Source organism: Amycolatopsis azurea DSM 43854 (assembly GCF_001995215.1).
GTDB classification, from domain to species: Bacteria; Actinomycetota; Actinomycetes; order Mycobacteriales; family Pseudonocardiaceae; genus Amycolatopsis; species Amycolatopsis azurea.
The window spans coordinates 1-56173 of record NZ_MUXN01000013.1 but is presented as its reverse complement, the minus strand read 5'-3'; the positions used below and the strand labels follow the sequence as shown (position 1 = coordinate 56173).

The following is a 56173-nucleotide window of genomic DNA, read 5'->3' as shown; positions in this document are numbered from 1 at the left end:
GCCGAGTTCGATCCGGGCGCGGGCCACGTTGTAGTCGTCGCCTTCGAGGACGTCGCGAGCGCGGGTGAGGTCGGCGATCGCGGACTCGGGCTGTCCGGCGCGGACGCGGGTCGCGCCGAGGTTGATCAACGCCAGCCCGATGTCGTGCCGTCGCTCCAGCCGTTCGCTGAGCACCTTGTCCTCGGTGAACCACTCGATCGCGTCGTCGAGCCTGCCCTGCTGGAGGGCGACCAGGCCGAGTCCTTCGACCGACCGGATCTCGACGACGCCGTTCCCCGCCGTCCGCGCGGCTTCGCGACCCGCCGTGTAGTGCCCGACGGCTTCGTCGTAGCGGCCGGTGCCGCGGCAGGCGGCGCCGCTGCGGTTGTGCATCAGCGCCTCCGCGGACGCGTTGCCCCAGGTCCGCGCGCAGCGCATGCCTGCCTGGCTCACCCGCAGGAAGTCCGGATAGTGCTTGCGCAGCAGGAAAAGCGGCCACATCGCGGCGGCGAGCTGCCAGCCGAGCTCGGGCAGCTGCCCGAGCTCCGCGGCTTCGATCGCGGCGATGAGGTTCTCGCGCTCCAGTTCGAGCCAGGCGAGTTTCTCGTCGGGCGAGTCGAACGAGAGCGGCGACGGCGGCCGGTACTCGTAGCGGTACGGGATCGGATCCTGATCGGGGACGGTCAGGTCCGTGGTCGCGGAGGCGGTGAAGAGGTACCACTCGAGCATGCGGCGCAGCGCGAGGTCGCGGTCGTACTCGTTGCCCGCCGTCTTCTCCTTGGCGTGCAGCCGCGCGAGATCGTGGAAGGTGTACCGGTCGTCGCCGCGGTCGATCAGCAGCCCGACGTCGACGAGCTGGTCCAGCAGGTCGTCGGCGACCTCGGGGCGGACGGCGATCGACGCGGCCGCCACGCCGGTACCGAAGTCGGGACCGGGGTGGAGCCCGAGTGCCGCGTACAGCGCGGCCGCGTCCGAGGGGAGTTCGTCGTAGGACAGGTTGAAGCTGGCTTCCACCGATTGCGCCTCTTTCGTCGAGAGCGTGGCCAGTCGACGATATTCCTTCCCCAGCTCGGTGGCGATCTTCTCCAGCGACATCTTGGGCCGCCCGGCCAGCTTGGCGCTGACCGTGGTGAGGGCGATCGGCAGGCCGCCGCACAGGTCGGCGATGGCCCGCGCCTGGTCGGCTTCGGCACCGACCCGCTCGGCGCCGAGGGCACGTCCGAGCAGTTCGGCGCTGTGCGCGGAACCGAAGGGGGACAGCTCGATCAGCTTCGCGCGATGCTCGGTCTGGAGCTTGCCCAGGCGGCGTCTCGAAGTCACGATCACGAGGCTCTCCGCGCCGGCGGGCAGAAGAGGAAGTACCTGATCGGTCGAAGCCGCGTTGTCGAGCAGGACGAGCAAAGGACGGTCGGCGGTCGTCGTGCGGTACAGCGCGGTGAGCTCCTCGACGCCCGCGGGTAGTCCCTCCGGCGGGACACCCAGCGCCCGGAGGAACCGGCCGAGCGCTTCGTTCGTCGTCAGCGGGCCGTTGGTGCTGAACCCGCCGAGGTCCGCCCACAGGTGCCCGTCCGGGAAACGGTCACCGAGCCGACGGCCCCACGCGGTGGCCAGCGCCGTCTTCCCGATCCCGCCCTGGCCGCTGATCAGGTGCACCGACGGCCCGTCGGTGTCGTCCTGGGCCAGCAGCTCTTCGAGCAGGGCGAGTTCGGCCGAGCGGTTGGTGAAGTGCGCGGGCGCGGGCGGAAGCTGCCGGGGCCCCGAACTCACCTGTCTGGTGAGCCGGACCGCCGATCGCTGGCGCGGCACCTGCGGAGTGCTGATTTCGCTGTCACCCGGCAACGGGCCGCCCATTTACCATCCCCTCATCGGGTTAACCCCAGCGATCGCGTAGAGCATCCCGGTGAAGGCCCGGAGAGGACAGCGAAACCGGCCAAATGCGGCCGGATGGAGCAAGCGGTGTCACAGCTGGAAAAAATTCTCACCATGATGTCGAGACCGGTGTGACGGCTCCGTCCCCGGGGCGATCGCGGCCGACGTGGCCGCACGCACCAGGAGGACGGACATGCGCAAGCTCATCGTTCAGCAGTGGGTCACCGTCGACGGCATCGTCGCGGACGAGGACGGCGGGCTCGGCTTCGTACCGGGGGAGCCCTTCTCCGAGAAGACCGAGCCCGCGTTCAAGGCGAGCGTGATGGGGCTCGTCGATTCGGTCGACACGATGATCCTCGGCGCGAACACCTACGCGATGGCCAAGGACTACTGGCCCTACGCCGAAGAGCAGGGCGAGTACGGCGAAAAGGTCAACGCGCTGGCCAAGGTCGTCGCGTCGTCGAAGCTCGACGACGCTCCCTGGGGCGACTTCCCCGCCGCGACCGTGACCCGCGATCCGGCCGCCACCATCCGGGAACTCAAGGAACAGGACGGCAAGGCCCTCTGGCTGTGGGGGAGCCTGACGCTCATGCGGTCGCTGCTGGACGCCGGCCTCGTCGACGAGGTCCGGATGATGGTCGCCCCCGTGTCGCTCGGCAAGGGGACGCGCCTTTTCGAGGATCGGCGGGACCTGAAGCCGGTCGAGGCCACGGCGTTCGAAAACGGCGTGGCGATCCTGCGGTACGAGGTGAAGAACCATTGAGGGGTAAGGCGAATCTGGCGGGTGGGTCCACTGGCGAGCAGGCCGGAACCGGTCCGCGAGGAGTCGGCCACCACTTCTGCTGTCCATAAAGGACGAATTCCTCGGCTGGAGCGCCTGTTTTGGGTGTTTTTCGTGTATTCACGAAGGGGTCGCGCAAAGTACCCAAAACGGGCACTCAGACCGGAAGTGGTGTCCCTTGTGGACGTTCGAGGTCGGCCCCTGTGGGCCAGGTCTCCTCGGCAGCGAACTCGATCACGCCGCAGTTGCCGTACCCCTCACTAAGAGGTCGCGACGACCGGGGCTCGCGTGAGGACGACGGCGAACCCGAACGCGAGCCCCATCACGGTCAGCTCCAGCGTCGCCCAAGCGGCCAGCGCCGTGCGGTTGTGCCGGATGATCTGCGGCATCAGCTTCCACCGCGTGTAGGCGCCGAGGCCCGCGATCACGCCGGTGCACAGCAGCTTGAGCAGCACCAGCTGCCCGTACGGCGTGGTGAAGACGCCTTCCCAGAACCCGAGCGACGGGTTGAGCGAGATCTCGATCAGCCCGTTGAACAGGCCGGTCGCCGCGCCGAGGATCAGGCACAGCGTCGCCAGTTTCGAGAACCGCGGCAGCGCGTGCGCGAGCAGGGTCCGGTTCCCGATGAGCAGCACCGCCATCGCGCCGAGCCCGCCGGTCCAGGCGACGGCGCTCATCACGTGCAGTTCCATCGAGATCATCGTGTAGTCGTGGTAGTTCCAGTTCGACGCGTGCCCGGTGACCGGCAGCGGCAGCAGCGCGAACAGGCCGAGCCCGACGCGGACCTCGGCGGGCACCTTCTCGCCGTGCTTCATCGAGAGGATGCCGAGTCCCGCGTGCAGCAGGGCCAGCGCCGCGACGATCAGCAGCGCCTTGCCCGCGCCGACGTCGGCGATGTAGCTCCCGACGTCCGACATCGACAGCGTGCTGGAACCCGGCCGGTATTCGGCGGTCTGCAGGATCAGCGCGACGAGCGCGGTGGTCGCCCAGATCAGCGCGGCCGCGACGCTCGCCGGCCGAGCGAGCCGCATGATCGGCTCGGAGAGCTTCGGCCGGTCGTAGCCGACCAGCACCGAAAGCAGCGCCAGCCCGATCGTGGCGACCGCCGAGATGTCCAGCAGTACCCGCACGAGCGGGATGGAGACCGAGACCACCTCGCTGACCTGCGCGACCCCGGGGACCGGGGCGGTGGCCGTCAGCGCGACGCCGATCAGGGCACCGACGATGCCCGCCGTCACCACGCAGAACAGCACGGCGACGCGGGCGCGCGAGGTGGTCTCGGCCTGTGTCATGACCCGCTCTTCTCCTTGTCGCCCGCGCCGGTGCGCAGCGCGACGGTCAGTCCGACGGCGAGCAGCACGACGGCGCCCGCGATCCACACCCAGATCGGCACGCCGGACGAGCCTTCGCCGCCGGTCGCCGGGGTGGTCTCGGCCTGGCCCGCGTTGCTGCGCGCGGCGTCGGCGCTCGCCGGGGTGCCGGTGCCCGCGGTGGTGAGGGTGAACGGCACCTCACCGGTCACGGCGTGCCCGTCCGCGGACAGGATCCGGTAGCCGATCTTGTACTCGCCCGCCGGGCCGAGCGGCCGCAGCGGCACGGAAACGACGCTGTCGCGGACCTCGACCTGGCCCTCGGCCCACTGGCCGCCGCCCGGTCCGGTGACCGCGATCTGGTTGACGTTCGCGTTCTGCACGTACTGGTCGAACGTGAGTGTGATCTTCGCGGGCCCGGCGGCGATCGAAGCGCCCTTCGCCGGGTCCGAGGAGATCAGGACGTTGTGCGCCAGCGCCGGGGTGGCTGTGGCGAGCCAGGCCACCCCGGTGATCGCCAGCGCGACGATCGCTTTGCGCATTTACTCGGTTCCCTCGGTGTCGCTCTTGCTGGAGACGGCGGTGGCGCGGCGGGCGCGCAGGGTGGCACCGGCGCCGACGCCGAGACCGAGCGCGCCGACGACGAGACCGGCGCCGCCGAGCCAGCGGGCGGTGTCGTCGGACGTCGAAGAAGCGGCGCGGGATTCCTCGGAAGTGGCCTTGGAGTCGGTGCCGTGGCCGCCGCCGTGCCCGTCACCGGTCTTCTCGGCGAGCTTCACGCTCGGCGCGGGGTGCTCGGGTTCCTCGCCGGAGGCCGGGGTCGGCTGGTTCCACTCGACGACCTTGCCGTTCTCGTAGGTCTGGGTGGCCGGGAACTCGATCGCGTCGACGTTGGCCGGGAACTGGCCCGCGCTGATCTGGAACTCCTGGAACTCGGTCGAACCGGCGGCGATCTTGGTGCCGGGCTCCGCGGTCCAGGAGACCTTGGTGACGGCCTCGGTGATCTGCGTACCGGACGCGGTGGTCACCGGGGTGGGCAGCTTCGACTTGACGACCTCGGCCTTCCAGCCCGGGATCGGCTTGGTGCGGACCGAGCTGAGGGCGTACTCGGGCTTGAGGGTGACCTCGACCTTGATGGTGCCGGCGTCCTTCTCCTCGTTGGGGACACGGAAGAAGATCGACCCGTAGCCGCCCTTGGTGGGCTGGGGGCCGTAGACGTTGGCGGTGACGTGGGCCGAGGCGACCCCGGCCGAGAGCAGACCGGCGGCGCCGACGGCGGCGGCCAGGAAACCGGCGCGCTTGAAGACGTGCTTGGACATGGGAACTCCTGAACATGATCGAAACGGCGGGTTCGGGGACCTCGCCGGACAAACGGGGGATGAGCTGGGGTTCAGGAGAACACTGGCGGGCCACGCCTGCCGTGGACCCGGCGGAGGTCCACGCGGACGAGGTGGCCGGGACCCGCCGGACGGGCGAGCACCGGGGACGCCGTCGCGGCGGGAACCGGGAGGGCGCCGAGGATGAACGGGACCAGCGCGCGCAGGCAGGTGAGGACGCCGAGCAGCAGCCCGTCGACCTTGGCCAGCAGCAGCGCGGTGACCAGCGTGGCCACGACGTGCGCGGCGGTCATCGCGAGTCCGCCCGAAGACGGGGAAGGGCCGCTTTGAGCCAGCGCGGTGTGCCTGAGTTCGTGGCTGCTCAGCGAGCTGAGCACGAGGTGCATCACGACCTGACCGGCGCCGAGGTCGACGATCGTGGCCATCGGCCCGCGGGCCTTCGCGGCGAGCGCGGCCGCGTTCCAGCCGATCAGCACGGTGAGCAACAGCGTCATCGCCGAATCGGGTACGTCGCCGTCCCCGATCACGTGAGCGGTCACGGCGAGCGCCGCCGAACTCACGCCGAGCAACCCACCACGTACGACGCGTAGCGCGCTTCGGTGATGGCTGCCCTTACTCACGGGTGAAGAGTATTCGACGTACGTCCGAGTGGTCGATCTCCTCCCGGCTGTTGAGCAGTGAAAAAGACACTCCCGGAGCGGCGCGTGCGTTTGCCTGATTGGGCCGAATGGGGAACGTTTACAGGACAAGAAGCGGTAAACAGGGGTTTGACCGCGAGCGTTCTGGGTAGTCAGGCTCCCGATACAGCTACTCCGAATGGGTGAGGAGTCTCACTCAGAGGCGGCGGGAGAACCAGCACGCGATGAACCTCTTCGAGTACATCTCGGATCGGTGGGACAGACTCGCCCTCCAAGGGCTCCTCCATGTCAGCGCGGTCGTGCAGTGCACGATCCTGGCCGCCGTGCTCGGCGTGGTGATCGGCATCGCCGTCTATCGCAGCCCGATCGGGTCCGCCGTGGCCACGGCGCTGGCGAGCACGATCCTCACCGTTCCCTCCTTCGCCCTCTTGGGGCTCCTCATCCCGGTGTTCGGCCTCGGCGCGAACACCACCGTCATCGCCCTCGTGCTCTACGCGCTCCTGCCGATCGTGCGGAACACGATCGTCGGGCTGAGCGGCGTGGATCCCGCGGTCAGCGACGCGGCGCGCGGGATCGGCATGAGCCGCTTCGGCGTGCTGACCAGGGTGGAGCTGCGGCTCGCCTGGCCCGCGATCCTGGCGGGCATGCGGGTCGCGACGCAGATGCTCATGGGCATCGCGGTCATCGCGGCCTACGCGAAGGGCCCGGGCCTCGGCTCGGAGGTCTTCTCCGGCCTCACCAACGCGGGGAGCACGAACTCCCTCAACCAGGCCTTGACCGGGACGCTCGGCGTGGTCGTCCTCGCACTGGTCCTCGACGCCGTTTACGTCCTGATCAACCGTCTGACCGTCTCAAGGGGTGTCCGTGGCTGAGACCGAATCCGTATCCGGCGTCGAAATCGAGCTGGAGAACGTCACGAAGCGCTACGCCGGCACTCGCGAGCCGGCCGTCGACGACTTCTCGATGGTGGTGCCCGCGGGCAAGATCGTGGTCTTCGTCGGCCCGTCCGGCTGCGGCAAGACCACCACCATGCGGATGATCAACCGGCTGATCGAGCCGACGTCGGGCCGGATCACCATCGGCGGCGACGACGCGCTGAAGCTCGACGTCGACACCCTGCGCCGCCGCATCGGCTACGCGATCCAGCAGGCCGGGCTGTTCCCGCACTTCACCGTCGCGCAGAACATCGCCGTGGTGCCCGGGCTGCTCGGCTGGGACAAGAAGAAGGTCGAAGACCGGGTCGAGGAGATGATGGACCTGGTCGGGCTGGACCCGGCCGACTTCCGCGACCGCTTCCCGCGTCAGCTCTCCGGTGGCCAGCAGCAGCGCGTCGGCGTCGCGCGGGCGCTCGCGGCGGACCCGCCGGTGCTGCTGATGGACGAGCCGTTCGGCGCCGTCGACCCGATCACCCGGGGAAACCTGCAGGACGAGCTGCTGCGGCTCCAGACCGAACTGAAGAAGACCATCGTCTTCGTCACCCACGACTTCGACGAAGCCGTGAAGCTCGGCGACAAGATCGCGGTGCTCGGCAACCAGTCCCGGATCCTGCAGTACGACACCCCGGACGCGATCCTCGCGAACCCGGCCGACGACACGGTCGCCGGTTTCGTCGGCGCCGGTGCCTCGCTCAAGCAGCTGACGCTGCTGCGGGTGCGCGACGTCGAGCTGAAACAGGACGCCCTGACCGCGACGGTCAGCGAATCGCCGTCGGACGTCCGCGAGAAGCTGACCCAGCAGCGCAAGCACTTCGTGCTGGTGCTCGACCAGCGGCGCCGTCCGATGCGGTGGGTGCACGTCCGCGAGCTGGTCGCGGCGACGTCGCTGGCCACCGCGGGCAAGCCGCTGCGTGACTCGGTCAGCCTCCAGTCGACGCTGCAGGACGCGCTCGAAGCCATGCTCGCCGAGGGCGGCAGCGTCCCGGTGACCGGCGCCCGCGGCGAGTACGCCGGGACGATCGAGCTCGACACCGTCATCTCGACCATCCAGCAGCTGCGCGAGGAGCACTCCGACGACAACCCGGCGGAAGGTGTGACCGCATGACGGCCGTCGATACCGGGTTCACCACCGAGTCCTCGTCGAGAGGCGCCGAACGGGTCCGGCTGTTCGCCCAGCCAGCGGCGGTGCTGCTGATCGTCGCCGGGGTGCTGATCTGGGTGTTCACCAGCGACCTCACCGCGACGGAGAAGGCGACCCTCAACGCCTCGGGGCTGTTCACCGCGCTGCGCGACCACCTGGCGATGACCATCGTGGTCACCGCGATCGTGGTCGCCGTGGCGGTGCCGCTCGGCGTGCTCGTCACCCGGCCCTGGGCGAAATGGGCGGCGCCGGTCTTCCTGGCGGTCGCGAACATCGGCCAGGCCGCGCCCGCGCTCGGTGTGCTGGTGCTGTGGTTCATCGTCACCGGCGCGACCGGCGGGCTGTGGGTCGCGGCGCTGCCGCTGGCGTTCTACTCGCTGCTTCCGGTGCTGCGGAACACGATGGTCGGCCTGCAGCAGGTCGACCCGTCGCTGATCGACGCGGGCCGCGGCATCGGCATGTCGGCCTCCGGCGTGCTGTGGCGCGTCGAACTCCCGCTGGCCGTCCCGCTGATCCTGGCGGGCCTGCGGACCTCGCTGGTGCTGGCCGTCGGCACGGCGACGTTCGGCATGTTCGTCAACGCCGGCGGTTTCGGCCTGCTCATCGACACCGGCTACAAGCTCAACCTGACGAAGGTGCTGATCACCGGCTCGGTGCTCGCCGTCGCACTGGCGCTGCTGGTGGACTGGCTCGGCGCGGTGGCGGAACAGTTCTTCGGACCGAAGGGACTGCGCTGACATGCGTTTGAAAGCGATCCTGGGCGCGGTCCTGTTGTGCGGCACGCTTTCCGCGTGCGGACTCGAGGTCAACACCGCGCTGCCCTACAAGATCGAACCCGGTTCGATCAAACCCATCGAATCCCTCAAGGGCGTCAAGGTGACGGTGGGGTCGAAGGACTTCACCGAGAACATCATCCTGGGCTACATGGCCGAGATGGCGCTTTCCGCGGCGGGCGCGGACGTCGTCGACCTGACCGACATCAAGGGCTCGAACTCGTCGCGGCAGGCGCTGCTCGCCGGCCAGACCGACGTCACCTGGGAGTACACCGGCACCGGCTGGATCAACTACCAGGGCAACGAACTCCCCGTCCCCGGCGGGGAACAGGCCCAGTACGAAGCCACGAAGGCGGCGGACGAAGCGAAGTTCGGCGTCACCTGGCTGAACTACTCGCCGCTCAACGACCAGTACGCCTTCGCGGTCACCGAGGCCTACGGCGCGGCGAACAACCTGAAGTCGACGTCCGACCTGGCCGAGTTCCTGAAGCGGAAGCCGGACCAGAACGTGTTCTGCCTGGAGACCGAGTTCACCAGCCGTCAGGACGGATTCCCCGCCGCCGTGCGGGCGTACGGATTCCAGAACCCGGTGATCAAGAACTTCGGCATCGGCACGATCTACTCGGCCGTGGCGAGCGGGACCTGCCCGATCGGCGAGATCTTCACGACCGACGGCCGGATCGCCGGACTCAACCTGCGCGTCCTCGAAGACGACAAGAAGGCGTTCCCGCAGTACAACGCGGTCCCCACGTTGCGCACGGACTTCCTCAAGCAGTACCCGGAACTCCGCGGACCGCTGGAAGCCGTCGGCGCGGCACTGGACAACAAGCAGATGATCGAACTGTGCAAACAGGTCGACGTCGATGGCCGTGACCAGGGCGAGGTCGCCTACGAGTGGATGAAGAAAAAGGGATTCATCAGCTAGGTCGTGAGTGGCTAGGACGGTCAGAACCGTCCTAGCCACTCAACGAGCCGGTCAGATGCCCAGCCGGTGCAGCAGTTTGCCCTCCAGCTGGTCCAGCTCCCCGGCCACGGCCCGGTGCGCCGCCTTCCGCCGCGCCGCGGGCATCCGCTCCGAAGCGCGGACGGTCGCCGAGAGCTGCTCCAGCGTCCCCTGAGTGTCCTTCGCGAAGGCCGCGTCGGCGTCGGTCGCCTTCGCGGACCTCTTCAGTTCCGCGAGCCCCTGCGTCAGTCCCGCGATCCGCGCGTGCAGCGCGGCGCCGCGTCCGCTGAACTCGCCGAGCTGGTCGACGGCCACGCCGAGCTTCTTCGCCTGATAACGGTCGTATAGCTCTCGCGCGGCGCCCGCCGCTCGAACGGCGTACGGCGCGATCACCGGCAGTACGGCCGGACCGAGCACTTTGGCCACCGCGACGGCGTTTTTCGCCTTCTTCGGGGTGATCCTGCCTTCGCCCTCGACGGCTTTGGCCTTGCGCGCCATGGCACCTCCCACGCTGTGTCACTGACGAACTTACTGGTCCCCGAAGTGGCGGGCATGTCGGCTTGCCGGTGGCCTTCTAGAGTGTTGTCCGTGAGTAACGAGGTGCTACTGGACGCGGGAGCGGTGAGCCGCTGCCGGCGTCGCGTGCACCTGGAACACGACCCGGCGATGCGCGAGGTCCCGCTCGCCCCGCCCGACCCCTCCGCGCAGCAGCGGATCGCCGACGCGTCAGCGCATCGCGACGACATCGTGCAACGGCTCATGGACGCGACGGGCCCCGGCGCGGGCTGGGTCAAGATCTCCCGCGACCTCCCGGCCGCCGAGCGCGTGCAGCTCACCGAAGAGGCCTTCGCCGCCGAAGCGCGCTACATCTGGGGCGGGCTGCTGCCGGTGGATCGCGCCGGTCACCGGCGTGGCGGCTCCGAACTCCTGGTCCACACCGGCGCGGGCTACGTGCCGGTGCTGGTCGTGCGGCACCGCATCACCGATCGCGGCTCGGGCGCGCCGACCACGGCGATGACCGATCTCGACCCGGCCAACCGGCTGCCGGACACGGCACGGAAGGTCCGCTCGCAGCCGCGGGACCAGATGCGGCTCGCGCACCTCTACCGGATGCTCGAAGCGCTCGGGAAGCACGAAGGCCACCGCGCGATCGGCGGCGTCATCGGACTCGACGCGGACGTCGTCGTCTGGCACGACCTGTCCGCGGGCACCTGGCCGGGCGGGAAGAGCGCGCTGACGGAGTACCAGAGCCGCTTCGCTGACAGGCTCGCCATCGCGAGCGCGGCCGTCGAAGGCGAAGAAGCCCTCGCCGAACCGTCCCGTGTCCTCGAATGCCGTCGCTGCCCCTGGTGGCCGACGTGCGAGGTCGTGCTCACCGAGACCCGCGACGTCAGCCTGGTCGTCCGCGGCGAGGACGCGATGGAGCTCCGCCGCGCCGGGGTGTCCACAGTGGACAAACTGGCCGCGCTCGACCCCGCCGACGAACCGCCGCCGATGAACTGGACCGGCGGCACCTTCGCCGATTCGATCATCCTCGCGCGTGCCTGGCTCGCCGATCTCACGATGGTGCGCAAGGTCGACCGCGTCGAGGTCTCGCGCGGCGACGTCGAGGTCGACGTCGACATGGAGAGCTTCGGTGATTCCGGCGCGTATCTGTGGGGTTCGCTGCTGACCGGCGCGGACATCGGGATGGAGCAGGGCTATCGAGCCTTCGCGACGTGGGAGCCGCTGCCGACGGCGGACGAGGCGCGGTCGTTCGCGGAGTTCTGGGCCTGGTTCAAAGAGGTCCGCGAGCGCACGCTCGCCGCGGGCCTGACCTTCCGCGCCTACTGCTACAACGCGCTCGCCGAGAACCGCTGGCTCTTCGGTTCGGCCGACCGGTTCGGCGAATACCCCGGCGTTCCCACGAAGGCCGAGATCGCGTCCTTTGTGGACTCCGACGAGTGGATCGATCTCTTCCGCAGCGTCACCGACCAGTTCCTCTGCTCGCACGGCAAGGGGCTCAAGGTGATCGCCCCGGTCGCCGGGTTCGCCTGGCGCGACCCGGAAGCGGGCGGCGAGGCGTCGATGAGCTGGTACCGCGACGCGGTCGGGATGGACGGCGGGATCCCGGACGACGCCCAGCGGGAGCGCCTGCTGCGCTACAACGAGGACGACGTCCTGGCGACGTACGCGCTGCGGAACTGGATGACCGACCACGCGCAGACGTCCGTGCCGTACATGAACGACCTCTGATCGCTCGGTCGCCGAGACACTTGCGATCACTCGCGGCCCTATGGATACTCGTAGACGAGTACTCGCCTACGAGGAGGCTTGGTGAAGCGGCGCAAGGTCGGGAATCTGCTGGCGCTGGCGATCCTGTCCACACTGAACGAGCGCCCGATGCATCCGTACGAAATGGCCTCGATCCTGAAGAGCCGCGGCAAGGACCGCGACATGGGGATCAAATGGGGCTCGTTCTACACGGTCGTCGGCAACCTGCGGAAACACGGCTTCATCGAGGCCGCCGAGAGCGGTCGCGACGGCGCCCGCCCGGAGCGCACGGTGTATCGGATCACCGGCGAGGGCCGTGACGAAATGCTCGACTGGCTGCGCGAACTCCTCGCCGAACTCGCGCCCGAGGAGCCGAAGTTCGTCGCCGGGCTGTCGGTGCTGGCGTGGCTCGGCCCGGACGAGGTGATCGCCCTGCTCCGCACCCGGCTGGCGGCGCTGGACGACGAGATCGCCACGACACGAGCGGAACTCGCGCGGCTCCTCGAAGAGGTGCCGCGGCTGGTGCTGCTCGAGGTCGAGTACCACCTGGCGATCCGCGTGGCGGAGGCCGAATGGGTCCGCTCGATCCTCGGGGAACTGACTTCCGGCTCGATGCCCGGTCTCGCCGAATGGCGGACCTTCCACGAGACCGGAGAGCTGCCGTCGGACGGCAGATGAAAGAGCCCCGGTGAGGTGTTGCAGCACCTCACCGGGGCGACGATCCCGCAACCGGAACCCGGCCACGAGACGGCATCTTGAGGATAACCGGGCTCCGGGCGAACAACCTGGAGAGACCATGTCGAACATCAAGGACAGAAAACGCTTCAAGCTTTTGCCGGAGATGGGCGGCGCGCTGGCGCGGAGCTACGCCCGGCAGCGCGGCACGGAGCCGCAGATCGACATCTGTCGGAAGCAGGCGCGCGAACTCACGGCGGACCTGCCGGAAGACGCGAAGATCCTCGAGGTCGCTTTCGGCCCCGGTTACTTCGCCGTCGAACTGGCGCGGCTCGGGTTCTCCGTCACCGGCCTCGACGTCGCGCCGACATTCGTCGAGATCGCGAGCGAGTACGCACGGGCACAAGGTGTCGAGGCTTCGTTCCGCGAGGGTGACGTCGCGGCGATGCCGTTCGACGACGAGTCGTTCGACGTCGTCGTCTGCCAGGCAGCGTTCAAGAACTTCGTGTGGCCGGTGAAGTCGCTCGACGAGATGTACCGCGTGCTGCGTCCGGGTGGCACGGCCGTCGTGCAGGACATGAACCGGAACGCGACCGACGGCGAAATCGCGCGTGAGGTCGAGGGCATGAAGATCGGGAAGCTGGCGGGACTCGGCGTGCGGCAGGCGCTCGTCGGGCTCCGGCGGCGCGCCTACACGCCTGTCGACTTCAGCGGACTGGTCGCCGAAACGGCTTTCCGGACCTGTGAGGTCACCACGGTGGGCATCGGCGTGGACGTCCGGTTGAAGCGCGGCTGAGAGAGCTGAAGGGGACTTTCCCCGCGTTTGACGCGGGGAAAGTCCCCTTCGCCTCAGCGAGGGGCCATGCGCAGCGAGCCGTCCATCCGGACGACCTCGCCGTTCAGGTAGTCGTGGTCGATCAGCGACAGCGCGAGCTGCGCGTACTCGTCCGGCCGCGCGAGCCGCTTCGGGAACGGGACGCCCTCCGCCAGCGAAGCGCGGAACTCGTCGCTCACCGTCGCCAGCATCGGGGTGTCGACGATGCCCGGCGCGATGGTCAGCACCCGGATCCCGTGCGACGCGAGGTCGCGCGCGGCGGGCAGGGTCATCCCGACGATGCCGCCCTTGGACGACGAGTACGCCACCTGCCCGATCTGGCCGTCGAAGGCCGCGATCGACGCGGTGTTGATGATGACGCCGCGCGCGTTGTCGGCCAGCGGTTCCGTCTTCGCGATGGCCTCGGAGGCCAGCGTCAGCACGTTGAAGGAGCCGATCAGGTTGATCTGGACGACCTTCGCGTACAGGGCGAGGTCGTGCGGGCCCTTCTTCGAAAGGATCCGGGCGGACGGCCCGATCCCGGCGCAGTTCACCACGGTCCGCAGCGGCACCCCGGATTCGGCGGCGGTCGCGACGGCGGCCCGCACCTGCTCCGGGTCGGTCACGTCGGCCTCGACGTAGGTGATGCCCTCGACCTGCTCGGCGTTGGCGATGGCACCGGCGAGGTCCAGCGCGAAGACCCGCGCGCCCTTCGCCGCGAGTGCCTTCGCGGTGGCGCCGCCGAGCCCGGACGCGCCGCCCGTGACGAGCGCCGCGGTATCGGTGATCTGCATGTTCTCCCTTTCGTCGACAACCGGGTCTAGGTTAACGCTCGTTCGCATCGGGGTAGCGCGTGTGTTGGCTCACGTCGATGGGCGGCATGTCGTGAGGAGTATTCGGTCCTGAAGCATTCCGTTCGCTCGGAGGTCAACTCCGGCTGTCACCTTCAGCAGCATGAGCGCTGCTCGGATCGTGGTGGTGGGGACCGGTTACGTCGGATTGACCACGGGGGCCTGCCTGGCCGGCCTGGGGCATCGAGTCACTTGCGTCGATGTCGACCAGGCGAAGGTCGCAAGGCTCTCCGCCGGACGCGTGGACATCCTGGAGCCGGGATTGTCCGAGCTGGTGTCGAGGGGGCTGACCAGCGGAAGACTCAATTTCGTGGTGGGCGCGCGCGACGCCGTCCGGGACACGGAGGCCGTCTTCCTCTGCGTGCCGACGCCGATGGGCGCGGGCGGTTCGGCGGACCTGCGGGCCGTCGAAGCCGTCACCACCGAAATCGGCGACGTCATTCCCGCGGGATGCGCGCTGATCACCAAATCGACCGTTCCGGTGGGCACGTCGACGCGCATCCAGGCGATGCTCGGCCGCACGGACGTGCCGGTCGTGTCGAACCCGGAGTTCCTGCGTGAGGGCACCGCGGTGGCGGACTTCCTCGGCCCCGACCGGATCGTCGTCGGTTCGGACGACGTCGCCGCCGCCCGCTGGGTCGGCGACCTCTACGCCGACCTCGCCGCCCCGGTCGTCGTCGCCGACGCGGCCAGCGCGGAACTGGTGAAGTACGCGGCGAACTGCTTCCTCGCGATGAAACTGTCCTATGTGAACTCCATCGCCGAACTGTGCGAACGCCTCGGCGCGGACATCGACCTGGTCACCGAAGGCATGGGCTACGACCGGCGCATCGGCCGCTCGTTCCTCAAACCCGGTCCCGGCTGGGGCGGCTCGTGCCTGCCGAAGGACACCAGCGCGCTGGTCCGGGTCGCCGAGTCGGTGCAGTACGACTTCACGATGCTCACCTCGGCGATCGAGGAGAACATCGCGCAGCGGGACCGCATCGTCGCGAAGATCGCGGGCGCGGTGGGCGGCACCCTGGCCGGTTCGCGGATCGGTGTCCTCGGGCTGGCGTTCAAGGCCGGGACGAACGATCTGCGCGACTCGCCCGCCCTCGCGGTCGCTTCCGTGCTGGGCGCGCTCGGCGCGGAACTGACCGCCTACGACCCGGCGATCGGCGGCCAGATCGCCGGGATGACCGTGGTCGACGACCCGTATCAGGTCGCGAAGGCGGCCGACGCCGTCGTCGTGCTGACGGAATGGGACGAGTTCAAACGGCTCGACTGGACCTACATGGCCGAGCAGATGGACGGTGACTCGGTCGTCGACACCCGCAACCTTCTCGAGCCGCAACGGATCCTGGACGCCGGCCTGTCGTGGCAGGGCGTCGGGCGGCCGCGGGCGGCGCAGCGGCGGAAGGTCGCCGTTTCCTGACTTTCAGGACACGAGCGAGACGAGCGTCATCAGCCCCTCCACGACCTCCTCGGCCGTCGGGGCGTTCTCCGGGTCGAGCATGTGCTGGAGCATCACGCCCGAGTTCAGGGCCGTGGCCACCGCGCCGATCCGGCGCTCGTCCGCCTCGGTGAGGGTGTCTTCGTCGATGCCGAGGATGCCCGCCGCCATCCCGCGGCGGCCCTCGCGCTGCGCGGCGGCGAGCTGTTTCCGCAGCTCAGGGTGATGTTCGGACTGTACGAATGCCTCGATGGAGGCGATCCACAGCGGCCGGTTGCGCCCGTAAGAGTCGATCATCGCGCGCCACGACGCCCGATACTGCTCGTCCGCCGAGGCGTTCGGGTCGACAGCTCTCCTCATCTCTAGCTGGACTTCCCTGCCCCAGTCGTCCATCGCCTGGGAGAACGCCGTCAGCAGCAGGGCTTCGCGCGATCCGAAGTGGTAGCCGATCGCCGCGTGGCTGACCCCGGCCGCCGTCGCGATGTCGCGCACCGTCGTGCGTGACCAGCCTTTTTCCCTCAAGCACTGGATGGCGCCCGCCATCAGGTCCTCGCGATTACCCATGCCCAGGATCGTAGACCACGCGGTTTATCCAAATGGTTTAACCAAGCGGCTTGACCAAGCGTGCAAATCTGCCGTACGGTCGTTCCCATCACCACAAACCACTGGGAGCAGCCATGACGACCACCGTTCTGATCTCCGGCGCCGGCATCGCGGGTCCGGCCCTCGCCTTCTGGCTCCGCGAGCGCGGCTTCGTGCCGACCGTCGTCGAGCGCGCCCCGGCCCTGCGCGAAGGCGGGAGCGCGGTCGACTTCCGCGGCGAGCAGATGACCCTGCTGGAGCGCATGGGGATCCTCGAAGACATCCGCGCGAAGGAGACCGCGATGGGCGCGCAGGTCATCGTCGATCCGCGAGGCAAGAAGGTCGCTCAGATGCCGTCGGTCTTCTTCAGCGGCGAAGTCGAGATCGAGCGCGGAGACCTCACGCGCATCCTGTACGACCACACGAAGAACGACGTCGAATACGTCTTCGGCGACTGGATCACCGGGCTGGACGAGGGCTCGGACGGCGTCGACGTCAGCTTCGCCCATGGCGCGTCACGCAAGTTCGACCTGGTCGTCGGCGCGGACGGACTGCACTCGGGCGTCCGGCGGCTGACGTTCGGCGAAGAAGAGCGGTTCCGGACCGACCTCGGTTTCCAGACGGCGGGCTTCACCGTGCCCAACCACCTCGGCCTCGATCACCTGGGCATGATCTGCAGCGTCCCCGGCCGGACCGTGATGGCCGCCAGCGGACGCGACGGCTCGGCTCTCAACGTCAGCTTCCTCTTCACGCCCGGCACGGTGGACGTCCACCGGCGCGATGTCGAAGGGCAGAAACGCCTGGTCGCCGAGCGGTTCGCCGACTTCGGCTGGGAAGTCCCGGCGCTGCTGGAAGGACTCGGCGACGTCGACGCGCTGTACTTCGACTCGCTCAGCCAGATCCACCTCGACAAGTGGTCGCGGGGCCGGGTCGTGCTGCTCGGTGACGCGGCCTGGTGTGCGGGCCCTGGCGGTTCGGGCACCGGGCTCGCGATGATGGGCGCGTACATCCTGGCCGGGGAACTCGCCGCCGCGGATGGCGATCACGAGGTCGCTTTCGCGCGGTACGAGGAGAAACTGCGCGGACCGGTGAAGGTGTCGCAGAAGCAGGCGGCCGGGATCGGCACGTTCCTCATCCCGACGTCACGGCTCGTGATGGGCTACCGGAACTTCATGTACCGGGTGCTGGGTTCGAAGCCGATGACGAAGGTGTTCACGTGGATCACCTCGCGGGCGGCGAACGCGGCGACGCTCGAAAACTATGACGCCCCGGTCGCCGCGCGGGGATAGTTTTCGTGGGTGACGGATCTGAAGGAGTTTCGCCGGGCTTGCTACGAGGCGGCTCGGCGAACACGTGGCCAGGTCGTCCGGTTCGTACCGGGCGATCAGGGACGGAACTTCGACACCGGCGAGATCGCTTATCCGCATCGAACCGTCGCGGTGGTGTGGACGCAGGATCGGGACGAGGACGGAAGGCACGAGATCCTCGGTATCGCGGACGCGTTCATCACCTTCGGAACGATCACCTTCATCGACGAGCCGGGATTGCTGGCCGTTTTGGGGGAGCTTCTTCCCGGCCACCGGTTGTACTCCCGTGCCGAACTCGAAGCGCCGATCGACCCCACGGCGCCGCGCTGGAAGAACCATTACGACGTCCGGTACTGGCGGCCCGACTGTCTCGGCCAGGTTCTCTTCAGCTGCTGGGACTGAAAGAGTAGTTAGCAAAGCGTAGTATCGGCCGGGTGTTCACGACCAGGCCGGAACTGGCCGGCACCCACGGCATGGTGGCATCGACGCACTGGCTGGCTTCGGCCACCGGCATGGCGGTGCTGGAAGACGGCGGCAACGCCTTCGACGCGGCGGTAGCGGCCGGGTTCGTCCTGCAGATCGCCGAGCCGCATCTGTGCGGCCCGGCGGGGCAGGTCCCCGGCATCTTCGTCACCGCCACTGATCGAACTCCGCGAGTCCTCGCGGGGCAGGGAGTCTCGCCTGCGGCGGCGACGCCCGAGTACTTCGCGGACCTCGGGCTCGATCTGATCCCCGGCAGCGGTCTTCTCCCCGCGACCGTCCCGGGCGCGTGGGACGGCTGGCTGCTGCTCCTGCGGGATCACGGCACGAAGTCGTTGCGCGACGTGCTCGGTTACGCGATTTCCTACGCGCGCAACGGGATTCCGCTGGTCAGCCGGGTCGGTGACACGATCCGCGCCGTCCAGGACCTCTTCACCGAGCATTGGCCGACGTCCGCGGCGCTCTGGTTGCCGGACGGCAAGCCCGCCGAGGGGCTGCACCGCAACCCGGCGCTCGCGGACACGTGGGAGCGGCTGGTCGCCGAGGCCGAGTCGGTCAGCGGGCGTGAGGCGCAGATCGACGCCGGACGGCGCGCGTGGTCGCGGGGTTTCGTCGCCGAGGCGATCGAAGCGTTCAGCCGCAAGGCTTTCCGCGACGACTCCGGCCGCGACCACGCCGGTCTCCTCACCGGCGAGGACATCGCGGGCTGGGAAGCGACGTACGAAGACGCGCTGCAGGTCGACTTCGGCGACTGGGGCCTGGTGAAGATGGGCGCCTGGACGCAAGGTCCCGCGTTGCTCCAGCAGGCGCGGTTGCTGGACGGTCTGCGCGACGAACTGTCCTATGTAGACGGAATCCCGACCGAGCGCACCGTGCACCTGGCCGTCGAGGCGGCGAAGCTGGCGTTCGCGGACCGTGAGGCTTGGTACGGGGATTCTCCCGATGTGCCGATCGAGTTGCTGATCTCCCGCGAGTACGCGGAAGCCCGCCGCGCCTTGATCACCGACGAAGCGTCCGCCGAACTCCGGCCCGGTGGTCCTTCGCCGAGGCTGCCCGCGATTCTCGAGAAGCTGCGTGGACTCGAATCCGGCTCCGGCGCGACGGGGGAGCCGACGGTCGGGCCGCTGGGCGAGACCCGGGGTGACACCGTGCACATCGACGTCGTCGACGCGGCCGGGAACATGATCTCGGTGACGCCGTCGGGGGGCTGGTTGCAGTCGAGCCCGACGATCCCGGAACTCGGTTTCTGTCTCGACTCGCGTGGGCAGATGTTCTGGCTGGAACAGGGTTTGCCGAACTCGCTGGCGCCGGGGAAGCGGCCGCGGATCACGCTTTCGCCGTCGATGGGCCTGCGCGACGGCGAACCGGTGCTGGCGTTCGGGACGCCCGGCGGTGACCAGCAGGATCAATGGCAGCTGTGTTTCTGGCTGGCGCACACGCTCGGCGGGTTGAATCTGCAGGAGTCGATCGACTCGCCCGCGTGGCATACGACCGCGTTCCCGAGTTCGTTCTATCCGCGCTCGTGGACGCCGCGGGAACTGGTGGTCGAGTCACGGCTCGGTCAGTCCACAATGGACGCTCTCGCGGCGCGCGGGCACGACGTCGTCGATGCCGGACCTTGGGCGCTCGGGCGGCTTTCGGCCGTTTCGCGTTCCGGTGGCGTGCTTCGTGCCGCCGCCAACGCGCGGGGGATGCAGGGCTACGCCGCCGGCCGGTGACGCTGTCCCGTTCCGTGAAGGCCTCCTTCCCTACCCTCAAGGTAGTGAAGGAGGCCTTCACGGCTTGTACCCCCAGGTTGTCCACAATGACCCCCGTCTGTGGACAACTCACGTCAGCTCCCCTCCCGACCCCTGATCGGCGATAGACTGGCTTCGGGGTCGCCCCCCTGGGACGGGTGGGGGGTGGGGTTAGTGACTCAAGAGCGCGGCTGTTCCCAGAGCCAGAATTCGATGCCCTGGTCGTCCACGCAGTCGGCGCTCAGGCCGTAGGGCTGCTGTTCGGTTTCGCCTGCCTGGCCGCCCTGCGCGCGGACGCGGTCGAGGGCGGCGGCGAGATCGTCGACGGCGTACATGACCTTCCAGCCCACCTGGCGTCCCGGGCCACCCCAGAGCCCGCCCTGCAGGCCGGAACCTTCGACACCCCAACCGCCTTCTACCCGCCCTGGCGAGAATTGCCAGCCCAGAACGGCGCCGTAGAACGCCTTCGCGCGCGCGTCGTCCGGGACCTGGAAGGTGAAGTAGCCCGCTTCGCCGTGCCGGATCGGCGTAGCGCCCGAAGTAGAAGAAGGCGCCGCCTGCGCGACGAGCCACCGCTGGCCGTACGGATCCTTGATCTCCCCGCTCAGCCCGTGGCCTTCGTCCGTGACGGGACGCCGCAGTTCACCGCCCAGTTCCACGGCCCGCGCGGCCGAGGCGCGCACGTCCGCGACCTCGACCCGGATCAGCGGGCCACCGGCGGGTGCCACGACGATGTCCAGTTCGGGGAACTCTTCCGCGAACATCAGCACGCTGTCCCCGATGGCCAGTTCCGCGTGCCCGACCCGGCCGTCCTCCATCACGATCGGATCGGACCGGCGCCGCGCCCCGAACACCTCGACGTAGAAGTCGAGCGCGGCACGGGCGTCGGTCACCACGAGATACGGCGTCAGGGAACGCACTTCGGCAGTGGGTGGCATAACGAAGGCTCCGTTCAAGACGGCGCGACGCAGGTTGTCACGCAGTTCGGCTGCGAAGAGCGGGTCAGGATCCACAGCCTGCGAGGGCGCGCGAAGCGCGTCGAATGGATCAGACATCGCGACCCTCCTTCTCCTGATAGGCACGCCGGAACGCGGCACGGGCCCGCACGAGCAACGCCTCCGTGGCGTGCACCGTGCGGTCGAGATGGGCGGCGACCTCCGGTACCGGGAGGCCGTCGACGTACCGAAGCGTCAACGCGGCTTGATGATGCGCCCCCAACGACGCGAGCACCTCGCGTGCCAGCAGGGCATCCAGCCGTTCGTCCCACGGATCGGTGTACTCCTCCTCGTGGACGAGCCGCAGCCCGCGTTCCTCACGTTCCTTGCGCCGCCAGTGATCGGCGAGCTTGTGCCGGGCGACGCCGATCAGCCACCCGGTGCTCACTGGAGGTGCGAACTCCTTGCGACAGGCCCTCACCGCGCCGAGGAACGTCTCCGACGTCAGCTCCTCGGCGAGGGTGCGATCACCGCACCGGGACAGCAGGTACCCGTAGACCTCCGGCAACGCCGCCTCGTACAGCGAAAGCAGCGCGAAGGCCGGGTCCCGATGCACCCGTGGTTCCGTCACAACCCCATCGTCGCTCGGGGAGCCACAACTCCGACGGGTGAAAGTGAACTTTCTCAGCTCCGCGGATCCGGCAGCCGCCGCGCCACCGTGATCACGCCGACCGTCAGCACCGCCTGGATCCCGATGACCAGCACGAACGCGCCCTTCATGCCGAGCGGGCCCGCCCCGACGGACGCGAACAGCGTCCCCAGCGTCGCCACGCCCAGCGCCATCGCGGCCTGCTGCGACGTCGTCAGCATCCCGCTGCCGACCCCGGCGATCTCCGGCGGCACCTTCGACAGCACGATCCGGAACACCGTCGTCATCGCGAGTCCCTGGCCGAGCCCGCACAGCAGCATCCCCGGCGCGAAATCGAGCACGCCGAGGTCCGGCCACTCCAGCAGCACGGTGCCGATCAGCACCAGCAGCCCGAGCAGCTGGATCGACAGACCGGCGGCCACCACCCGCTGCCCGAACCGGGTCACCAGGCGGCTGCTGACGAGGCACATCGCGAAGAACGCGAGCGAAAGCGGCGCCGTCACCAGTCCGGAATCCAGCGGGCCGAGGTGCAGCCCGTCCTGCAGCGTCACCGCGAACACGAACATGAACGCGCTGAAGCCGACGAAGAACGGCAACCCGACCATCAACCCTTGCCGCACGGTCGGCATCCGCATCACCGACGGTGGCAGCAGCGGAACCCCGCCCCGGCGTTCCATCCGGCGTTCGACGTGCACGAACCCGGCCGCGGCGAACGGGAACACCACGAGCAACGCGACCGTCCACAGTGGCCAGTCCAGGGCCGGCCCTTCCGCCAGCGGCAGCAACAGCGACACCAGGGCGATCGTCAGGAGAACCGTGCCGGGACGGTCGATGCCGAGGGGGTTGCTCGACCGGCTCTCCGGAACGAGCCGCCGCGCGACCAGCAGACCGGCGATCCCGACCGGGACGTTGACCAGGAAGATCGGCCGCCAGCTCGTACCCCACAGATCGGCGGCGACCAGCGCCCCGCCGAGGAATTGGCCGAGCACCATCGAAAGCCCCGCTGTCGCGCCGTAGAGCCCCAGCGCCTTGGACCTGCGTTCACCGGTCGTGGTCGCCTGGATGATCGACAGCACCTGCGGCAGCATGAGCGCGGCTGCCGCCCCCTGCGCGGCGCGTGCCAGCACCAGCGTCAACGCCGTCGGCGCGATCCCGCAGAGCAGGGAGGTGACGGTGAACGAGGCCAGTCCGATCAGGAACAGCTTGCGACGGCCGAAGGCGTCGCCGAGCCGTCCGCCGACGACGAGCAGCACGGCGTACGCGATCCCGTAGGCCGCGACCACCAGTTCCAAGGTGGCCGATGACGTGCGGAGGTCGGAGCCGATCGCGGGCAGGGCGATGTTGACGATGAAGAAGTCGATGAGCGGAAGTGCCGCCCCCAGCAGCACGGTGACCAGGCCCGCCGAGGTCAGGGCCGGTCCGGCGGCGACGCGGGCAGGCGTCACCGGAACTTGCGTCGAAGTCATGGATACCACGATCGACCGATTCCCACCCTGGTACCAGGAGTGTGTTTATCCTGGTACCACCACTACCTGGTAACCGGCTTCGAGCTTTGCGAACCTGGTGAGGTGACCATGACCGTCGATTCGCGAGTGGCCGACGTGCGACGGCACGAACTGGCCGCTTTCCTGCGCAGCCGTCGCGAGCGCATCACCCCGGACCAGGTCGGCCTGCCGATCAGCGGCAGGCGCCGCACGCCGGGCCTGCGCCGCGAGGAGGTCGCGCAGCTGGCCGGCGTCGGGGTCACCTGGTACACGTGGCTCGAACAGGGCCGCGACATCAACGCGTCCGAGCAGGTACTGGACGCGATTTCCCGCACGCTTCGGCTCGACCCGCACGAGCACACGCACCTGTTCACCCTCGCCGGCGCGCCCGAGCCGCCACTGGAGAAGGACTGCAAGCTCCTCAGCGACAACGTCCACCGGATGATGGCGAAACTGGAGCCCTTCCCGGTCTGTGTGCGCAACGCGCGCTGCGACATCCTCGCCTACAACCGGGCCTACGACTGGCTGATGGGCGGCCTCGACGACATCCCGTTCGAGGACCGCAATACCCTGATCCAGTGCCTGACCAACCCCGAGTGGCGGCGAAGGCTCCCGGACTGGGAGCTCAACATCCCTCGCGTGGTCGCCGGTTTCCGCGCGGCGATGGCCGAACACCTCGCCGAACCGGCGTGGAAGAACCTGGTCAAGCGGCTGCGGCAGGAGTCCGACCTGTTCGAGCGGATGTGGAAGGAACACGACGTCTCCGGCGAACGCATCGTGCTCAAGCGGTACCTGCATCCCGACGTCGGCCTGCTGCGATTCGAGTTCTCCTACCTGTACCTCGGACGTCGTTCCGAGATCTCCCTCGCCACGCTGACCCCGGCGGACGAGGAAACCGCGGCGAAACTGCCCAGCTCCTTCTGACGGGGGAGGCGGACCAGGCTCGCGAGGGAGTTCTTCCACGGCGTCGGCGCCGACGCTGAGAGCATGACCGCAGCCATGGCCTCCCCCAAGGTCTCCAGCGCCCGCCTGATCGTCTGCTACGCCGCGATACTCGGCACGCTCCCGTACCTGATCCTCAAAGCCTCCTGGGTCACCGGCGGCGGCCTCGGCCTCCGCGATCCGTCCTTTGTGGACTCCGACCTGATGCTGTTCGCGAACCTGCTCACCGGCGGGATGGACGTCGTCGCGGTGGTGCTCGCGCTGGCGTTCACCTACTCCTGGGGCCGCCGGATCCCCGCGCCGCTCGTGCTGTTCCCGATCTGGATCGGCACCGGGCTGCTCGCGCCGATCGTGCTGAACCTCCCGGTGATCGTCGCCGACCTGGCGGAACCGCGGCTGACCGAAATGCCGCTGGAGAACTGGGTCTGGGCCGTCGTCTACGGCGGATTCGCCTGGCAGGGCATCCTGCTCCTGACCGCGTTCGTGCTCTACGCGCGCGACCGCTGGTGGTTCGTCGTCACCGGCACCGTGAAGCCGGGGACCCTCGGTGTGCCGGGTGTACTCGGCATCGTCGCCGCGTTCGTCTGCGCGATCGGCCACACGATCTGGGCGTTCGGCTCCGGCGGCATGTCCGCCCGCGGCCAGGACGTCGTGCTCGCGGTGCTCGGTGTCCTCGCCGCGATCGCGCTGGCGACCGTTTCGCAGGGAAGGTTCTGGCCGCGCCTGGTGCTCGTGTGGACCGGCGCCGGGGCGATGGCGGGCACGGGAGCGTGGGGTCTGTTCAGCGCGCTCACCATGGCATCCGCTGATCGCATCCCGGTGCTGGCCGGACAGGTGATCGGCGGGGTGCTGCTGATGACGTCGGTCCTGCGGCGGCTACCGGCGGTCGAGCAAACGACGTGACTCCTTGCTGAAGCCGGGAACTGTTCTCTCGAATCTTTCGAGGAACTCGCTCAAGGATTCCGGCGGCCGTTCGAGGGCGCCGACCTGCTCGCGCAAACAGCGAAGGGTGGCCGCCGGGTACAGCTCGAGTTGATCGAGCAGAAAGTCGTCCGGATGTACTGCCTCGATCTGGTAAGACTCAAGGGCTGAGGCAGGGAAGTCCTTGAGATTGGCCGTCACGATCACGGCGGCGTTCGCGCGAGCGGCGGCAGCCAGCACGTGCCTGTCCTTCGGATGATTGGTCATGGCTGGAACCAGCGTCTCGTAGCCGGTGATCCTGGCATCGGGGAAGGCCGAGCGCATACCGGCCAATCGACGCTTCGCCTGCACCGGTTCCAGACCGAATCGCCCGACGAGGTTTCGCTCGACTTCGCCGAGTACCTCGTCGGACCACAAAGCGCGGTAAGTGCCTGCCTCGGCCAGACGCAGCAAGAGATCCGTCAGCCGGATCGGAATGAGCACGCAAGCATCGAGGAAAGCGGGAAAAGGCACGGCTAGCGAGTCTGGATGAACCCGTCGACGCTGTCATCGCTGCCATCCCGGTTCGCCGTGGCTGTCAGCTGATCGAGTATTCCTTGCCGTTCCGCACGAGCACGCGCCCGGTACTCGAGCAGGTCGCTGAGGAGGACTCGCCGGTGACGTCCTGGTTTGTCGAACGGGATTTCGCCGGATTCCAGCAGCTTGACCAGCGTCGGCCGGGAAACGTTCAGCATGTCGGCCGCTTGCTGGGTGGTCAGGACCGCGTTCAACGGCGCGATGTTGATCGCGAAGCCTTGGGACATCGCCCTCACGACGTCACGGAGAACGTCGTAGACCTGCCCGGGAAGCTCCACTTCGGTTCCGTCCGGGCCGACCAGCTTCGCCTGGCGAGCGGGAGAGGCCGCGAGGCTCATGAATTCGTCGAGCCGCCGGAGCTCCCGTCGGGCGTTCGGCTCGGTGGAGGAAGGCGGGAGCACGGTGTGCTGCTCGATCGTCGATGTCATGTCGCCTCCCTTGATCACCCGACAGTCTAATCGAAAAAAACGAAAGACGCATTTCCTGTGGCGGCTACCGCACGCGGCGTAGCCGGGAAGCCGCTTTTCAACGGACGCGGTACGCCCCCGCCCCGGGTAGCTTTCGTCCTGTGCTGCTGAAAGAACGGTATCCGTGGAGCCCCTGGGTGGGCCGCGTGCTGCGCGTGGTGCTGCCGCTGGGGTTCGTCCTCGGTGCCACGGGCGGCGCTTCCCGCTGGCAACCGGACACCCCGCCGCTGACCACGTTCGGCGCCCTCTGGCTGGTCGCCATCGCGCTGCCGTTGCTGGTCGTCCACCGGTACCCGATGCCGATCTTCCTGCTCACGTCCGCGCTGACCTTGGGGTACTACGCGTCGGGAAACCCGGGCGGGCCGGCGATCGTGCTGCCGACCATCGCGCTGTTCATGCTCACGAAGATCCGCGGGCCGATCGTCGCGAGCATCACCGGCGGGTCGCTGCTCCTGGCCGCCGGCATCGTGTTGTTCGTCCGGCACGGCTTCGGCACCTTCGACGTCCGCGCCGGGCTCGGTGTCGTCTGGGTGATCGCGGTCGTCGGGATCGGGACGGCGGTGCGCAACGGGCTGGCCGCCGCGCGGGCCCGCCGCGAGCAGGCCGACGAGCACCGCCACCGGATGGCCGAGCAGGAGCGGCTCACCATCGCCCGCGAGGTCCACGACGTCGTCGCGCACAGCCTCGCGATGATCAACGTCCAGGCCGGGGTCGCCGCGCACGTCGCCGACAGGCGCCCCGAGCAGGCGAAAGAGGCGCTGCTGAACATCAAGGAAGCCAGCGCTTCGGCGTTGAAGGACCTTCGCGCGACGCTGGCCGTGCTGCGTTCCGGGGAGGACAAGGCGCCCGCGCCCAGCCTCGCCCAGGCCGACGAGCTGTTCGAGCACGCGCGGGCCGCCGGGCTGGAGGTCCGCGTCGACGGCGAGCCGGGCGAACTGCCCGCCCCGGTCGACGGCGCCGCGTACCGGATCTTGCAGGAATCGCTGACGAACGTGGTCCGCCACGCGAACCAGGCGCGCGGTGTCGACGTCACGTTCGAGCGGAAAACCGGTGCGCTGACCCTGCTCGTCCGCGACGATGGCCGTGGCGCCGTCGACCCCGCGCCCGGCCACGGCCTGCGCGGGATGTCCGAACGGGCGGCCGCGCTGGGCGGCGCGTTCACGACGTCCGTGGTGGACGGTGGCTTCCAGGTCCGCGTCGAGCTGCCCATCGAGGGGGAGAAATGACGATCCGGGTGGTTCTCGCCGACGACCAGGCGCTGGTGCGCGCCGGTTTCCGGGTGCTGCTGGAGACCGAAGACGGCTTCGAGGTCTGCGCGGAGGCGGGCGACGGTGAACAGGCCGTCGCGGCCGCCGCCGAGCACAAGCCGGACATCGTCGTGATGGACATCCGGATGCCCGGCGTCGACGGGCTCGAAGCGACGCGGCGGATCACCGCGGATCCGGAATCGGCCGGAGTGAAGGTCCTGGTCCTCACCACTTTCGACGTCGACGAGTACGTCTACGAGGCGTTGCGCGCCGGCGCGAGCGGATTCCTGTTGAAGGACACCGATCCGGTGGAGCTGCTGCGGGCGCTGAAGGTGGTCGCCGCGGGGGAGGCGCTGCTGGCGCCGACCGTGACCCGGCGGTTGATCGCGGAGTTCGTCGACCGGCCGGAGAACCGCCGCATCGACGTGAGCGCCGTCCGCGAGATCACCGACCGCGAACGCGAGGTCCTCGGTCTGGTCGCCGGCGGCATGTCGAACGACGAGATCGCGGCGCATCTGGTGATCTCGACGGCCACCGCGCGCACGCACGTCAGCCGCATCATGACCAAGATCGGGGCACGCGACCGGGCGCAGCTGGTAGTGCTGGCCTACGAATCAGGCCTGGTCAGCCCGCGCAGGTCGTGAGGTTCCCCCAAAAAGCTGAGATTGCGGAAAAATCACGACTGTCACAGGGAGTCGTCAGGTGGGACTCAGCGCTGACACTGCGTTAATACGGCGAGGTGCACGTGCAGATGCACGTCCCGGGTCGGGATGAGTGGAGGTCCGGCTCGGCTGCCGTGAGCGTCTCATCTTCATCTCCACCAGGGGACCGGCGAAGTGATCGCCGGATTCCGGTGGGCGATCCGAAAACAGACGTCCGTACTGCTAACTCTGATTTCCTGACGAGTCCAGGAGCGTCACGTCCTATCTCCTTTCGTCCGCGTTCACGGTGCGTGATATTTCGCTCGACGGCCGCGCGGAACGGCCGTCACTTTCCGTTGTGAATGGGCTCCCCGGACCGGGGTGACGGAGGCGCGGTTGCTTTTCTCCCGATGCCTCTGAGCACTAGTCTCCGGCTGAACGGCGTGCGGCGATGTCACCTACCTGAAGTGATTCTCACTCGGACGGGCAGGAAATCGACGCGCTTTCTCCTCTCACTGGGAGTCACTAGTGACGGCAACGACATCTGATCCGGTGGCCGGCTGATGGGCGGCGATTTCCTGGCGGCGGTCACCGAACGGCAGCGCCAGCGGCTGCTCGACCTCGGCAAGCACGTGGACCACGCGGCGGGGACGACCCTGCTCAACCAAGGCGATCCGGCGCCACCGGTGCTGATCCTCCGCTCCGGATTCGTGAAGGCGCTGCGCGCGGCCCAGGAGGGAACGTCGCCGATGATCGTGGACCTCCTCGGCGCCGGTGACGTCCTCGGCGTCGAAGACTGCCTGGCCAGACGGCCGAGCCACCTCGCCTACGTCGCCACGAAACCGGTCCGCGTGCTGGAGATCCCGCAGAACGCCTTCCACGGATTCCTCGACGACGACAAGCAGGCGATGGCCTTGATCGCCGCGGACCTGGGACATCGGGTGCGGCTGCGGAACGTCGCGCTCGGGTTCGCGACGGCCAAGGTCCGGAGCAGGCTGACCGCGTACCTGGCCAGGTTGCAGGCGCTCTACGGGGTTCAAGGGGAAAGCGGTGTCGTCATCGACGTGGGACTCAACCACGCGGATCTCGCCTCCGCGATCGGCGCCTCGGCCGCGGCGGTCAACGCCGAGATGGCGAAGCTGAAGAACGAGGGCTTCCTGGCCACCGGATACAAGACGATCCACGTGAAGAAACCTCTTCGTGAGGACGGTCCTCCGCTTTCCCCGTCCCCGGCCGCGCGGCCCAGGCGGATTCCGCAGATGCGGATCGGACGGCGAATCGCGATGGGATGAACGGGGCTTTCACCGCGAATCCGCAGGGAAAGCCCCGTTCCTCTCCTTCATCGCGCCGCGGGGTGCGCAAAACGGGGTCAGCCGCGCTTCAGCTGAAGCGCGAGCCGTATGACGAATACGACGGCCAGCGCGGCGACCAGGGCGATCTCCCAGGCCATGGCTGTTCCTCCTCGTCCGACAACGCTTCGATGCTCTGCCCATAAGGCGCATCACCGGGGGAGGTCGTTCACCGACACGGCCCAACTCACACTTTTGGGCTAACAGTGGTTCTACAGAGCGCTGCCGACCGCCGCCCACACCCGGTGCGGGTCGAGGTCCATCGGCCGCGAGTCCGGATCCGGCCGCAACCGTCGCAACAGCACCTGCTGCACCAGCGTCGTCGGCCGCTCGGCCGAGGCCACCCGAAGCCAGAACAGGTGATCCTCCAGGCCTTCGAACAGCACCTCGGAGTTCCACCCGCCGAACCCGTCGACCAGCGATCGCCGCACCAGATAGCCACTGCCCAGGTACGGCAGCTTCCGCAGGCGCCGTTCCTCCGGCGGCAGCGCGCCGACCAGGCCGTCCACCGGATCCGCGACCGGGCAGTGCACGACGTCGGCCCCCTCGGAAGCGGCCAGCAGACGCTCCAGCAGGAATTCCGAAGCACGCATCCCGCCGTCGAGCACCAGCAGCCACGACGCGGTCGAACGCTCCAGCAGCGAGTTCCGGGTCAGCCCGCGGCCGAGCGGGGTGTCGTGCAGGAGGACGTCGTAGGGACGCGGACGCGGCCACGGGTGCACGCCGTCCTCGCCGACGAGCACCTTCCGCGGGGTCACGCTGCCGGTGAGCAGGTCGTTCGCGAGCTCGTCCGGGTCGACCTCGCCGGTCCGGCGCACGATCAGCACGTCGACGTCGGCAGAGCCCACCGGCGAAGACGCCGCGGGCTCCCAGCGTCGCGTCGCGACCCGTCGCGCGCCCGCCGCGCGCTGCGCGATCCGCGCCGACAACGCCGTCCCGCGTGCCGAAGCCGGGCCGGCGGCGGACCGGTCGCCTGCGAAGCGCGCGTCGAACGACGGAGTGTCGACGGCCAGCGCGTTCTCGGGGTTCCGCAGGCTCGTCGCCAGCGCCCGCGCCGGGGCGATGTCCGCGGCGGGCGTCGAACCCAGCGACGCCGCCAGGTCGATCAACCGCCGCGCGGACGCCGTCATGTCCAGCGACTTCACGAAACCGTAGGCGGCCGACCGCAGGTGCCGTTCGCGTTCGGGCTCGTCGGCCAGCGCGGCGGCGACCGAGCCCAGCGCCTCGGGCCGCGCGAGCACCAGATGCTCGCCGGGGACCAGCGGTTCGACGTCGACGGACGTCTCGCTGACCACCACACAGCCGTTGGTCATCGCTTCGAGCGTGCGCACCCACTCCAGGGTCTGCTTCTGCTCGCGGTGCAGGTTCAGCAGGAACCGCGACCGCGCGAGGTGCTCGAACTTCGCCTTGCCGGGCAGGAAGTCGACCCGGGCGGCGGTCATCGGCTCGTGCGGCGGGGTCAGCAGCCGCGTCCGCAGTCCGGCGAGCTCCCGCCCGTACGAACCGAGCAGCACCGAACGCCGCCGCTCGGCGGTGCCGAGGTAGGTGACGTCGATGTCGCGCGGACTGTCGAGGTCGCCGCCCCACAGGTCCCACAGCGGGCTGTAGCCGAGCTGGAAATGTTCGACGCCGATCCCGCGCCGCCGCAGTTCGGCGGTCGAATCGGTGTTGATGTCGACGGCGCCACCCAGGATGGAGAGCAGTTCGGCGTTGCGCTCGAAGGTCGCCGTCCCGGGATGCTCCACGCAGAACCCGATGGTGCGGCGGCACTGGTCGGCGGTCGGGAACTCGGCGTCCGGGGCGGTCACGAAGTACTCGTGCGGGACGACGACGTACACGGTGTCGTTCCCGGCCTCGGGGTACCTGCCGATCGCGGTCCTGGCCTTGCCGCCCGCCGTGCGCACGGCGTCGGCGACCACCTCCAGGAGTTCCTCCATGAAGGCGGATCCGCCTTCGGCCGAGACGAAGCAGAGTTCGGTCACGGCCGGTCCATCTTCTTCCGCACGACCCGCAGCGGCGCGGTGACCCGCCAGCTGACGGTGCGGCGGGTGGCGTCGAGTTCCCTGGCCATCTCGGCGGCGAGGCGTTCGGCGTTGAGCAGCCGCTGCCTGTCGGCCGAAGGCTCGCCACCGGGCAGGACGTCCGCGTCGACGACGCCCGCCGACACCACGAGTTCGGCGTCGAGCAGCGCGAGCCGAAGCTTGTCCCGCTCCTCGCGACAGGTCTTCAGCTCCGCGCGCAGCGAGTCACGCTGCTGCTGGGCGAGCAGGACTTCGGCCTCCAGCGCCTGCGAACGCGCCTTCGCGACGTCGAGCTCTTCCTGCTGTGAGGCCACCTTCTGGTTCAACTCGGCGGACTCGCCTTCGTCCGGCGCGGCGGCGGTGGCCTCGCGCAGCTCGTGCTCGGTGTCGGCCAGCTTGGTCTTCAGCCGGTCCTGTTCGGCCGTGAAAACCTGCCGCTCGGCCCGGAGCCGGGTCAGCTCGGCCTGGACACGGCCGGGAATGTCGGTGTCAGACATGAACGCCCCCACTCAGTTCGGTCAGGATTTCGGAGTACTCGCGCGCGTAGCCCGCCGGGTCGAGCCACGGCAGCAGCTTCTCGTGCGCGGCCTTCGCCATCTCGCGGCGGCGCGTGGCCGACGTGCCCAGCGCGCGCAGCAACGCCGCCGTCAGCGCGTCGACGTCGTTGGTCTCGAACAGCCAGCCCGTTTCGCCGTCGACGATCATCTCCCGCGCGCCGAACACGTCGGTCGCCGCGACCGGGATGCCACAGCAGACGGCCTCGAGGATCGACCGCGGCAACGACTCGATGTCGGAGCTGTTCACGAAGATGTCCGCTGCCTGGAGCCAGCGCAGCGGATCCGGCTGGATCGGCACCAGGCTGACCGACTCCTCCAGCCCGGCGCGCTCGACGGACTCCTCCATGGCCAGCCCGTACGGCGACGGGTGCAGGCCGACGATCGAAAGCTTCGCCTCGGGATGGATCTTGTGGATCCGCTCCATCGCCGAGATCAGCGGCGCCTGCCCCTTGCGGGATTCCGCGATGCCGATGTTGACCAGCACGATGTCGTCCGGCGTGTAGCCGAGCATGTTCCGCGCCTGATGCCGCGTCTCCGACCGGGTCCGGCCGCCGAACTTGTGCATCGGCGTGCCGTAGCGGACGGTCCGGCAACGCTCCGGCTTGCTGTACGGGAGGAACATCTCGCGCGTCGCGTCCGCGACGAACAGCAGCCTGTCGACCTCGCCGAGCGTGCTCTCCCAGCGCTTCCACACCGCGGCGGGCGGCTTCACCGGGCCCCAGTTCTGGTAGGCGAACGCGGGCAGCGAGAAGCTCTCGTGGATGACCCACGCCGTCGGCATGCCGGCCCGCTTCGCCGCGTCCGCGCCGACGAAACCGCCGAGAGTGTTGACGAGCGCGACGCCCGCCCCGGAGCACTTCGCGAAGCGCGCCAGCTCGGCGACGTGACCTTCGTAGGCGGGCACCGTCTGGTTCCGGTAGTGCGTCGTGACGTGCACGGGGATGCCGAGTTCGTGGCAGTCCGCGCGCAGCGGGCCGTCGGTTTCACTGACCAGGCTGACCTGCCAGCCGTGATCGGTCACCATCCGGCTGAGCAGTTCCTGCAGCCACAGCTGCCCGCCGCCGACGCCGAGGCTGTGCGTGAACACCAGCACGTGCTTCGGATCGGTCGGGATGTTCACGCGCGCCATCGCGCGGGCGGTGTCGCCGGCCAGCTCGTCGGCGAGTTCGGCGTCGTCCAGGTCCGCGACGGGGTTGCGAAGCGTGAAAGTGCGCTTCGCCGACACGACCTCGCCGACGCCTTCGGTGCGGTACCGGACGCGAAGCGACAGCGTCCGCTCTTCGCCGTAGGGGAGGTCGACGGGCACCCAAGCCTCGAAACCGCTCACGGCGGCGTCGTCGAAGCCGGGGAATTCCTTGGGGACGTCCTTGCGCGGCAGGCGGGTGCGCGCGCTGACCGTGCCGCCGCCCTCGACCATGACCTCGATCAGGCTCGGCGCGCGGCCTTGCAGCAACGCCCAGCCCGTCACGTAGACGACGTGTCCTTCGGAGACCTTGCCCTGCTTCGGCGCTTCGACTTCGCCCAGCCACAGCGGTTCTTCGCCCGGCAGCGATCCGACGTGGACGGTCGCCTGGTTCAGCACTCGCTCGTCCGGACCGGTGACGACGATGTCCTGAACGCCCGCGGGAACCCAGGTGGCCGGGACCGCGCGCCAGCCGAAGGTGCCTTCGGGCGCGCCCGGGCACGGCTCGGGGAACAGGTTCGCCTCGACGTCCGCGATGGTCACGGACATCTCGTCGATCCGGCTGATCCCGGTCGTCCAGCCCCGGAGCTCGAACAGGTGCCCGACCGGCCGGTCCGGGGTCAGGATGCCGGCGGTATGCAGGCTCGTCATCGCTTCGCTACCTCGTCTTCGTTCGCCGCCACACCGGCGCCGACCTCGGTTGAACGGTACTCGTGGACGGTTCTCGCCAGGCGCTTTCGCCAAATCTCGGCGATGGCCTCGCGTACTTCGTCCGTGCCGTGGACGGTGCCGCTGGAGGCGATCGTCGAGAAGGCGACCTCGCGCTCCGTCGCACTGTCCACAAAGGAGGGATGAAGCCCGATCAGCACGCCGAGCCAGGCCGCCAGGTCGCGCATCGAGCCGCCGTCCGCCGCCGCGGACCAGCCCGCGCCGGCGAGTTTGTCGGCCAGCACGAGCACTCCGCGCTCGACCACTTCGGACACCCCGGCGCCCGCGTGCCGCCATTCGAGGTCGATCGGGCGCAGCGTCGCGCCGTCGACGAGGACGTTGTGCGGCACCAGATCCCACAGCGCCTCGACCCCGCGTGAGGCTTCCGCGCGGACGAGATCCCGCCATCCGGTGAGCAGTTCCGCGACCCGCTCCGGCTCGTCGAGCAGGACTTCGACCATCGTCGGGGCGTCGTACACCTTGTCCGCGCACGGCCCGACCGAGATCCCGCCGACCGGCGGCGACGAGACCAGCGGCACCCGCCGGACCTCGGCGCCCTCCCCGGTGCGGACGACGTCGGCCCGCGTACAGGCGAACGTGGCGCGCTCGGCGGTGTTGAAGTAGGTCGCGAGCCGGTACGCGGGCCAGAGCGCGGCGGCGCCGGGACCGCACAGCAGGGCGAGACCGTTCGCGGGACCGTCGGCGATCGCGGCGGACAGACGCGGCAGCTCGGTGTCGATCTGCGCGCCGCGCACCGCGCGGGCGACCTCGTGACCGGGGGAACAGTGCAGCTCGCGCTGCACTTCGAGACCCGCTGCCGCGAGCGTCCTGGCGACACCGCGCGAAGCCGTCAGCACCACGAGGGCACCCATCGGAGACAGCCGTTCGCGTACCCAGTCCAGCAGGTTCCGCGTCGCGTACGGCTGCTGGACGACGACGAGGTCGTAAGTGCCGTCGACCAGCCTGTCGTGCACCGTCACCGTGCCGAGGTCGCGGGTGCGGAACCGCACCGCGGCGGCGCGGACCGGATCGGCCTCGACGGCGTCCACCGTCGCCGAGACCTCGCCCAGATACCGCGTCAGACCACCGAAACCGGCACCGACCTCCAGGACCCGCGCCGCGTTCGGCAGCACGAGCGCCCGGAGGACGTTCGCCGCGCCGTGGTCGAGCGGAACGCGCTCGGTGGCGTCCCAGCCGGCGAAGTGCAGCTCGTCGGACAGCGAACCGGTGTCCTCGGCCAGGGAAAGCAGGGTCGTGAGCAGCCGTGCCGTCTCGGCGGTCATCGATCAGCTGGTGACGGCGTAGTTTTCCAGCGTCTTCTTCACCGCACGCTGGTACGTACCGCTCAACGCCTTCTCGCCGTCTTCGCCGCCGAGCGGGTTCTGCTGGATGTCGACCCGGACGACGTTGTTGCCGTTGATCCAGGTGCCGCGGTAGTTGCCCTTGTCGCCGTCGATCTTCTTCTGGAAGTTCAGCTTCGGCGGCATACCCGGCAGCGGCTCGGTGATCTGCACGAAGCCGTTGGTCGTCTGGTACTGGCGCAACTGCTTGACCAGGTCACCGGCGGCACCGGGGCTGGTCAGCGGGATGACGGTGATCGAGATCTTCGCCGGCTGCGGCCCGGTCTCGTCCGGCTGCTTCTGCGAGCCCCGGTACGCGATCTGCTTCACGCCGGCGGCGATGACCAGGTCGGCCTCGCCCTTCTCCATGCCGGTGATCTCGGCGAGCTGGGCAGCCGTGATCACGCCGCTCTTCGAGTCCTCTTCGCCGGACTGCTCCGGGATCTTCTCGAACAGCAGCTCTTCGGGCGTCTTCGGCTTGGCCGAGGACGTCGGGGGAGCGGGCGGCTGGTTCGACTGCGGCGCGGCCGTCGGGTCCGCCGGGGTGTCACCGCCGCCGGAGAAGGCGAAGTAACCGCCGACGCCCAGACCGGCGAGCACCAGGACGGCCACGATCGCGATGATGGCGATCTTGCCGCCCTTGCCCTTGGGCTTGTCTTCGAACAGCTCGGGGCCTTGCTTGACCCACTCCGTGCTGCCGACCGGCGAGATCGGCGGGAAGTCCGAACCACCCCACGGCGGGCTGGCGTCGGTGTCGGTCCAGCCCTGCTGCTGCGGCTGTTGCTGCTGGTAACCCTGCTGCGGCTGCTGTTGCGGGAAGCCGCCCGCGGGCGAGGCCTGGCCCTGCTGGGGGAAGCCGCCCGCCGGGGACGCCTGGCCCTGCTGCGGGAAACCGCCCGGCGGCGACGCCATCGGCGGCACGACCTGGGTGCGGTTCGGATCGGCCTGCTGTTGCTGCCAGTTCGGGACGACCTGGGTGCGCTCGCTCTCGCCGTTGTTCTGCGGCGGCTGGTTCACCGGCGCGATGATCTGGGTCGAGTCGGCGCTGTTGGGCTGGCCGGTCTGCTGCGGTGCCTGCGGCTGCGCGGGCGGCGGCTGCTGCTGGAAGGGCTGCTGCGGCTGCTGGCCGGGCTGCTGGACCTGCTGCTGCGCGGGGTCGCCGTACGCGACCGCCGAGGACAGGACCTGGTCACGGCGAAGCCGGTAATCGTCCGCAGAGAGCCGTCCAGATGCGAGCTCTTCGTCCAGATTGCGCAGCTCTTCCTGCCAGGACACCACCGGCCCCCTTGTCCGAATCAATGCGGGAGAAGGCTCCCGGCCGTCGCGATACCACCACTGCGGTGACCTCGCACATTCTGCACTGCCCGGACTCGCGGCGCCCTCGCGGGTCGAATCGTGATCTCCCCGCGACCTGCGCTTCTCAGCTCGCCGGGAGAACAGTGTCCAAGGAGGTCAGCGTCTGCTCCAAACGGGTGTCGAGCGCCCGCGGGTCGCCGCCGAGCGGCTGCGAGACCCAAGCGGTCACGGCCATCGTCCCCGAGACGTAACCGATGCCGCTGAGCTGGCCGTTCTTGTTCGCGCCGACGAGGGCGAGCCGATCGCCGACGCGCTGCTCGCGCAGTCCGGCGTTGACCGAGTTCTCGCGGAAGTACTCCACGATGGCCTTCGCGTCCTTCGCGTCGTTCGCCGGGATCACCAGGACGAGGTAACTATTCGTACCTTCGTTCGAACCCTTGTGGGTTACCGATGCGACATTCTTCGACGCGAGGTAGTCGGCCGCGGCCTTCGAGTAGAGATTGAGCTCGGCACCCTTCGCGACCGACATCGTCGAGTTGTCCTTCGACGGCGTCCCCGGCAGCGCGGGCAGCCGGTCTTCCAGCGGCGTCTGGTTGCTGTCGGGTCGGCCCGACGGCGCGAGACCGTCCGGCGGCCGGGCCACGGTCGGCGAGGGAGGCTGGTCGGCGACGTTCGAGGACGGCGACGAGCCCAGCCACAGCGTCCCGCCGATGATCAGCGCCAGCACGACCAGCACTCCGGCGGCGATGAACAGCCAGGTCGGCTTGCGCTCGCCGACGACCGCGTAGTCGTCGGTGGGAGCGTTGTGGCGCGGGCCGGGTTCGGGGGCCAGTGGCGGGAGCGGGCTGTTCAGCTGACGGGTCGACGGCTTGTCCTTGACCGGCGGCGGTTCGGCGCGCAGGTAGACCGTCGGATTGATGTCGGCGGGCGAGGGCGCGGTGGTCTTGTGGTCCTCGATCCGCGGGATGGCGGTCTTCTTCTCCGCGGGCGGCTTGGGTTGCTCGACGATCACCGGCGGCGGCGTGTGCACCGGCTGCGTCTGCTGGTGGTACGGCTGAAACTGCTGCGGCTGTGGGAACTGCGGTGGCTGGTGCGGCTGCTGGACCGTGACGGTCGGCTGCTCGACCGGCCGCGCGGCCGGATTGGCGCTGTGCCACTCCCCGCCGGGGCGCCGCAGCGGTGAGGGGACCGGCGACGGCATCGTCCCGCCGGAGGCCTCGGCCAGGAGCTCGTCGCGCTTGCGGCGGTGTTCGGCGTGCCCGATACGACCCGCGGCCAGCTCGACGTCCAGCTGTCGAAGCTCGTCTTGCCAGCTCATTTAGCCCCCTGCCGCCGGGTGTGGGCAGCCAGTGTTGCATGCACCCTTATGGGTGGTTGATGTGGTCTTTCCACATTCTTGCGTCCACTCACGACCTGGTCCAGCACCGATCTCGCGCCAGGCTGAAGGGGACTTTCCCCGCATGAGACGGGGTGAAAGCGCCCTTCGCCGCTTGTCTTGCGACGAAGGGCCCCTTCAGCCCACTTTCGGCTGGTCAGGGGCGGCCGACCGGTTCCGCCGGTACGGTGGCGGACGTGGGATGTGCCGGGTGACGGAGGTCGACGCGTGTCGCGGCGCGCTGCGCGAGCTGGCCATCGGCAGGCTCGCCGGCCGTGACGTCCGCGCCTCCCATCTGGTCGAGGCCGGTCTGGACGCGATCGTCGCCGGACTCGACACCCCGTCCCTCGCGCTGCTCGCCGGGCTCGAGTCCTCCGCCGAAGACGCCGTCGACAAGGCGTTCACCCAGGTCGTCGACGAACTCGGGCTCGAACTGCCCGCCGATCCGACGGCCGCGCGCTGGCTGCTGATCCGCGGCTGGCTCACCGCCATGGTCGAGGGCGGCCTCTCGCCCGCGGCCGGCGGCGCGCTGGTCAGCGAGGTCGGCGAGCTGCTCGGCTCCCCGCCGTCTCTGCGCGGGATCACCCGGTGGTCGGCGATGCTCGACAGCTGGATCCCGACCGACCTCACCCCGAGGGACGTCTGCGAAGTGCCGATCCTCGAAGAGGCGGCCGAGCTGCTCGAAGGCCCGTGGCCTCCTTCGCCACGTCACCCGTAAAGCCCCGTTTTCTGTCGTACATGTGTTCTAAAATGGTCGTTGTACAGCAGGAACAGCGGCGAAAGGCAGACACGGATGGCCTACATCACCCTGCCCACGTTCGTGGGGTACAGCACGAGCTCGGGTCCCTCGCGTTCCTCGTTCGTCCGGCGTTGGCGGCGCCAGTACGAGGACCCGGCCCGGGGCGGGTTCAACTTCTACCTCCGCGCCGCGAACGCGATCCGTGCCGGGCGGATCTCCGGTCGGGATCGCGAGGTGCTGCGGGCCCTGGTCGAGAACGCGGACGAGCGCACGCGGCCGCACTACACCGAGATCGCCAACGGCTGGCTGCGCTACGTCGGGCGGCGTGACCTGCGGCTCGCCGAAGTCGGCCGGTCGCGCTGGCGGCTCGGCGCGCTCGAAGTGGGCATCAACCCGCATCTCGGCCTGCGCAAGGGCGACGGTCCCGTCTACGTGACCTGGCTCTACTTCAAGGAGGAGCCGTTGAGCCGGGACGCGGCGCAGATGGTGCTGTGGCTGCTCGAACAGACCATGGACGACCTGCGGCCCGGCGGGCAGCCGCTGGTGATCGACGTCCGGCGGTCGAAGGAGTTCGCGTTGTCGCCGCGAGACCGCGACAAGGTGAAGCCGTGGGTCCGGAGTGAGGCGTCGGCCTTCATGAGCCTTTGGGAGGCGGCCGCATGATCGAACGACGGCGAGCCCGCGTTCCGTGGGCTCGCCGTTCACGCACCGTCATTCCCACGGTTCCGGCGGCGGCGCAAGACACCTGATCAGGTGACAGTTTCGCGGAGTATGCCCACGAGCTGGACAACTCGGGTCCCGAACACGAAGCTTTCCCAGTCTTAACCGGCCGAACCACCGAGGGTCGCTCGTGAACAACGCTTGGGAAGCCATCTCCAGGGTCGCAGATGAGCCCGCTTGGTACTGGGTCTACGACAAGCTCGCGTTCTGGCCGAGTACCTACGCGCACGCGTGGCCGGGTTTCCGTGAACCCGCCCCGTCCGTCGCCTGGGATCTCGCGCCCGGCGGGCTCGATCGCGCGTCGGCCGAATTCCGGCTCGGCCCGTACGCCGTCGAGCAGAACGATGTCGCCCGTGTCGCGCTCTCGGCGCTGAAGGACTGCGTCGCCGAGGACGAGTGGGTCTGGGTGCTGCACTGGCAGCACCAGTCGTACCGCTTCTACCCGCATCGGCACGCCGCGCTCGACCCGTGGCCGGTCCCGGTGTTCCCGCGCACGGACTACCACATGTTCCTCGCGAACGACTTCCGCTTCGGCACGCTCGGGCACCCCTGGGAACGGACTTTGTGCGTCTACGGCGAGAAGCTCGTGCCCGCCTTCGAGAAGCACGGCGAGCAGGTCTTCAAGAACGCGCTGCGCCGCGACGGGGCGCCGGCCGCGATGGCGGGCTGACCGCCGTCCGGCTGGCGGACCTGCCTAAACTGAGGCGGGTGTTCGAATACCACGGGTGGGTGACCATCCAAGCGAGCCCTTCCGGCGACGACGATGCGGCGCTGATCGAGCGCATCGTCGAGCGGGTGCACCGCGCCGTCCGCGACTTCGACGACGGCGATCTGGTGGACCTGCGCTGGGCCGCCGGGGTGCCGGTGCTGCACCTGGGCGGCATGGACAAGCACGGCACGACGATCGGGCCCGAGCTGGTGGACCTCTTCACCCGCGTCGGCGACCTCGCGCCCGGCTCCTACGGGCTCCTGCACGTCTGGGACGACCAGGATCCCGAGCACGACAACGAGTTCAAGGTGTACCGGATGGCCCGCGGCCTGGTCACCGAACGCGGCGACGACCACCTGTCCCCGGTCGCCCCGACCGTGCTGGACGGCTACGAGTTCTGAACCGCCTGCCTGCGTCTTTCGGGGATGACCTGGGGATCAACTGATGTCCATGATCCGATTCGACTCGCTCGGCAAGGATTTGCGGAGAGCGCTTGCTATGTCCGGATGGAGCACCGGCAGGAAAGTCGATGCCGGCCAATGGGTGAAGCCGTTGGAGGATGAAGGGTACCGGGCTCATCCCTTGGCTGAAGAAATCCTCGCTGCCGTGGGAGGGCTCTCGATAGATCCGGTCAATCGAGTCGGCCCGAACTTCGGCAACGACGAGCCTTATAGTTTCGATCCCCTCGCCGCTGGATCGGGGCAACGCGATCTGGCGGAAGAAGTTGAGGGCGTTCTCGGCGGGAACTATTTCCCAATCGGTGAATGGCTCAGTTATTCAAGTGTATTCGTCGAGGCTGAGGGGAGGGTGGTCGCCGCTGGTATGGGCTGGATTTGGGAGCTCGGTTCCAGCTTCGAGCACTCCCTGGAGTTGGCGGTCTGTGCGAATCGCCCGCTGGTTTGTCTGCACTCCGATCCGGGACTCGATCCTTGGCCGAGGCCCGTTTCCCGTTAGCCGGTAGCTGATCTGCTGAATCGCAACACTTTCTTGAGTAGCCGTACTCATGACACCGAGGGCGCCCCACGCGACCGTGGTACGCATGACGAAAACCTCCGCAGCGCCGCCCACCACCGTCGCGTTCTTCGTCCAGGCCGCACTCTCGTTCGGCCTGGCGCTACTCGCGGTCGTCGTCGGCATCTGGTACCTGCCGGTCGACGGCTGGGTCCGCGGCTTCCTCGCCCTGGGCATGCTCTTCCTGACGACGTCGGCGTTCACGCTCGCCAAGTGCATCCGTGACCGGCAGGACGAGAACTCCGTCGTCGGCCGGGTCGATCAGGCCCGCGTCGACAAGCTCCTCGCCGAACACGACCCCTTCAAAGCGGCCTAGCCGTTCGCGGGGTCCTTGCCGCTGATCGACGCGATCCGGTAGAGCCGCCCTTCACGGCTGACGAACACGAGTCCGTCCTTGAGGCCGGGTTTCGCGACGGCCTCCCAGCCGGCGCGGCCGGTGACGTGATCGAAGCCGGTCGAAACGTCGCGGCGCGGCAGGCCGACCGCGCCACCGCCGACCACGGTTCCCGACGAGTCGGTCACCAGTACACAGTCCGCCTGCTCGCCGTCGATGAAGGCCCAGCCGATGAGCTTCCGGTCCCCGCTGACCGTGGAAGCCTCGATGAACCCGGCGGTCCGTTCCCCGGTCGGCGGCGCGACGGCGGGGAGGACGGCGGCACGGGACACGTCGATCGCGGTACCGAGTTCCGGGCCGTTCGCGCCGCAGCCCAAGGTGAAGTCGGGGGTGAAGGGGTAGATGCCGAATCGGCGGTACTTCTCCAGGTTCTCCGGGTAGGCGTTCATCTTCTTGACGACCGAGTCGGCGCCGGCCTGCATGGCGACCGCCAGCACCGGCTGGGTGGCGTACTCCTTCCGCACGATGGCGGCGTTCGTGGAACCGACGGCGTACGTGCCCAGACCGATGACGAGGGCGATGGGCACCAGGTTGCGCTGGATCTTCTCGATGGGCCTGGTCGCCAGGAGGGCCAGCAGCCCGGCCACGGCGATCAGGCCGATCACGGAGTAGCGGCCGGTGAGGCCTTCGACGTTGCTGTACTTGGCGCGGCCGACGCCGACGAGTACCCCCGCCAGCGCCATGTGCGTGATCAGGCCGATCCAGCCCGCGTCGCCCTTCACGTCAGGTGTGGTCAGCTCGGCGCGGAGCTCGATGGCCGTGCCACGACGTTTCACGGAGTCCACGACCGCGAGGCCGATGAGGACGAGCATGGCGATCCCGCCGAACAGGGCGGTGTCGGCGGACAACGTCGCCCAGGTGCGGCCCAGCACGCTGGCGATCGAACCGAGGTAGGTGTCGGCGCCCAAGATCGAGGGGGGATCCCCGACGGTGGGTTCGGCCGCGAGCCGCCACAGGATCAGTACGGCCAACCCCATCAGCAGCGGGAGCAGGACCTTCCACAGGCGGTCCCGGCGGAGCCAGGCGACCAGGCCCAAGGCGATCCAGACCGGGAACGCGGAGCCGTGCCCCAGCGAACCGACGAGGCCGAGCACGACGGCGGGCACTGTCCGGCCGTGGTGCGCGAAGGAGATGGCCACGACGGCGGGGGCGATGCCGAGGAACCACTGGATCCCCATCCAGCCCGCGCCGTAGTAGTCCACCGCCGCGGAGGAGAAGATCAAGAGGGAGAACGCGGCCAGGACCGCCAGGCGACGGTGGCCGGTGAGCTGCTGGGGGAGCATCCGCCAGAGCGCGGCGAAGACGCATAGCGCCAGTACGACCGTCGCCACCCCGAGGACCCAGTTGGAACCCGCGAAGAACTTCGCGTCGGCCCAGAAGGTCAGCGCGACCGTGATCACCGGGTGGTCGTTGTACAACCGGACGAAGGTGGTCGGGTCCAGCGTGCCGTCGGCGTCCGTGGTGATGCTGAAGACGCGCCAGAAGTCCCAGTAGTTGAGCCGGGGAGACCTCAGCGCCTCGGCGAGAGCGAGGACGACCGGGGCGACGAGGAGGCCCCACAACGCGATGACGCCGAGGCCTGGTGCCTTGAACCGCGCGGTCTTGGTGGTTCGAGGCGCTTCCGGTGGCGTATCCGTGGCCGCGATGGTGGTGCTTTCGTCGACGCGCTCGCTCATCCGTGTTTTCCCCACCTCGAAGATCCGGTCCACAAAGTACCGAACCCCCAGGTGGCACCCGCCGCCAGCAGGTCGACATATGCACAAATCCGAATTACTACGGTCGTGTGACTCCGCTCACTGAACATGTAGCACGTAGTAACCATCAAGATCAGCGATCAAAGGATTCAAAAACGAAAAACCCCACGGCTAAAAACACCCACTCGAAAGGTGAGGTGCAGGCACCGTGGAGGTCCGGGGGGCTCGGCCCCCCGGGAATTATGGTGAGCAAGCCATGGTCCAGGCGTTCCCTGGACACACTGCGCCCACTTGCGAGCGGATGACGGGATTCGAACCCGCGACCCTCACCTTGGCAAGGTGATGCGCTACCAGCTGCGCTACATCCGCGTGTGTTGCTCTGCTCCGGCACTCGTTTGAAGCAGTGGAACAACCATACACCGACCGTCAGTAGCGGTTTTGACCCACCCCTCCAGGTGCTTCGGTGTCACGCCTGGCGTACAAGGGGTGACGACGGCTGCATACCTCCGTATGGTGTCCCCATTCGACCGAATGGTGAGTCCTTCGGGGAGGAGGTGCCTGGCCGGATGACCGAGCAGGGCACGGTGCCGCTTCAGGCGGCCTCGGAATCCGACGAGCAGGCATTGCTCCAGCGTCTCCGTGATGGGGAGGACGCGGCCTTCGGCGAGCTTTTCGAACTTCACGCCGCGGCGGTGCGGCGGCTGGCGCGCAGTCTTGCCTCCGATCGGTCGGAGGCGGAGGACATCACCGCCGAGACTTTCTTCCGGGTGCTTCAGGCGTTGCGCCGGGGTGCCGGGCCGCGGGACTACGTGCGGGCGTATCTGCTGACGGTGGCTCGCCGGGTTTCGTGGGAGTGGCACGGCGCGCGTCGTGACGTGCCGGTGAGCGACGACGAGCTGACTTTCCGGGCCGGGGCCGGGGCGGACACGCATGCCCGGACGGCGGAGCATTCGCTGATCACGACCGCGTTCACGAGTTTGCCGGAGCGCTGGCGTTCGGTGTTGTGGCAGACGGAGGTCGAGGGCGAGCAGCCGGCCATGGTCGCGCCGCATTTCGGGTTGAGCGCGAACGCGACGGCGGCGTTGGCGCGGCGGGCGCGGCAGGGGCTGCGCGCGGCGTACCTCCAGGCGCATCTGTCGGTGAACCGCGGGCCGGATTCGTGCCGAGCGGTGGTGGAGAAGCTGGGCGGGTTCACCGCGGGCAGCGTCACCGGGGCCGAGGCGCGCCGGATCAAGAGCCACCTGATCGGGTGCCAGTCCTGCCGGGCGACGCACGACGAGCTGCGTGACGTCTGTTCCTCGCTGCGCGCGCACGCCGGTGTGGTGGCGCTGCTGGTGCCGGCGGCCGTCGGTGCCCACGCGAGCGGGGCGTTGTCCGGGTTCGCCGCCTCGGTCAAGGGGCTTCTGCTCGGGTCGAAGGTGAAGGTCGGCTTGGCGGTGGCGTCGACGGCGGCCGCGGGCGCGGTCGGGATCGTCGCCGGTCCGGCCGTGTTCGGCACCGATGTCACGCACACGGTCGGTCTTTCCGGGGGTGGGCTGCCGGAGCTGGCGCTGCTGCCGGCGCAGGTCGCCCCGCCGACGCACGATCAGCCGATCGAGATCCCGCCGCAGCGGGTCGCCGAGGACCAGCTGCACGGCAAGGGGTCCCAGCCGTCCGAGACCGGGCGGGGGCCGAGCGCCGAGCTCGGCGCTTCCGACATGCCGAGCCTGCCGGGTGTGAACACGCCGGGGAAGGAACAGGGCGGCGGTGACGTGGTGAAGCCGCCGACGGAGCCCGAGGGCAAGCCGTCGCACGTGGAGACCGCGCCGCGGAACGAGGTCCCGGACACCGGCACGAACCAGACCACCTCGAAGCGGGACGACATCCCGCCGGAGCCGCTCGGTCCCACCGAGGAGACGCTGAGCCCGACGACCACCCGGGACTCGACCGCGCCTTCGGAGTCGAACACACCGGAGTCGACGACTGACCCGGACGGGTCTTCTTCACCGGTGACGGGCACTCCCGAAAGCAGCACCGGGACGCCGTCGGAAGACGAGCCGAGCCCGGTGAAGCCCACTTCTCACTATCCGGAACCGGGTGTCGACTACCCGACGTGCCCATAACGCCCGAGCGGGCATATCGCCCACGAACTCTCGCGAATCCGGCCGCCATCACGGTACGGTGGAACTCGCTCACGACGAGCGAGCGGCCGCGCGGGAGGCGACTGAATGAACCGGCTGGTGCACGGCGAGGACGGCCGTGACTGGGTGGTCCGAGCCCAGATGGAATGGCGTGCTCCCGCGACAGCGGACGATTTCGAGCACGACGTGGCGGGCAGCTACGGCCCGGGTATCGCGATGATCGCCGTGACGGCGCTACTCGCGATCGTGCTCATCATGTGGACACCCGCCGACGTGATGATCCCGTCCTGGGTTCCGCTCGCGCTGCTGCTGATCGCGCTGTTCTTCCCGCTGCGGTGGATCCTGCGCCGTCCGTGGACCGTCGTCGCCGAGACCGAGGGCGATCTGGCGGGGGACAGGCCGTCCGAGCGCTGGGTGGGCACCATCCGCGGCATGTTCACCGTGCGCGGCGAGGTCTCGAAGATCACCAAGACCATCCAGAAGCACTCGCTGCCGGATTTCGACGGCCCGTTGCACCCGGTGGAGTAGTCGCGGCGGCCTGAAAGCGCGAGACTGGGGCCATGCCCGAGTTACCCGAGGTCGAAGCGCTCGCTCACCACCTGCGTGAACACGCGGTGGGCAAGACGGTCTTCCGTGTCGACGTGTCGTCCCTCAGCGTGCTGAAGACGGCGACACCGCCGTGGACCGAGCTGCACGGTCGCGAGGTCACCGGGGCAGGCCGGTTCGGCAAGCACCTCGACCTCGTCGCCGGGGATCTCCACCTGGTCGTCCATCTGGCGAGGGCGGGCTGGCTGCGCTGGTCCGACGCGTTGTCGCCGACGCCGCTCAAACCCGGCAAGGGGCCGATCTCGCTGCGCGTCCACCTCGACGCGGCCGCCGGGCCGGGGTTCGACCTCACCGAAGCGGGTACGAAGAAGGGCCTGGCGGTCTGGATCGTGCGTGACCCGGAGAAGGAGGTCGCCAGTATCGCGCGGCTCGGGCCGGACGCGCTTTCGCTGGATCGCACGGGTCTCGAGAAGCTGTTCACCGGGCGCACCGAGCGCTTGAAGACGGCGCTGACCGATCAGTCGCTCATCGCCGGGATCGGCAACGCCTATTCCGACGAGATCATGCACATGGCGAAGCTTTCCCCTTACGCCACAACAGGAAAGCTGTCCAAAGGAGCGCTCGACGGGCTTTCGGAGGCGATCCGCGAGGTGCTGACCAGTGCCGTGACGCGTTCGGTCGGCCAGTCCGCGGCCCGGCTCAAGGGCGAGAAGCGATCCGGGCTGCGGGTGCACGCGCGGACCGGGCTGCCGTGCCCGGTCTGCGGCGACACGATCCGCGAGATCTCCTTCGCGGACAAGTCCTTCCAGTACTGCCCGACCTGTCAGACCGGCGGGAAGCCCCTCGCCGACCGGCGGATGTCGCGCCTGCTGAAGTGAAACGCGGCGATCAGCAGAGCGCGGCGGCGACCGCGGGAAGCGGGCTGCTCGGCAGCGGATTCTCGTGCGCCACGTCCTTCGCCAGGTCGTACACGTTCAGCGCCAGCACGATCTGCTTCGAGCCGTCCTCGGTGCTCATCGAGACGCTGTAGAACCCGGGCCCGGCCCCGGTGTTCCCCCAGACCGTCTTCGGCCCGCCCGGGCAAGGCAGGTTGATCGTCTCCACACCGGCGCCGTACGCGCCGAACTTCCCGGACGGCACGAGCCGCTCGAGTTCGGCCTGCTGCGCGGGTTCCAGCAACCGTCCCGCCAGCAGCGCGCGATGGAACGTCGCGAGATCGCCGACGGTCGAGACCATCGCGCCCGCGGTCCAGTCGTACGACGGGCTGAACACGGTCATGTCCTGTCCGCTCAGGTCGTATCCGTGCAGATGCGGGCCGCGCAGGAACGGCGACCGGAGCGGGAAGTACGTCCGGCCGAGGCCGAGCGGGTCGAGGACCCGCCGCTGGATCTCCTCGCGGACGTCGGTGCGGGTGACCTTCTCGATCACCTTGCCCAGCAACAGATAGCCGGTGTTCGAGTACTTCACGCCGGTGCCCGGAGCGAAGGAGGGCGGATCGACGAGCGACCGCCGGATCACCTCGGACGGGGTGTAGACGTAGGCCCGGTTCCCCTGGACGAGGTACGGGTCGAAGAAGTGCGGATCCAGCGGGTCGTGCACGCCGCTCGTGTGGTTCAGCAGCATGCGCAAGGTGATCTTTTCCGGTGCGTAGCCCGGTCCTCGCACGACGCCGGGCAGCCGCCGTTCGATCGAGTCGTCGAGTGAGAGCGCGCCTTCACCCACGAGTCGCAGGACGACGGTGGCGACGAACGCCTTGGTGTTGCTGGCGATCCGGAACCGGTGGTGCGGCCCCGCCGGCTCGCGCGTGGCCGGGTTCGCGAACCCGGCGCCGAACCGCGAGACCGCCTCACCTTTCCGGACCCAGGCGACCGCTGCCGGGAAACCCCCTTCGGCGACCAGGTTCCCGACCGCCGCGCGCACCGGATCCCCGGCCGCGGCCGCCGTCCCCGCCGACGCGCCCGCCAGCAGGACCCCTGCCAGCGCGCCCGCCGCGAGTTTCCCCGATCCGCGCATTGTGTTCCTCCCCCGGAAGCGATTGCCTGCGCACAGTCTTCCGCCGTGCCACGGGGAGTGACCATGGGGAGAACCGCCCGGTCTTGGGTAGGGTCGGCCCCACCCTCAGCTGTCACAACTCAACGGAAAGTGGGGAGCAGGCCTTGCACCCGGTTGGTCGAGCGCAGAGCATGGACGCCGTGTCCGGGCTCGATATCGCGCAGATCATTCCTTGGGGTGTCGCGGCGCTGCTCGCGGTCCTCGTGGTCGTCCTGCTGATCAAGCTGAGGCGCCCCGCGAGCATCGTCGAGAACGCGGTACTGCAGGCCGTCCACCGGATGTCGAAGGCGACACCGGACCTCCGCGAGGGGCTGGACGAAGGGGTCGCCGACAAGATCACCAGCCAGTTGCTGGAGATGCTCGACTGCGTCGCCGTCGGCATCACCGACAGCGAAGGCACGCTGCTGTCCTGGGACGGCGAGGCCAACGACCACTACGTCGACCTCGTCGACGCCATCGGCAACGCCATCCGCAAGCACCGCCGCGAGGTCGTCGCGCACGACAAGATGCCGTGCAACCACCGCGGCACCTGCCGGATGCGGACCGCGGTGATCGTCCCGCTGATCGTCGAGGGCGAGACCGAGGCGGCGCTGCTGGTCGTCGGGCGCACGCGCGGGCGGCTGGTGCAGATGGCCGACGCGGTCGCGCAGTTCGTCTGCACCCAGTTCGAGCTCGCGCGCCTCGACGAATCGAAGAACCAGCTCCAGCAGGCGGAGATCAAGGCGCTGCGCGCGCAGATCTCGCCGCACTTCGTCTACAACGCGCTCAACACCATCTCGTCGCTGATCCGGACGGACCCGGAGGAAGCGCGAGAGCTGCTTCAGGACTTCGCGGACTTCACGCGCTACTCGTTCCGGACCTCGGGCATGTTCACCTCGCTCGCCGAGGAACTCCGCAACATCGACCGGTACCTGACCATCGAGAACGCCCGGTTCGGCGGTCGGCTCGAAGTGCGGATGAAGATCGCGCCCGAAGTGCTTTCGGTGGTCGTCCCGTTCCTGATCATCCAGCCGCTGGTGGAGAACGCGGTCAAACACGGCCTCGCGTCGAAGCCTTCGGGCGGCTGCGTCACGGTGATCGCCGAGGACTACGGCGCCGAGGCGCTGATCAGCGTCGAGGACGACGGCATCGGCATGGAGCCCGCCAAGCTCGCGGACCTCCGCAGCCAGCACCGCACCGGCGCGCACGTCGGCCTCGGCAACATCAACCAGCGGATGCAGCAGGTGTTCGGCCGCGACTACGCGCTCATGGTCGAGACGGCGCCCGGCGCCGGCATGAAGGTGACCCTGCGGGTGCCGAAGTTCATGCCCGGTGTCCGGCCGAACCTGCCCGACTTCTCCGCCGACAGCGCCGCCGTCCCGCCCCAGGGCGGCCCGAACGAGTCCAGCGGGGTGAGCGGTTCGCGCAGCGGCGTGCTGCCCTCCTGAACGTCGGTAACCTGGGGGTATGAGCGTTGCGGACAAGCTGACCTCCCGTCTCCCGATGATCGGCGACCGGGGTGAGCGCAAGGACGTCGTCGCCGTGGTCAAGCTGCACGGGGTGATCACGCCGACCCCGTCACCGTTGGCCAGGGGGTCGATCAACCTCGCCGCCGTCGAATCGGCGCTGACCCGCGCGTTCGCGCACGAGCGGTTGAAGGCCGTCGCGCTGCAGATCAACTCGCCGGGCGGGGCGCCGACGCAGTCGGGCCTGGTCGCCGAGCGGATCCGCCAGCTCGCCGCCGAGAAGAACATCCCCGTCCTGGCCTTCGCCGAGGACGTCGCCGCGTCCGGCGGGTACTGGCTGGCCTGCGCCGCCGACGAGATCTACGCGCACCGGACGTCGATGGTCGGTTCCATCGGCGTGATCAGCGGCGGGTTCGGGTTCACCGGCCTGCTGGAGCGGTTCGGCATCGAGCGGCGGCTGCACACCGCGGGCGCCAACAAGTCCCGGCTCGACCCGTTCAGCCCGGAAAAGCCGGAAGACGTCGAGTGGCTGAAGAAGATGCACGGCCAGCTCCACGAACTGTTCGTCGACTGGGTCACCGAACGCCGGGGCGACCGGCTCTCCGGTTCCGACGACCTGTTCAACGGCGACGTCTGGCTGGGCGCCCGCGCGGTCGAACTCGGCCTGATCGACGGCGTCGGCTGCCTCCGCCAGGTGATCACCGAGCGGTACCCGGACGCCGAGATCTCGGTCGCCGAACCGAAGAAACCGCTGCTGGCGCGGCTCGGCATCGGCGCACCGGCGGCGGCGAGCGCGCTGCTCGACGCCGTCCAGCACAAGGCAGCCTGGAGCCGCTTCGGCCTCTGACCCGCGTGAAAGGAACGGCCCGGTCCTTCGTGGACCGGGCCGTTCCGCATGTCCGGGCCGAAGTGGATTCACCCGAACGGTGGTAGGCCTGAGTGGTTCAGACCAGGTCTCATATCGGACATACCGCTTTGTTGTGAACGGCAACAAACCTCGACAACGTTGACGAGGAGGCATGATGTCCGTTACTTCTCCCCGTGGGAAGCGCTGGAAAGTCGCGCTCGCCGCGATCCTGATCGCGGTCCCGACGGCAGGACCGGCGTCCGCCGCCGTCCCGCCCCCGCCGTCCGGCTGGACCACCGTGTTCACCGACGACTTCACCGGCGCCGCCGGTTCGCTCCCGTCGAACGCGAACTGGATCGTCGACACCGGCCACGCGTACCCCGGCGGCCCCGCGAACTGGGGCACCGGCGAGATCCAGAACTACACGGCGGACCCCGCCAACCTCGCCCAGGACGGTTCCGGGAACCTGCGGATCACGCCGCTGCGTGACGGCGCGGGCAACTGGACCTCGGCGCGGATCGAGACGCAGCGAGCGAATTTCAAACCGCCGCAGGGCGGCGCGCTGCGGATCGAGGGGCGCGTCCAGATGCCGAACGTCACCGGCGCCGCGGCGCTCGGCTACTGGCCCGCGTTCTGGGCGCTGGGCTCGCCGTATCGCGGCAACTTCTGGAACTGGCCCGCCGTCGGCGAATTCGACATCATGGAGAACGTCAACGGGATCAATGCGGTCTGGGGCGTGCTGCACTGCGGTGTCAACCCCGGCGGCCCGTGCGGCGAGACCACGGGTCTCGTCGGCAGCCGGACTTGCCCCGGCGCAAGCTGCCAGAGCGCGTTCCACACCTACACCTTCGAATGGGACACGAGCGTCAGCCCCAACGTGTTCCGCTGGCTGGTGGACGGTCAGCAGTTCCACGCGGTCGCCCAGAACCAGGTCGACGCGACCACGTGGGCGAACATGACCGAGCACGCGGGCTACTTCGTGTTGCTCAACCTCGCGATCGGCGGCGCCTTCCCGAACAACAACTCCGGCACCACCACTCCCGGACCCGGGATCGAGCCGGGGCATCCGATGCTCGTCGACTACGTCACCGTGCTGACCCGTGGCGCCTGAGCATCGTCCAGAGACGGGGCACGGCTAGGCGGTTCGTGTCACCGGAAAGGCGGCGGCACCGGCAACCCCAGGCGCGGGGGTGCCGGTGCCGTCCTTTTCGTTCGACTTTCGTGAAGCGGGCTGGACAAGGAACCCGGCAATGGGCAGGATGCGTCTCACTGTGAGTGCTCACGATGACACCCGGAAGCTCATTGTCCTGGCGGTGGACGATGAGCCTAAAGGGCTAGACGAACTCGTCCACTGTCTCCGGAACAGCCCGCACGTCGCCCTGGTCTACCCGGCGATAGACGCTTCGGAGGCGCTGCGCCTGCTGTCCGCCGACGACCCGCGGCTGGCCGATCGCAAAGCGCGGGGCCTGCCGATCGTGGACGCGGTGTTCGCCGACATCGACATGCCCGGCCTGTCCGGGATGGAGATGTCCCGCGTGTTCGCCGCGCTGCGCCCGTCGCCGGCGCTGGTGTTCGTGACCGGGCACGCGGAAGAGGCGGTCAACGCCTTCGACCTCGGCGCGCTCGACTACGTGCTGAAGCCGTACCAGCAGGATCGGCTCGACCGCGCGATCACCCGCGTGATCGACAAACTCGCCGCCAACGCCGCGCCGCAGTACGGTCACGAGGGCGGCCCCGGGCAGGTCAAGAACGACGACGAGGTCATCCCCGTCGAGCTCGCGGGCACCACGAAGCTGATCCCGCGCTCTTCGGTCCGCTGGGTCGAGGCGCAGGGCGACTACGCCCGGTTGTTCACCACCGACGGCAGCCATCTGGTCCGCATCCCGCTCGCGCAGCTCGAAGAACGCTGGGAGAAGGCGGGTTTCGTCCGCATCCACCGGTCGTTCCTGGTCTCGCTGCCGCTGATCACCGAGCTGCGCATGGGCCAGGGCGGCTACCAGGTCGTGATCGGCAACGAGGAGAAGGTGCTGCCGGTGAGCCGCCGCCACACGCGCGCGCTCAAGGACCGGCTGGTCGGCGCCAACCGGTCGACGTAGCGGCGGCACATGACCGACGACTTCTACCGGCGGGTCAACGGAGTTCGCGAACCGGACCCGACGCTCGGCAAGGGCAAGCCCAAGAAACCGGCACCGCCCGAGGGTGCCGCCGTCGAGCCCGTTCCCGGCGCGCCGAGCGGCCCGAAGCACGAACAGGCCAAACCCGAACATCACGCGAAACCCAAGCGGCAGCGGGTGATCCTCGCCGATCCGCGGCAGGCCACGAGCACCCTGCGATCCCGGGTCGAACTCGAAGAACAGACCAGCTGGGGAAAACTCCTGGTCCGGGATCTGGTGAAGATCCAGCTGCGGACGGCCTCCCTGCTGGCGCTGCTGGTGATGGTCACCCTCTGCTCACTGCCGGTGCTCTTCTACCTGATCCCGTCATTCGGACGAGTGATCGTCGTGGGCATACCGTTGCCCTGGTTGATCCTGGGCGTGGCGCCTTTTCCGTTCCTGTTCGGCATCGGGCTCTGGTACAACCGGCTCGCCGAACGTCATGAACGCGACTTCGTCGACATGATCGAGAACTGAGAGCGAACGATGGTGGACCCAGGTGAGGCTGACTCAGCCGCACGGTCTCGAAGCGCCCCGGCGCTGAGAGACTTCACCGTCGCGCGCTCTCTTGCGGCCGAAGGCCACGGAAACGCGGCGACAGGGCGCCTTCCCGCCTTCGCGACTCACCAGTATTGCCTCGCCCAGGCGACGCGTTTCGGTCAGCGCGCGATCAAATGACACTGAATCCGTGGGCCATGGCCGGCATAGTGCTGGTAGCGGTCCTGACCTTTTACCTGGGGCATCGTTCCTCGAGGTCGGCCGTCAGCACGCACGACTTCCTCGTCGCCCGGCGCACCGTGCGGTCCCGCCGCAACGCCGCCGCGATCTCCGGTGAGTACCTGTCCGCCGCGTCGTTCATGGGCGTCGCCGGCATCGTGCTCAAGGACGGCGCCGACGCGTTGTGGTTCCCGATCGGTTTCACCGCGGGCTATCTCGCGCTGATGCTGTTCGTCGCCGCGCCGCTGCGGCGGTCCGGCGCGTACACGCTGCCGGACTTCGTCGAGATGCGGCTGGGTTCGACGATGCTGCGCCGGGTTTCGACGGCGTTCGTGGTGTTCATCGGGATCCTCTACATGGTCCCGCAGCTCCAGGGCGCCGGGCTGACCTTGGCGACCATCCTGCCGGTGCCCGCCTGGGCGGGCGCGATCCTGGTGACCTGCGTGGTCGGGTTCAACGTGATCGCGGGCGGGATGCGCGCCATCACCGTCGTCCAGGCCTTCCAGTACTGGCTGAAACTGTTCGCCATCGCGGTGCCGACGTTCATCCTGTGCATCGTGTTCCTCGGCGCCGGCCCGCCGGGCGGCGCGCGTCCGCTGGGGCAGCCCGCGCCGCCGGCGTTCCCCGAGAACACCACGGTCTCGGTGCAGGCCGACGTCACGCTGAAGGTCACGTCGGTGATCGTGCTCGAGGCCTACGGCCAGGTGGAAGGCGCGCGTGCCAACGGTTTCGCGGTGTGGACGCCGGAAGCCGGGCACAAGGTCGCCAAGGGCACGACGCTGAAGTTCACCGCGGGCACCCCGGTCCCGGTGGTCAGCGACGCGCCGACGTCCAACGGCGACTGGCTGCGGCCCGGTTCGGGCAGTCTCACCGACCTGTTGCAGGTCTATTCGCTGATCCTCGCGACCTTCCTCGGCACCATGGGGTTGCCGCACGTCCTGGTCCGCTTCTACACCAACCCCGACGGCAAGGCCGCGCGCCGCACGACGGTGCACGTCCTGTTGCTGCTCGGGCTGTTCTATCTGTTCCCGACGCTGCTGGGCGCGCTGTCCCGGATGTACGTCCCGGAACTGCTGGTGACCGGGAAGACCGACGCCGCCGTCCTGCTGCTGCCGTCCGCCGTCCTCCCCGGGTTCGGGGGGCAGATCCTGGGCGCGGTGACCGCGGCCGGCGCCTTCGCGGCGTTCCTGTCGAGTTCGTCCGGGCTGCTGGTGAGCGTGGCCGGGGTGGTGTCCACCGACCTGCTGCCCGGCCGTGTCCGCGATTTCCGGCTGGCGACGCTGCTCGTGGCGCTGATCCCGTTCGCGCTGGCGGTCCTGCTGCCGTCGGAGGACCTTTCGCTTTCGGTCGGGATGTCGTTCGCGCTGGCCGCGTCGACGTTCAGCCCGTTGCTGCTGCTCGGGGTCTGGTGGCGCAAGCTCAGTTGGCCCGGAGCGCTGGCGGGGATGCTCGTCGGCGGCGGCCTGGTGCTGACCGCGCTGGTGGTCAACATCGTCAGCAAGTACACCGGCGGCTGGGCGCCGTGGTTCTCGAACCAGCCCGCGCTGATCACCGTGCCGGCGGCGTTCCTGACCACCTACGTGGTGAGCCGCGCGACCGGGTACGGGCGGCCGGACGACGTCCACGGCGTGATGCTGCGGCTGCACGCGCCCGATCCCCTCGGGTTCATGCGCGATCGCGCGGTCGCCCGCTTCGGTCAGGCCGAAGAGAAGACGCGGCCCACCGGTAAGGGACGTCACCGCAAGTAAAGTCACTCTTTCGAGTTCCGACTCTCTACGCAGAGTCGTCCCGTTCACTCAAATGGATTGCCCCTCTCGGGCCCTATGAGGGGCATGATCTTCCGTGACATCGAAATCACCGGATGGTGCGGTAGATGGGAGGTCCGAAGTGAGTGATACCGATCAAGACCTCGGGTCGGATCCGGAATCCGACTGGGAAAAGGTGCAGGCCAGTCCGGAATTCACCGAGCTGCGACGACGGCTCCGGGTATTCGTTTTCCCGGTCTCGGCCCTGTTCCTCCTCTGGTATCTGCTCTACGTGCTCCTCGCCGACTACGCGACCGCGTTCATGAGCACCAAGCTGTTCGGCAACATCACCGTCGGCCTGGTCTTCGGGTTGCTCCAGTTCGTGTCCACTTTCGTGATCACCGGTCTTTATGTCCGGTACGCGAACCGGAAGCTTGATCCGCTCGCCGACAAGATCCGGCACGAGGTCGAGGGGACCGAACGGTGAAAACGCTGGCAGCGGGCGTCCAGGGCAGCAATCCGGCGCTCAACATCACCATTTTCGCGGTATTCGTCGCGATCACCCTCGTGATCGTTTTCCGGGCGAGCCGGAATACGAAGACCGCGTCCGACTACTACGCCGCCGGGCGCGCGTTCACCGGCCCGCAGAACGGGATCGCGATCTCGGGCGACTACCTTTCCGCGGCGTCGTTCCTGGGTATCGCCGGTGCGATCGCGATCAACGGATACGACGGTTTCCTCTATTCGATCGGATTCCTCGTCGCGTGGCTGGTGGCGTTGCTGCTGGTCGCGGAACTGCTGCGCAACACCGGCAAGTTCACCATGGGTGACGTCCTGGCGTTCCGGATGAAACAGCGCCCGGTCCGCGCGGCGGCCGCGATCTCCACGCTCGCCGTCTCGTTCTTCTACCTGCTCGCGCAGATGGCGGGGGCGGGCGGCCTGGTGAACCTGCTGCTCGGCATCGAGGGGAACCTCGGCCAGGACCTGGTGATCGCCGTCGTCGGCGTGATCATGATCCTGTACGTGCTGATCGGCGGGATGAAGGGCACCACCTGGGTCCAGATCATCAAGGCCGTCCTGCTCATCGCGGGCGCGTTCGCGATGACGCTGTGGGTGCTCGGGAAATACGGCTTCAACCTCTCCGACCTGTTCCAGGCCGCCGTCGACAAGGGCGGCAAGGCGGGCGAAGCGCTGCTCGGACCGGGCAAGCAGTACGGCAAGACCGGTACGACGAAGCTCGACTTCCTGTCGCTCGGCATCGCGCTGGTCCTCGGGACCGCGGGGCTGCCGCACGTGCTCATGCGCTTCTACACCGTGCCGACGGCGAAGGACGCGCGCCGTTCGGTGGTGTGGGCGATCGCGCTGATCGGCATCTTCTACCTGTTCACGCTGGTGCTCGGCTACGGCGCGGGCGCGCTCGTCGGCCCGGAAGTGATCGCGAAGGCGCCCGGGACGACCAACTCGGCGGCGCCGCTGCTGGCGCTCGAACTGGGCGGCCCGGTGCTGCTCGGGTTCATCGCGGCGGTGGCGTTCGCGACGATCCTCGCGGTGGTCGCGGGCCTGACGATCACCGCGTCGGCGTCGTTCGCGCACGACGTCTACGCCAACGTGATCAAGAAGGGCAAGACCGACCCCGACAGCGAGGTCCGCGTCGCGCGGATCACCGCGCTGGTGATCGGGGCGGTCGCGATAGTCGGCGGGATCCTCGCGAAGAACCAGAACGTGGCGTTCCTGGTGGCGCTGGCGTTCGCGGT

55 protein-coding genes and 1 tRNA gene (1 of these 56 cut by a window edge) are annotated in these 56173 nt (G+C 68.9%); 34 read left to right on the top strand and 22 right to left on the bottom strand.

Translation table 11 applies throughout. From position 1 onward, the window contains the following. On the bottom strand, positions 1–1830 hold the 5' portion of the coding sequence (locus tag B0293_RS17615) for a tetratricopeptide repeat protein (protein WP_005161689.1). 246 nt of this gene lie to the left of the window's left edge; 1830 of the gene's 2076 nt are visible here — the first part of the coding sequence; its start codon is at positions 1828–1830; its stop codon lies beyond the left edge, outside the window. A 211-nt stretch (positions 1831–2041) separates the two neighbouring features. On the opposite strand from B0293_RS17615, the gene B0293_RS17610 reads away from it, so the two are divergent. Next, the gene (locus B0293_RS17610; RefSeq protein WP_005161687.1) at positions 2042–2611 is read left to right on the top strand and encodes a dihydrofolate reductase family protein; all 570 of its coding nucleotides are present in this window, start codon (positions 2042–2044) and stop codon (positions 2609–2611) included. Positions 2612–2889: 278 nt separating this feature from the next. On the opposite strand, the gene B0293_RS17605 is transcribed toward B0293_RS17610, so the two are convergent. The 4 genes from B0293_RS17605 to B0293_RS17590 all read right to left on the bottom strand — a co-directional run bounded on the left by B0293_RS17605 (position 2890) and on the right by B0293_RS17590 (position 5836). Beyond that, the gene (locus B0293_RS17605; RefSeq protein ID WP_005161685.1) at positions 2890–3921 is read right to left on the bottom strand and encodes a copper resistance D family protein; all 1032 of its coding nucleotides are present in this window, start codon (positions 3919–3921) and stop codon (positions 2890–2892) included. Continuing rightward, positions 3918–4481 (bottom strand): copper resistance CopC family protein, encoded by a 564-nt coding sequence (locus B0293_RS17600; protein ID WP_005161683.1) that lies wholly within the window; start codon positions 4479–4481, stop codon positions 3918–3920. Before B0293_RS17600 ends, B0293_RS17605 begins: the two co-directional genes overlap by 4 nt. Continuing rightward, a complete protein-coding gene (locus tag B0293_RS17595) occupies positions 4482–5258 on the bottom strand; it encodes a YcnI family copper-binding membrane protein (RefSeq protein ID WP_005161681.1) in 777 nt (258 codons plus the stop codon). Between the two features lie 71 nt (positions 5259–5329). Continuing rightward, the gene (locus tag B0293_RS17590) at positions 5330–5836 is read right to left on the bottom strand and encodes a hypothetical protein (protein WP_005161679.1); all 507 of its coding nucleotides are present in this window, start codon (positions 5834–5836) and stop codon (positions 5330–5332) included. 302 nt (positions 5837–6138) lie between these two features. On the opposite strand from B0293_RS17590, the gene B0293_RS17585 reads away from it, so the two are divergent. The 4 genes from B0293_RS17585 to B0293_RS17570 are packed head-to-tail and all read left to right on the top strand — an operon-like array spanning position 6139 to position 9688. Further along, positions 6139–6786 carry an ABC transporter permease gene (locus tag B0293_RS17585; RefSeq protein ID WP_005161678.1) on the top strand — a complete coding sequence of 216 codons (648 nt, stop codon included), beginning with the start codon at positions 6139–6141 and terminating at the stop codon, positions 6784–6786. After that, positions 6779–7954, top strand: a complete 1176-nt coding sequence (locus tag B0293_RS17580) for an ABC transporter ATP-binding protein (RefSeq protein WP_005161676.1) — start codon at positions 6779–6781, stop codon at positions 7952–7954. The genes B0293_RS17585 and B0293_RS17580 overlap by 8 nt, the downstream gene beginning before the upstream one ends. Beyond that, entirely contained in the window at positions 7951–8727 is a 777-nt protein-coding gene (locus B0293_RS17575; RefSeq protein ID WP_005161675.1) for an ABC transporter permease, read from the top strand. Before B0293_RS17580 ends, B0293_RS17575 begins: the two co-directional genes overlap by 4 nt. A 1-nt stretch (position 8728) precedes the next feature. Further along, a complete protein-coding gene (locus B0293_RS17570) occupies positions 8729–9688 on the top strand; it encodes a glycine betaine ABC transporter substrate-binding protein (protein ID WP_005161673.1) in 960 nt (319 codons plus the stop codon). A 51-nt stretch (positions 9689–9739) separates the two neighbouring features. On the opposite strand, the gene B0293_RS17565 is transcribed toward B0293_RS17570, so the two are convergent. Further along, positions 9740–10204 (bottom strand): DUF6474 family protein, encoded by a 465-nt coding sequence (locus tag B0293_RS17565; protein WP_005161672.1) that lies wholly within the window; start codon positions 10202–10204, stop codon positions 9740–9742. A 90-nt stretch (positions 10205–10294) separates the two neighbouring features. Between B0293_RS17565 and B0293_RS17560 the strand changes: the two genes are divergently transcribed. From B0293_RS17560 to B0293_RS17550, 3 genes are all read left to right on the top strand, one after another. Further along, the gene (locus B0293_RS17560; RefSeq protein ID WP_425331824.1) at positions 10295–11941 is read left to right on the top strand and encodes a TM0106 family RecB-like putative nuclease; all 1647 of its coding nucleotides are present in this window, start codon (positions 10295–10297) and stop codon (positions 11939–11941) included. 81 nt (positions 11942–12022) lie between these two features. After that, positions 12023–12637, top strand: coding sequence for a PadR family transcriptional regulator (locus B0293_RS17555; RefSeq protein ID WP_005161667.1), 615 nt, complete (start codon positions 12023–12025; stop codon positions 12635–12637). 118 nt (positions 12638–12755) lie between these two features. Next, the gene (locus tag B0293_RS17550) at positions 12756–13430 is read left to right on the top strand and encodes a class I SAM-dependent methyltransferase (RefSeq protein ID WP_005161666.1); all 675 of its coding nucleotides are present in this window, start codon (positions 12756–12758) and stop codon (positions 13428–13430) included. A gap of 53 nt (positions 13431–13483) precedes the next feature. Here the strand turns inward: B0293_RS17550 and B0293_RS17545 are convergent, their stop codons facing one another. Then, entirely contained in the window at positions 13484–14242 is a 759-nt protein-coding gene (locus tag B0293_RS17545) for an SDR family NAD(P)-dependent oxidoreductase (RefSeq protein ID WP_005161665.1), read from the bottom strand. Between the two features lie 160 nt (positions 14243–14402). Here B0293_RS17545 and B0293_RS17540 point away from each other — a divergent pair, with 160 nt between their 5' ends. After that, complete coding sequence (locus B0293_RS17540; protein ID WP_077241329.1) at positions 14403–15713, top strand: UDP-glucose dehydrogenase family protein; 1311 nt, start codon at positions 14403–14405, stop codon at positions 15711–15713. A 3-nt stretch (positions 15714–15716) separates the two neighbouring features. Here B0293_RS17540 and B0293_RS17535 read toward each other — a convergent pair whose 3' ends face one another. Continuing rightward, entirely contained in the window at positions 15717–16295 is a 579-nt protein-coding gene (locus B0293_RS17535) for a TetR/AcrR family transcriptional regulator (protein WP_005161663.1), read from the bottom strand. A gap of 113 nt (positions 16296–16408) precedes the next feature. Between B0293_RS17535 and B0293_RS17530 the strand changes: the two genes are divergently transcribed. Genes B0293_RS17530 through B0293_RS17520 form a run of 3 tightly spaced genes read left to right on the top strand, consistent with a single transcriptional unit; the run spans position 16409 to position 19818 of the window. Then, positions 16409–17602: an FAD-dependent monooxygenase gene (locus B0293_RS17530; protein ID WP_005161662.1), complete on the top strand. Its 1194-nt coding sequence runs from the start codon at positions 16409–16411 to the stop codon at positions 17600–17602. 9 nt (positions 17603–17611) lie between these two features. Then, positions 17612–18022, top strand: coding sequence for a hypothetical protein (locus B0293_RS17525; protein WP_005161661.1), 411 nt, complete (start codon positions 17612–17614; stop codon positions 18020–18022). 32 nt (positions 18023–18054) lie between these two features. Then, complete coding sequence (locus B0293_RS17520) at positions 18055–19818, top strand: gamma-glutamyltransferase family protein (RefSeq protein WP_005161657.1); 1764 nt, start codon at positions 18055–18057, stop codon at positions 19816–19818. Between the two features lie 197 nt (positions 19819–20015). Here the strand turns inward: B0293_RS17520 and B0293_RS17515 are convergent, their stop codons facing one another. Genes B0293_RS17515 through B0293_RS17505 form a run of 3 tightly spaced genes read right to left on the bottom strand, consistent with a single transcriptional unit; the run spans position 20016 to position 22886 of the window. Then, positions 20016–20891, bottom strand: coding sequence for a VOC family protein (locus tag B0293_RS17515; RefSeq protein WP_005161655.1), 876 nt, complete (start codon positions 20889–20891; stop codon positions 20016–20018). After that, positions 20884–21402 carry an RNA polymerase sigma factor gene (locus tag B0293_RS17510; protein ID WP_039919009.1) on the bottom strand — a complete coding sequence of 173 codons (519 nt, stop codon included), beginning with the start codon at positions 21400–21402 and terminating at the stop codon, positions 20884–20886. Before B0293_RS17510 ends, B0293_RS17515 begins: the two co-directional genes overlap by 8 nt. Before the next feature lie 53 nt (positions 21403–21455). Beyond that, complete coding sequence (locus B0293_RS17505; protein ID WP_039919008.1) at positions 21456–22886, bottom strand: MFS transporter; 1431 nt, start codon at positions 22884–22886, stop codon at positions 21456–21458. 108 nt (positions 22887–22994) lie between these two features. Here B0293_RS17505 and B0293_RS17500 point away from each other — a divergent pair, with 108 nt between their 5' ends. Together B0293_RS17500 and B0293_RS17495 are read left to right on the top strand one after the other, a co-directional pair. Further along, positions 22995–23828: a helix-turn-helix transcriptional regulator gene (locus B0293_RS17500; protein ID WP_085939701.1), complete on the top strand. Its 834-nt coding sequence runs from the start codon at positions 22995–22997 to the stop codon at positions 23826–23828. A gap of 63 nt (positions 23829–23891) precedes the next feature. Then, a complete protein-coding gene (locus tag B0293_RS17495) occupies positions 23892–24749 on the top strand; it encodes a hypothetical protein (protein WP_245192009.1) in 858 nt (285 codons plus the stop codon). Here the strand turns inward: B0293_RS17495 and B0293_RS17490 are convergent. Both B0293_RS17490 and B0293_RS17485 read right to left on the bottom strand, forming a co-directional pair. Continuing rightward, positions 24723–25280: a PIN domain-containing protein gene (locus B0293_RS17490; protein ID WP_039919006.1), complete on the bottom strand. Its 558-nt coding sequence runs from the start codon at positions 25278–25280 to the stop codon at positions 24723–24725. The two genes, B0293_RS17495 and B0293_RS17490, sit on opposite strands and share 27 nt — an antisense overlap. A gap of 2 nt (positions 25281–25282) precedes the next feature. Continuing rightward, complete coding sequence (locus tag B0293_RS17485) at positions 25283–25771, bottom strand: helix-turn-helix domain-containing protein (protein WP_005161627.1); 489 nt, start codon at positions 25769–25771, stop codon at positions 25283–25285. Positions 25772–25911: 140 nt separating this feature from the next. Between B0293_RS17485 and B0293_RS17480 the strand changes: the two genes are divergently transcribed. From B0293_RS17480 to B0293_RS17470, 3 genes are all read left to right on the top strand, one after another. Beyond that, complete coding sequence (locus tag B0293_RS17480; protein ID WP_085939700.1) at positions 25912–27036, top strand: sensor histidine kinase; 1125 nt, start codon at positions 25912–25914, stop codon at positions 27034–27036. Next, positions 27033–27701: a response regulator gene (locus B0293_RS17475; RefSeq protein ID WP_005161624.1), complete on the top strand. Its 669-nt coding sequence runs from the start codon at positions 27033–27035 to the stop codon at positions 27699–27701. Before B0293_RS17480 ends, B0293_RS17475 begins: the two co-directional genes overlap by 4 nt. 560 nt (positions 27702–28261) lie before the next feature. Continuing rightward, the gene (locus B0293_RS17470) at positions 28262–28990 is read left to right on the top strand and encodes a Crp/Fnr family transcriptional regulator (protein ID WP_005161621.1); all 729 of its coding nucleotides are present in this window, start codon (positions 28262–28264) and stop codon (positions 28988–28990) included. A gap of 269 nt (positions 28991–29259) precedes the next feature. On the opposite strand, the gene B0293_RS17465 is transcribed toward B0293_RS17470, so the two are convergent. From B0293_RS17465 to B0293_RS17440, 6 genes are all read right to left on the bottom strand, one after another. Beyond that, entirely contained in the window at positions 29260–31029 is a 1770-nt protein-coding gene (locus tag B0293_RS17465; protein ID WP_005161618.1) for a glycosyltransferase family protein, read from the bottom strand. Next, positions 31026–31565 carry a hypothetical protein gene (locus B0293_RS17460; protein WP_245192008.1) on the bottom strand — a complete coding sequence of 180 codons (540 nt, stop codon included), beginning with the start codon at positions 31563–31565 and terminating at the stop codon, positions 31026–31028. The genes B0293_RS17465 and B0293_RS17460 overlap by 4 nt, the downstream gene beginning before the upstream one ends. Further along, entirely contained in the window at positions 31558–33459 is a 1902-nt protein-coding gene (locus B0293_RS17455) for a glycosyltransferase family 4 protein (RefSeq protein ID WP_005161612.1), read from the bottom strand. The genes B0293_RS17460 and B0293_RS17455 overlap by 8 nt, the downstream gene beginning before the upstream one ends. Then, positions 33456–34799 carry a class I SAM-dependent methyltransferase gene (locus tag B0293_RS17450; protein ID WP_005161609.1) on the bottom strand — a complete coding sequence of 448 codons (1344 nt, stop codon included), beginning with the start codon at positions 34797–34799 and terminating at the stop codon, positions 33456–33458. Before B0293_RS17450 ends, B0293_RS17455 begins: the two co-directional genes overlap by 4 nt. A gap of 3 nt (positions 34800–34802) precedes the next feature. Beyond that, on the bottom strand, positions 34803–36134 hold the full coding sequence (locus tag B0293_RS17445; RefSeq protein WP_005161606.1) for a flagellar basal body-associated FliL family protein: 1332 nt from the start codon (positions 36132–36134) through the stop codon (positions 34803–34805). 142 nt (positions 36135–36276) lie between these two features. Beyond that, positions 36277–37470 (bottom strand): flagellar basal body-associated FliL family protein, encoded by a 1194-nt coding sequence (locus tag B0293_RS17440; RefSeq protein ID WP_005161603.1) that lies wholly within the window; start codon positions 37468–37470, stop codon positions 36277–36279. Positions 37471–37738: 268 nt separating this feature from the next. On the opposite strand from B0293_RS17440, the gene B0293_RS17435 reads away from it, so the two are divergent. The 6 genes from B0293_RS17435 to B0293_RS17410 all read left to right on the top strand — a co-directional run bounded on the left by B0293_RS17435 (position 37739) and on the right by B0293_RS17410 (position 41022). Next, positions 37739–38245, top strand: a complete 507-nt coding sequence (locus B0293_RS17435; RefSeq protein ID WP_005161601.1) for a hypothetical protein — start codon at positions 37739–37741, stop codon at positions 38243–38245. Positions 38246–38320: 75 nt separating this feature from the next. Continuing rightward, the gene (locus B0293_RS17430) at positions 38321–38929 is read left to right on the top strand and encodes a hypothetical protein (RefSeq protein ID WP_005161598.1); all 609 of its coding nucleotides are present in this window, start codon (positions 38321–38323) and stop codon (positions 38927–38929) included. 187 nt (positions 38930–39116) lie between these two features. Next, complete coding sequence (locus B0293_RS17425) at positions 39117–39656, top strand: DUF2716 domain-containing protein (protein ID WP_005161595.1); 540 nt, start codon at positions 39117–39119, stop codon at positions 39654–39656. Positions 39657–39694: 38 nt separating this feature from the next. Continuing rightward, positions 39695–40096, top strand: coding sequence for an immunity 7 family protein (locus B0293_RS17420; RefSeq protein ID WP_005161593.1), 402 nt, complete (start codon positions 39695–39697; stop codon positions 40094–40096). Positions 40097–40145: 49 nt separating this feature from the next. Continuing rightward, positions 40146–40649: an SUKH-3 domain-containing protein gene (locus B0293_RS17415; RefSeq protein WP_157376428.1), complete on the top strand. Its 504-nt coding sequence runs from the start codon at positions 40146–40148 to the stop codon at positions 40647–40649. An 85-nt stretch (positions 40650–40734) separates the two neighbouring features. After that, on the top strand, positions 40735–41022 hold the full coding sequence (locus B0293_RS17410; RefSeq protein WP_005161591.1) for a YiaA/YiaB family inner membrane protein: 288 nt from the start codon (positions 40735–40737) through the stop codon (positions 41020–41022). On the opposite strand, the gene B0293_RS17405 is transcribed toward B0293_RS17410, so the two are convergent. Next, entirely contained in the window at positions 41019–42776 is a 1758-nt protein-coding gene (locus tag B0293_RS17405; protein WP_039919005.1) for a hypothetical protein, read from the bottom strand. The two genes, B0293_RS17410 and B0293_RS17405, sit on opposite strands and share 4 nt — an antisense overlap. 314 nt (positions 42777–43090) lie before the next feature. Continuing rightward, positions 43091–43163: transfer RNA gene (locus tag B0293_RS17400), tRNA-Gly, on the bottom strand. 197 nt (positions 43164–43360) lie between these two features. On the opposite strand from B0293_RS17400, the gene B0293_RS17395 reads away from it, so the two are divergent. From B0293_RS17395 to B0293_RS17385, 3 genes are all read left to right on the top strand, one after another. Continuing rightward, on the top strand, positions 43361–44896 hold the full coding sequence (locus tag B0293_RS17395) for a sigma-70 family RNA polymerase sigma factor (protein WP_005161588.1): 1536 nt from the start codon (positions 43361–43363) through the stop codon (positions 44894–44896). Positions 44897–45001: 105 nt separating this feature from the next. Further along, complete coding sequence (locus tag B0293_RS17390) at positions 45002–45442, top strand: hypothetical protein (RefSeq protein ID WP_005161585.1); 441 nt, start codon at positions 45002–45004, stop codon at positions 45440–45442. A gap of 32 nt (positions 45443–45474) precedes the next feature. Continuing rightward, positions 45475–46338, top strand: a complete 864-nt coding sequence (locus tag B0293_RS17385; protein ID WP_005161582.1) for an Fpg/Nei family DNA glycosylase — start codon at positions 45475–45477, stop codon at positions 46336–46338. A gap of 10 nt (positions 46339–46348) precedes the next feature. Here B0293_RS17385 and B0293_RS17380 read toward each other — a convergent pair whose 3' ends face one another. Beyond that, complete coding sequence (locus B0293_RS17380; RefSeq protein ID WP_005161578.1) at positions 46349–47473, bottom strand: serine hydrolase domain-containing protein; 1125 nt, start codon at positions 47471–47473, stop codon at positions 46349–46351. Positions 47474–47643: 170 nt separating this feature from the next. On the opposite strand from B0293_RS17380, the gene B0293_RS17375 reads away from it, so the two are divergent. The 8 genes from B0293_RS17375 to B0293_RS17340 form a co-directional block, all read left to right on the top strand. Then, on the top strand, positions 47644–48939 hold the full coding sequence (locus tag B0293_RS17375) for a histidine kinase (protein ID WP_005161575.1): 1296 nt from the start codon (positions 47644–47646) through the stop codon (positions 48937–48939). A 19-nt stretch (positions 48940–48958) separates the two neighbouring features. Then, positions 48959–49804, top strand: a complete 846-nt coding sequence (locus tag B0293_RS17370) for a S49 family peptidase (protein WP_005161564.1) — start codon at positions 48959–48961, stop codon at positions 49802–49804. Positions 49805–49979: 175 nt separating this feature from the next. Beyond that, entirely contained in the window at positions 49980–50915 is a 936-nt protein-coding gene (locus tag B0293_RS17365) for a glycoside hydrolase family 16 protein (protein ID WP_005161562.1), read from the top strand. Positions 50916–51063: 148 nt separating this feature from the next. Next, positions 51064–51900: a LytR/AlgR family response regulator transcription factor gene (locus B0293_RS17360; protein ID WP_039919023.1), complete on the top strand. Its 837-nt coding sequence runs from the start codon at positions 51064–51066 to the stop codon at positions 51898–51900. Between the two features lie 9 nt (positions 51901–51909). Beyond that, positions 51910–52434 (top strand): hypothetical protein, encoded by a 525-nt coding sequence (locus B0293_RS17355; protein ID WP_005161558.1) that lies wholly within the window; start codon positions 51910–51912, stop codon positions 52432–52434. Between the two features lie 197 nt (positions 52435–52631). Then, entirely contained in the window at positions 52632–54422 is a 1791-nt protein-coding gene (locus B0293_RS17350; protein WP_039919003.1) for a sodium/solute symporter, read from the top strand. Between the two features lie 139 nt (positions 54423–54561). Beyond that, a complete protein-coding gene (locus B0293_RS17345) occupies positions 54562–54906 on the top strand; it encodes a DUF485 domain-containing protein (protein ID WP_005161549.1) in 345 nt (114 codons plus the stop codon). Next, positions 54903–56173: solute symporter family protein (locus B0293_RS17340; RefSeq protein WP_077241327.1), on the top strand; the 1271-nt coding region annotated here is incomplete at its 3' end. The genes B0293_RS17345 and B0293_RS17340, both read left to right, overlap by 4 nt.

Bases quoted from the DNA above. Each gene is read 5' to 3' on its own strand.
- B0293_RS17610 (WP_005161687.1), top strand. From the start codon at position 2,042: ATGCGCAAGCTCATCGTTCAGCAGTGGGTCACCGTCGACGGCATCGTC.
- B0293_RS17605 (WP_005161685.1), bottom strand. From the start codon at position 3,921: ATGACACAGGCCGAGACCACCTCGCGCGCCCGCGTCGCCGTGCTGTTC.
- B0293_RS17600 (WP_005161683.1), bottom strand. From the start codon at position 4,481: ATGCGCAAAGCGATCGTCGCGCTGGCGATCACCGGGGTGGCCTGGCTC.
- B0293_RS17595 (WP_005161681.1), bottom strand. From the start codon at position 5,258: ATGTCCAAGCACGTCTTCAAGCGCGCCGGTTTCCTGGCCGCCGCCGTC.
- B0293_RS17585 (WP_005161678.1), top strand. From the start codon at position 6,139: ATGAACCTCTTCGAGTACATCTCGGATCGGTGGGACAGACTCGCCCTC.
- B0293_RS17575 (WP_005161675.1), top strand. From the start codon at position 7,951: ATGACGGCCGTCGATACCGGGTTCACCACCGAGTCCTCGTCGAGAGGC.
- B0293_RS17570 (WP_005161673.1), top strand. From the start codon at position 8,729: ATGCGTTTGAAAGCGATCCTGGGCGCGGTCCTGTTGTGCGGCACGCTT.
- B0293_RS17565 (WP_005161672.1), bottom strand. From the start codon at position 10,204: ATGGCGCGCAAGGCCAAAGCCGTCGAGGGCGAAGGCAGGATCACCCCG.
- B0293_RS17550 (WP_005161666.1), top strand. From the start codon at position 12,756: ATGTCGAACATCAAGGACAGAAAACGCTTCAAGCTTTTGCCGGAGATG.
- B0293_RS17545 (WP_005161665.1), bottom strand. From the start codon at position 14,242: ATGCAGATCACCGATACCGCGGCGCTCGTCACGGGCGGCGCGTCCGGG.
- B0293_RS17540 (WP_077241329.1), top strand. From the start codon at position 14,403: ATGAGCGCTGCTCGGATCGTGGTGGTGGGGACCGGTTACGTCGGATTG.
- B0293_RS17535 (WP_005161663.1), bottom strand. From the start codon at position 16,295: ATGGGTAATCGCGAGGACCTGATGGCGGGCGCCATCCAGTGCTTGAGG.
- B0293_RS17530 (WP_005161662.1), top strand. From the start codon at position 16,409: ATGACGACCACCGTTCTGATCTCCGGCGCCGGCATCGCGGGTCCGGCC.
- B0293_RS17515 (WP_005161655.1), bottom strand. From the start codon at position 20,891: ATGTCTGATCCATTCGACGCGCTTCGCGCGCCCTCGCAGGCTGTGGAT.
- B0293_RS17505 (WP_039919008.1), bottom strand. From the start codon at position 22,886: ATGACTTCGACGCAAGTTCCGGTGACGCCTGCCCGCGTCGCCGCCGGA.
- B0293_RS17500 (WP_085939701.1), top strand. From the start codon at position 22,995: ATGACCGTCGATTCGCGAGTGGCCGACGTGCGACGGCACGAACTGGCC.
- B0293_RS17495 (WP_245192009.1), top strand. From the start codon at position 23,892: ATGACCGCAGCCATGGCCTCCCCCAAGGTCTCCAGCGCCCGCCTGATC.
- B0293_RS17485 (WP_005161627.1), bottom strand. From the start codon at position 25,771: ATGACATCGACGATCGAGCAGCACACCGTGCTCCCGCCTTCCTCCACC.
- B0293_RS17475 (WP_005161624.1), top strand. From the start codon at position 27,033: ATGACGATCCGGGTGGTTCTCGCCGACGACCAGGCGCTGGTGCGCGCC.
- B0293_RS17470 (WP_005161621.1), top strand. From the start codon at position 28,262: ATGGGCGGCGATTTCCTGGCGGCGGTCACCGAACGGCAGCGCCAGCGG.
- B0293_RS17460 (WP_245192008.1), bottom strand. From the start codon at position 31,565: ATGTCTGACACCGACATTCCCGGCCGTGTCCAGGCCGAGCTGACCCGG.
- B0293_RS17455 (WP_005161612.1), bottom strand. From the start codon at position 33,459: ATGACGAGCCTGCATACCGCCGGCATCCTGACCCCGGACCGGCCGGTC.
- B0293_RS17450 (WP_005161609.1), bottom strand. From the start codon at position 34,799: ATGACCGCCGAGACGGCACGGCTGCTCACGACCCTGCTTTCCCTGGCC.
- B0293_RS17440 (WP_005161603.1), bottom strand. From the start codon at position 37,470: ATGAGCTGGCAAGACGAGCTTCGACAGCTGGACGTCGAGCTGGCCGCG.
- B0293_RS17430 (WP_005161598.1), top strand. From the start codon at position 38,321: ATGGCCTACATCACCCTGCCCACGTTCGTGGGGTACAGCACGAGCTCG.
- B0293_RS17415 (WP_157376428.1), top strand. From the start codon at position 40,146: ATGATCCGATTCGACTCGCTCGGCAAGGATTTGCGGAGAGCGCTTGCT.
- B0293_RS17410 (WP_005161591.1), top strand. From the start codon at position 40,735: ATGACGAAAACCTCCGCAGCGCCGCCCACCACCGTCGCGTTCTTCGTC.
- B0293_RS17405 (WP_039919005.1), bottom strand. From the start codon at position 42,776: ATGAGCGAGCGCGTCGACGAAAGCACCACCATCGCGGCCACGGATACG.
- B0293_RS17395 (WP_005161588.1), top strand. From the start codon at position 43,361: ATGACCGAGCAGGGCACGGTGCCGCTTCAGGCGGCCTCGGAATCCGAC.
- B0293_RS17390 (WP_005161585.1), top strand. From the start codon at position 45,002: ATGAACCGGCTGGTGCACGGCGAGGACGGCCGTGACTGGGTGGTCCGA.
- B0293_RS17385 (WP_005161582.1), top strand. From the start codon at position 45,475: ATGCCCGAGTTACCCGAGGTCGAAGCGCTCGCTCACCACCTGCGTGAA.
- B0293_RS17380 (WP_005161578.1), bottom strand. From the start codon at position 47,473: ATGCGCGGATCGGGGAAACTCGCGGCGGGCGCGCTGGCAGGGGTCCTG.
- B0293_RS17375 (WP_005161575.1), top strand. From the start codon at position 47,644: ATGGACGCCGTGTCCGGGCTCGATATCGCGCAGATCATTCCTTGGGGT.
- B0293_RS17370 (WP_005161564.1), top strand. From the start codon at position 48,959: ATGAGCGTTGCGGACAAGCTGACCTCCCGTCTCCCGATGATCGGCGAC.
- B0293_RS17365 (WP_005161562.1), top strand. From the start codon at position 49,980: ATGTCCGTTACTTCTCCCCGTGGGAAGCGCTGGAAAGTCGCGCTCGCC.
- B0293_RS17360 (WP_039919023.1), top strand. From the start codon at position 51,064: ATGCGTCTCACTGTGAGTGCTCACGATGACACCCGGAAGCTCATTGTC.
- B0293_RS17355 (WP_005161558.1), top strand. From the start codon at position 51,910: ATGACCGACGACTTCTACCGGCGGGTCAACGGAGTTCGCGAACCGGAC.
- B0293_RS17350 (WP_039919003.1), top strand. From the start codon at position 52,632: ATGACACTGAATCCGTGGGCCATGGCCGGCATAGTGCTGGTAGCGGTC.